Genomic DNA, 57,671 nt, shown 5'->3' with positions numbered 1-57,671 from the left:
TGCTACTGGTCGTACTGGACCTCCCGGCGTTCGTCGGGCTCACCATCGCGGCGTTCACCGTCGGCCTCGTCAACGCCGTCTTCGTCCCCGACTTCGCAATGGCGGACGCGGCGGCGAGGACCGCAACTGCCTTCGGTAACGGCATGGCAGGAATCGGTATTCCCATCCTGATGGCCGCAATCATCGGGAAGTCAATGCTAGAGAGCGGGGCTGCCCAGCGCATCGTCCGCGGGTTCCAGTCGCTAGTCGGCGAAGGCAACTCCGACATCGCACTGTTGGGCAGTAGCTCCGTCCTCGCAATCCCGGTGTTCTTCGACAGCGTGTTCTACCTGATGGCGCCGCTGGCCCGGTCGATGCGCGCCCGCGTCGGGAAGAACTACGCGCTGTACATCGTCGTGGTCGGTGCCGGTGCGGCGACGACGCACGTGTTCGTCCCGCCGACGCCCGGCCCGCTCGCAGTCGCCAGCGAAATCGGCGTCGACCTCGGCATCACGATTCTCGTCGGTGTTGCCACCGCGATCCCCGCAGCCATCGTCGCCGGCCTCATCTACGGCCGCTGGATCAACGCCCGCCTCGACATCCCGCTACGGGACGCGATGGGCACCACCACCGAGGAGCTGGAGGAGCGCGCCCAGCGCGACACCACGAACCTCCCCGGCGTCCTCGAAGCACTCCTGCCCATCTTCCTCGCGGTCGCACTCGTCGCCTCCGCGACCGGCGTCGACACCTTCCAGGAGTGGTACCCAGTCCTGGAATCCATCCAGCCGCTCGTCGCGTTCATCGGCGACAAGAACGTCGCGCTCACCATCGCCGCGATGGCAGCCGCCGTCACCTACCTCCGCTGGACCGGCCTTTCGCGGTCGGTCTGGGAGGACGAACTCACGGAAGCGCTGAAGAGCGGTGGCAACATCGCCGCCATCACCGCGATGGGTGGCGCGTTCGGCGCGCTGCTCGCCGCCTCCGGCATCGGCCCGTACATCGCCGACATCCTGCAGAACTTCGGCATCGGCCTGCTCGTCACCGCATGGCTCATCGCCGCCGTCGTCCGCATCGCACAGGGCTCTGCGACGTCCGCGATGCTGACTGCCGCCGGCATCATGGCGCCGCTGACCAGCCAGCTCAGCGTTCATCCGGCGTATCTCGTGATGGTTATCGGTGCCGGCGCCCAGATCTGCTCGTGGTACAACGACTCGGGCTTCTGGCTCGTGAAGGAAATCGGCGGCCTCACACAAGCGGAGACGCTGAAGACGTGGACCGCACTGACAACGATTATCTCGATTACTGGACTCATCGCCGCGTTGGTTTACTCGACAATCGTGCCGCTGGCCTGAGCAGCATCCCCCTCGAACATCCCCAAACACTAACCAGACACCACTCTGAACTCACACTCATGGACCGCGCACTCGCAGTCATCGACCCGACCGACGCAGCGAAAGACCTCCTGCACGAGGCAGGCACGCTCGCAGCGGGCGTCGACGCCACCCTCGTGGTGATTCACGTCACCACCGAGGACGAGTACGGCGGCCGCCGCGAAGCGATGGAAGCGATTCCGAACGGCTCAGCGAGCTACTCGCCCGACGAAGCCGAAGAAGGAGCCGCGCAGTTCGCACAAGACCTCGCCGACGAGATTCTCGCGGACCTCGACGTCGAGTACGAGACCGCCGGCTACCTCGGCAAGAAAGCGAGCAAGACCCTCGACGCCGCCGCAGAGTACGGCTGCGACCACATCTTCCTCGCGGGCCGCAAGCGCTCGCCCACGGGGAAAGCCATCTTCGGGGACGCGACACAGAAAGTCATCCTCGACTACGACCACCCCGTCACCGTCCTCACCGCGTAACCCGATACCTCGCTTTTTTCGACGCGTGAGGACAGCCAGGATGACAATGACCGCCCTGACGATGTCTCTGCGAAAGCCAGCGTCGTCATCGAGGAGATCAACAGCAACCGCTACTACTATCAGTGGCGGGCCGGCGATCAGGTCAAATCCAAGTATAAGTCCCCAGTCGAAGCCAGTGAGTAGAACGCGCAATTACTATCATGTGCACTGAAATTGGAGCGCGTAGATACTACTGCAAGGATTACTTGAAGGTAACATCGCTGTCCGGTCATCGATGTGTTTTGACGAGGAACTCTATCGTATATTCCCAAGCAACCAGATCTAGTGGATCGTGGCGACATGCATCCCGGGTTCGTACACTGCCGAGTCAGCAGCGTCGCGTACACTTGGCTCACCGGACGGAGACTACGCGGCGCCGAAGTCGTCTCTCTCCGGAGCGGCGTCCCACGCGGCGCCGGCAGCCTCTCCGGTCAAGCCCTCCGTTTTCACTTCGACAGGCGACGACGGCGGACGGGGTCGGCCGTCCCGACCACGAAACCATTTCTGTAATACAGAACAGTTACTCGCCAACTGAATCACAGTCATACGGGTGTAATCTACAGTGGCGGTTGTCAGCTCCGCGCCCGGTATCCGGAGAATACAACGGAGTAATGAGATCGCGGCCGAGCGTTCCGTCCGCGAGCGATCATTCCGAAATGAAGAACGGACGTTTAGTAGTCGGGCTGGGCGAGCGGCCGGAAGTCGCGTCGAGAGCGGCCACTCGGTGCTGCGTTGAGCCCGGCAAGAGCCGTCAGTAGTTGATGTTGAGTTCGACGACGTTCGCCGCGCTGAGCACGCGCTCCGGGAGCTCCCCCTGGAGGTCCTCGTCGCTGACGCGGCTCGCGGGCGCCGAGACGCTGATGGCGCCGAGGACCTCGTCCGAGGAGTCCTTGACCGGCGCCGCGATGCAGCGAAGCCCCTCGAGGCGTTCACCGTCGTCGATCGCGTATCCGCGGTCACGGACGCCGTCCAAGGCCTCGAACAGCTCCTCGCGGGACTCGATGCTCCGGGGCGTCTTCCGTTCGAGGCCGCGCTGCTCGATAATCTCCTTGACGCGGGACTCGGGCAGGTGCGCGAGGATGGCCTTCCCGAGCCCCGTCGTGTGGAGGGGCGTCCGGAGCCCCGCGTACGTGTCGAGGTCAACGGCCTCCTCGCCCTTCGACCGCATCAGGTAGACGCCCATCCCCTGCTCCTCGACGAGCAGGTTCGCGAGCTCGCCGGTCTCGTTCGCGAGTGCCTTCACCTCGGGCTCGGCGACCTGGTAGAACTCCATGGACTTCCGGGTGGCGCCTCCGACTTCGAGGAACTTCAGGCCGAGCTGGTACTTGTCGCCGGTCTTGAGGACGTAGCCGTGCTTCTGGAGCGTCGTGAGGTGGTTGTGAACTGCGCTCTTGCCCATGTCGAGCCCCTCCGTCAGCTCCGTCACACCGCAGGGGCCTTGGTCCATCACCTCCTCGACCAGCGCGAGGGTCTTCTCGGTCGTCCGCACCGGATGTTTGGCGTCCATGTTAATTACTCACCACCTACGACGGCTAAAGCGTTCTGGATTGGAGAACGAACTGCTGGGCCCTGTTACTCTGTATCATTTTTGTGCCCGCTTGAAGCCACCCACTATGGACCGAGACAGCGCGGCCCAGCCAGCTGCCGCATCACGAGCACGGCCGCAGGCGCCCTCGACGCGACCGGCGACACGAACTGGCCGTTCTACAGCCGCGCAATCGGCATGTTTGGGCTCGCCATCCCACTGGTCTACCTCGGCGCGACGACGCCGCTGGGCCTCATCGGAATTCGCCTCTCGTTCCTCGCAGAGAGCGTGCCCGGCTCCGCCATCAACTACTATCGGTTCCACTCCGGGAAGTGGAAAGCTATCAGCCGCGGCTACCGCCCGGAAGCCGCTACCGACGACTGAGAGCTCCGGGACTCACGCTCCGAGACACGGCGCCGACTGACCGTCAAGAATACTGCGCCGAGCAGGAAGCGAGAAGACAGCCGATGAAAATCGATACCAGCCGCGCTGCCGCCCATGACGGTAGAAATTGAGTCGAAATAGACAGACGTCAGTACGTCGCGTCGCGGATGTCGTCGTTGAGGTCGTTGAACTGGTCGAGGTAGGTCAGGCGTTCCTCGCGTAGTTCCGCCTGCACAGCCTCGAAGTCCTGGACGCGGTCCGGCACGCTGAACTGTTCGACGTCGATGCCAGGCACGTCACTCGGCACGGTGAGGTCGAGCGTCTCGTCGTAGGTCCAGTCGATGCTGCCGCGGGCGACGCCTTCGAGGATGGAGACGGTTTCCTCGACACCGACGTCGGCGGGGTCGTCGGTGCCGACGGCGCCGGTGTTAATGACGTAGCACTCGACATCGAGATTCGCGATGAGGTCGCGGAAGCGATTGCCCTCTTCTCCCTCAGAGCCCACAATAAAGGGATTCGTGCCGACGACGCGAATCGATTCACCTGCTTTAGATGGGTCGCCGGCGCTCGTCTCGATGGATTCGCCGAGCATGAACGCGACGGCGGCTTGCTCGGTGCTGAGGCGAGCGACCGGCGGCATCAGCGGATTTCGTGTGATGAAGAATACCTGGTCGACGCTCTCGAGGTCGATGCCGTCCGCGGAGCTTTCGAGGTGGTCGCGCCGGACGACGGCGCGGGCGTTGCGGCCGTAGCGCGGTTCGTCGAAGTGAACGGACCCATCCTCGTCGACGGCGACGTTTTCGAGGACTGCGCTGTCGTTGGTCGCGGCGCTGTAGAGTTCGGGCTGCTCGTCGCCGTCGAGGCCAATCGTCTTGATGTAAAGGCCGCCGCCCTCGCTGCCGGCAACAGTACCCGACGGAAGCAGTGCGCAGACGTCGTCTTGAATCATTTCGACGCCTTCGGGGTCGTCGAGCCACAATCCGTGACTGGTCAGCGTCGACTTACCCGTCCCAGAGAGGCCGAGGAAGAGCTGGCCGACTTCCCGTTTGCCGGCTTCGTCGTTGAGGGTGACGCGTTTGCTGCCGACGTGGAGGCCGAGCCCGCCCTGTTCTTTCGCGCGCAGCATGAACAACCGGAGGAACGACTTCTTCGCCTCACCAGTGTAGTCGCTGCCGAGGACCGTCGTCACACCCGCTTCGGGGTGGATGCGAATCTTCGGTTCTTTGGTCGCGTCGGGGAGCTGAACGGTGACGAAGTCGGGCTCTCTATCCTCGGCCGGTTCGAGGAGTTTCGCCCACGACAGCGCAATGCGGCCGTACTCCTTCGGCAGATACAGTCGGCAGACGTACGAGGAATCGGGGTGGCGGCCGACCACGCGGTCGACACAGACGATGTCGTTGCTGGGATCGGTCACCCAGTTGAGGCCCTCCTCGAAGACCGCGAGGTCGTCGGCGTCGAAGTCAGCGTTGACGGCATTCTCGGTTCGATCGGCGCTGCGCGAGCGGTACTCGCTGACGTACGACGGTGCACCGTATTCGGTCGTCGTCTCCAGCCGCGAGGAGAACTCGCGAAGCGCGTCCAGCGACGGGTTGTACGTGACGTGGTCGGCTGTCTCCGGGTCCGGATACTCTGTCGGATTCGGGACGCTTTTGAGCCCTTCCATTTTGCATCGTAGTCGGCGAGAAAGTCTAATAAGGCTGTTGAAGATGGGGACGGCGGCAAAAAATATTGTTTCGAATTCCGGTAGGCTCTCCCTGCGACACGGTAGCGAGTTTCGACAGTAGATTTTTGTGGCGCGTCAATAAATATCACACATATGAGGAATACGAGCAGCGAACGGAACCCACAGTACTTCGTGCATTCCCTCCAGCAACGTCCTTGCGCCGCTGTCGGGGCTGCGCGCCTTGTCGACGGTAGTGTTCAGATAAGCTGATTCCATGCGAAGGCGAACGATTTCAACCACTCGTCAACAGTTTCTGCTTCGGCGTTGCTAAAACAGTTTGAGAAACAGAGAGTACGTCGTTTTACCTCTCTAAATATACGTTCGACGCCATTCCGATTTCCGTGGCGTTCGTATCTGAAATCGAGGCCGTGACGAGAGCATGCGTCTTGGAGCGGAGCTGCTCCATCAACGAGAAACACGGCGTCATCGACGTCGTGTTTCTCGCGCAGTTCAGTGAAGAACGCGTGAGCGAAAACGTTTGTTCTCACCGGTTCAAGCTTCGTATGGAGTAAATTGTTTGACTCAGGATCGACAGCAGCGTACAGCCAATATCGTTCGTTATTGAGCCGGATCACGGTTTCGTCGACCGCAATGTGATCCGGGATTTTGACCCTTCTCCGGATGTAGATCTGCCTTGGGAACCCAGTTATGAACGGTTGAACGTGCTCGCTCAACACCGAATATCTCAAGAATAGAAACGGTATTCAAAAGTGATAGTCCAGCAAGATGGAGCTGAATACCGAGCTTCATCAACAGACGCGGTGTTGCTTCTCGCTCCACAAACCCTAACTCGATCTGGTCAAGACAACCGTAGAGGCTAGCGTTTTCGGTCATGGACACACGGAAAACGCTACGCCTCACCTTTCAATCCTTATCTGAACACCGCCCTTGTCGACCGGGAACGCACTGAAGTGCATGTCGAACGGAGGCATTCGAGGAATTTCGCGAGCGCCTAGCCGGCATTGACCCGGCGCCGTCGACGCCACCGGACCGGGCGACACGGATTACTGATCGTACGTCCACGACTGGCCGAGTCGACCGCGTCCGCACCACCTACCGCGAAGCTGTCCTGCGCACGCCCTACTACGACAACACGTACAACGAACCGCTCGTCGAGAACTTCGCCAACGAGTTCGGCGCGGCGATCGCTGACGGCATCCGTCCCAGATCGTCAGTGTCGTTCACCGTACTGTACAAGCATGCGCTCACAGTAAAGGCGACGCGGGTCATCCGCAGACGCGAGGACTTCCTCGACACCCTCGACGGCGAAGCGCGGTCACTCGAAACGGCGCGAGCGGACCTTTCAGCGGTCTTCGACGCACCTGACACGACAATCATCCCCGAGTGATATCGTGAATCGTTCACCGAACAACTTGATGCCGTCGCGCAACGCCGCCAGCAGACGGTTCGAAAGCGTGACTCCGTTCCTCATTTCGACGAGTACTCCCTGTGTGTGTATCTCAACGACGACGAACCGTGGACGTATCCAGTGTTGACAGCGGTCGCGCGTACGCGAGAAGCAGTTAGCCTCGACCACTCAACCAATCCCGGAACGACGAACTCCGCCCGTAGCTAGCTCCGACTTCGGAGACGGAGCTCTATCGAATCTCGGCGTCTAGCTGACGTCGAGAATCTCGACGTCGAACATCAGTGCTTTGCCGGCGAGTTCGTGGTTGAAGTCCACGCGCGTCGCCTCGTCGTCGACGTGGACGATTTCTCCCTGTCGGCCGTTCTGCGCTTCGAGGTAGCCGCCCTCTTCGGGGGTTTGGCCACCAATCATCGCTTCGAGTTCGGCGGTTTCGAACTCCTGGACGTCCGCCTTGTCCCACTTGCCGTACGCTTCCTCCGGCGGGATTTCGATGGTCGCAGCCTCCCCCTCTTCCAACCCGAGCAGCCCGTTCTCCATCCCCTCGATGACTTGGTGGGTACCGATGTCGATTGTCAGCGGTGCGTACTCGCGTTCGAGCTCTGCCTCGGTTAGTCCGGCTTCCTCGGCGACGGCTTCACGCGAGGTGTCGAAGACGGTGCCGTCTTCGAGGCGGCCAGTGTATTCGAACGTCACCGAATCTCCGGTGGTAATCGGCACACCTGTACGAAGCGCTGCAATCTGATAATCTCTGTTATCGGGGGGTAGTCCCGCATAAGATGTCCCGAATTATCATTCAATAAGTTCAGGGATTGAATACAAACGTCGAAGCTATTGTCTCCAAATACGCGGTCTTTGACGACGATGGACGGGAACGTAGATAATGTAGCCATAGTTGGTTGGCGGCGGGCGACGTCGGATTACTGACGGCGCTTAGTATCCGTCAGATGAATCCGAGCGTGGACGTCTCGGTCGTTGACGACTTCCAGCAGGAGATCTCGCAGGTCGGCAAAAGCACGTACCGAGAGGCGGAACTCAAGGTCTTCGCACTCCCAGACTTCTACACGGTCATGCGCAACATGGGCGCTACTTCGGAGTTCTACGAGACGAACGACTTCGAAGTGAGTGACGACGTCGTCGACGAGCGCGACCAACTCTACCGACAGACGAAACGGCAAGTCGGGAACGACCACCTGACTGTCGAGGAACTGTACCGAGGCATTATGGACTTTTAGACCGCCAGCGGCGACGGCGAACTACGTCCAGAATCTATAGATGAACAAGGCGAGCGCCTCCGGGCTTGGCCTTTGAGGAAGTCCACCTGAAAGCGATGTTCGCGGAATACCCTATTGGTGAGAAAGTCAATACTGCTTTTCGAGGAGTTGTCAAGCTAGGTGATAGTACCTATTCTCGCCTATCAACATTTCCGATGATGGCACTGTCTAGTTGAGTTAGTTTGAGAACTGAGCGGGTAATTGAGTTAATCAACCAAGGTGCTCGCAGACCTGCTCAACGAGAGCTATGAACCGGATTTAGAAGAAACTTGGGAGAATGAGCGGACAGCGACGCCACTGGGCGTTCGCCATCCCCCTCCACCAAACCGGTTGTTCGATCAGAGAAACAACAACGATCTTAGCGGAATTAGGCGTTCAACGTTCTCATGGCGCGGTTTGCTGGGTGCATCGTCTAGCTGACAACGCCTGCGACCCGCCTGAGGCGTAGTCGAAGCGGGTCGCCGTCGACGAGACCACTGTCAAGAGTAACGGTGAGTGGTCTTGGCTGTATGCTGCAATCGAAACCGACTAAAGTTGATCCTCGATGTCGCGTTGTTTGGGCGGCATGGCACCGATCCAGCGGCTGCGTTTCTGCAGAAACTCCAAGAGAAACATGATCCCTCGGAGGCTGATCTTCTCGTCGACCAGTTCGACTATCGGACTACCCTTGCTCGATTAGGGTTGAGCGGTCGGGTCAACTACACCGACCGAAACCGTATCGAAAAAGTGGTTTCATACGCTCAAAATGCGGGTCGACCCCTTCCATAATCCGTGGGTGGGCGGTCGGTCCAGCGTCCGAGAGTGGCTTGAACAGTTTATACATTACTACAACCGCCACAGACCGCACCAAACTCTCGATTGGAAAACGCCGATTGAGGACCTCCAGAACTAGACAGCACCCCTTAGTAATTTTATCTTTGCCAGTACCAGTCAGGTATGAAGAAATAATCTCTAAACCGTATATACGCCTGAAGAGGGTTCATTCAGGTCGTTATTCACATATTTGACTATCTGTTCCGCTCTCTGTAGCACGTTCCAACGAAAGTTCCGACATAAACGAGAATGTGACGGACCGAGAGTACCCAACAGTTGTGAGTGTAGCCGTGAACGTCGCGGCGTTGCGAACTAGGCGAGCTTGTATACTTGTTTGCGGGCGTCAGAGAACGAGAAGCGGGATTCAACGATGTCCTTTTGTTCGAGGCGAGTGAGCGCGTACCGGACGGTACGGTCCGGAAGGAGGGTTTCTTCGGCGAGTTCGCTCTGGGTGAGCCACTCGTTGTATTCGAGAACTTTCGCGACGAGTTTTGCGCTTGGTGGAAGATCTTCGAGTGCGTCAATCGTCTCTTCGCCCATGCCAGTTGTGCTCATACCACCATCAATAGAATGCAGCAAGATAATTCCTGTGTTTGCAAAAATACTCGATGATTATTAACGCAGGTTTGATTTGACAACCTCATATCGGTATAAGGACAAAGGAAGCCATGCAAACCTACCGAAATCGACCATCCTCTCAAAAATTGCCGCCAGCGCCCTTGTTCCTACAAAATCACAATCCGGCGACCTCAAAGGCCTCTTCGAGGGACCGTCCCTCCCTAATCAACCGGTCGACTTCTCGTTCCGTCTCGGCGACCGCTTCGGCGGCTGCAGCAACCTCCTCAACGACATCGCGTTCGATTACGACCACGCCAGTGTCGTCACCGACGACCACATCACCCGGCGCGACGAGTGCGCCGCCGACTGTCACTTGCTCGTTTTGTGCCGCTTCTTCGTTGCTGCTGGGCCCCCGCGGCGTTACCCCGCCTGCAAAAATTGGAAAGCCAAGATCTCGGACTTCACCTACGTCCCGTACCGCACCATTCGTCACTAGTCCGCGTACGCCGACTTCTTCCGCATACGTCGAGAGCAACTCGCCCCACACCGCTTCCGCAGTACTGCCGGCATCGACTACGATGAGTTCGTCTTCGTGCGCGGCATCGAGCGTTTGTACCGGCGCCGAAAGCGCCGTCGGGTCGAGCGTCACCGTCCGTACTGGCCCGGCAACCGCGCCATCAATACTGACCGGTTCAATTCCAGTGGCCATCGCCGTGACGTCCTCGTGTTTCGTGTCGGCAATCGCAGCCGTCGAAGACCGCTCCAATCGGTCCAGAACTGTGCTGTCGACTGGTTCAATTGCTTTCGTCATAGCAACCAGATGATTACCACTCCGGAAGATTTCTTCGGTGGCTCACTCCGTTTCCATCTACAAACCGGAGTGTTCGTTTTGGACTAGCGTGGGCCGCGGACTACTGGCACGGAAATAGCCGGAATATTTACCCGAAGCCTCGGAGACGAGCCCGAGGGGGTTCACGCGCTGGGATTGTAGATGGAGTGGTCCTCTGGGCCTTCGGCGGTAACGACTGCCAGCGCGCCTTTGCGGGCGACGCGTGAAAGGGCGTGGTCGACGAGTTTGAAGTCTCCAGGGACGGGGAACGACATCGTCGCGACGCAAGCACTCCCCGGCAGAACGGGCGTCGTCTGTACAAAGCGGCCAGGTTCACTGGCGAGCGCGCCCTGCGCCCAGACCTCGTCCCAGACGCTGCCGATGGCGTGGAAGCTCGAGAACAGGTTCGGGCCACCCACGCCGTAGAACACGCCCGCTATCTCGCCAGTACGCACGTTCATCTCGGCGTAGTTGTCCGGCGTGATAGCGTACTTCTCCCCATTCATCAGCACGTACGTCGGGTCCTCACGAGCCATCCGCCCGAAGTCGAACTCGTGGTCGACCGCAGGGAGCCCTTCCTCAGGTTCGATGAGGATGAGGCCGAACATCCCGCCGGAGATGTGGTAGTCGACGTTTGCGACCGCACAGTGGTAGATGAACGCGCCTGGGTAGGTCACCTTGAATTGGAGGTGTTTTTCCTCGCCGGGGGCGACGTTCGTGTCTTCGGCACCGCCGCCGGGGCCGCGGCAGGCGTGGAAGTCGACGTTGTGGGTCATCGTGCTGTCCTCGTGGTTTCGAATCGTCAGGTCGACTGTGTCGCCGACACGCGTGCGAATGAGCGGACCAGGCACCTGCTCGTTGAAGGTCATATACGTGAACGTGACGCCCGGCTCGACTTCCGCGACGAGTTCTCGCGTCTCCAGCTCTACTTCCACAGTCGCTGGTTTCGAACGCTTGACTTCCTCCCAGGGGTGAAGCCGTGGGATTCCTCCGTGGGTAATCCAACCGGTCGATTACCCCGGCTGTGAACTTACGGGTTCGCTGACGCTGGTTTGGTTACGTGGACGCGACTGTTCCCCGGAAATCCGTGGGTGTCCAGTTGTGTCCGTTCCACTCCCAGTACGCCCCATCACGATTCGGGGAGTTGTTGGGTGCGTCCCTCTGGCGTTCAGCCGCGAGGGCAGCAGGCCGAGCCATCGGCCCATCCACAGACTGCAACAGGTTCCACGCCCCAGCCACATCTGCGTGCGCGTCCATCGCACACTCGTGGCACTTGAAGTCGTCATCTTTCCGGCTTACATCCCTCGAGCCACATTCGGGGCAGAGACTGCTTGAATCCTCCTCGCTCACTGATTCAACCGTGATGCCGACATCCCCGAGCGTGAGCTCGATGCGGTCGAGGAGTTGGCGGTAACTCCAGAACGCGTGCGTTTTCTCGTTGACCGACGCACTCCAGTGCGCGTCAAGCACGTCGGTGAGATCCCCAACGTACACTGTGTCGACGTTGCGTTCCAACAGCCATTCGGCGGCGTGCTTGACGGCAGCATCCCGAGCGTGGTCGCGTTTCCGCCCACGTTCGTCGAATCGGCGTTGAATCCGCCAGCTCGTATACTGACCGTCCGGAAGGTTGGACTGCAACGCGGCAATCTGCTGGGAGTATCGGTGGAACTGCTCGAAGAGCGGGCGAGCGTGATAGACAGCGGTGTCCCCAGTAGAGGTGACGATAGCGAGGGTGTTGTTCGCGCCGACGTCGATGGCTGCCGACTGCGTCGTGTTCTCCGCTTGGAGTGTATGAGTATATGCGTCCAGTCGCTGTTCGCTGAGTTGATCTGGCTGTATGCGAACTGGATGCTTGACACGAAGCGTGTCGGTAGCCTCGTCGTAGACGAGTTCCAACCGTGAGTCGTCACCATCCCACTGGGATTCCCCCGAACTTCGAGGGTGAGGCGTTCTTGATAGTCGAAGTCGTAGCGGTCCTTGAGGACGTCGCCGACGCCGAACTCCAGGGTACTCCGATCCTCGTTCCAGTCGAGGGTGTAGAGATCGTTGCGGACGAGTCCGTGCAGCTCGTAGCCATCGTCGCGATTCCCCCAGTATCCGGGTGGACTGGGTTTCTCGGTGACTGCCGGGTCATCGGAGTGATACTGGTCGAGGAGTGAGAAGAACGACCGCCACGCCTCTGAATTTTTGCGGGTGAGTTGCTGGCAGGCGGCCTTCCCGAGAATAGGGGTGTACTCAGCGTAGAGGTCGTCGTAGTCGACATCCCGCACGTCGCTATTCTGGTCGAAGTAGGCGTGGCGGCGTCGATACGTGAGTTGATTCCACAAGGGCGCGTGCGCAGACAACCAATCGAACAAGCACTGCCGATACCGGTCGGTGACCGGCTCTGCGGTGTACTCGTTCGTGCGCTGTGGCCGCCCGCTCACATCGACAATAGTGGGGAGAGAATTGTGTAAGCGTTTGGATTACGGGATGGCGTTGTCTGGTGGTTTGCGTAGTGTTGTGTCGGCTTCATCCCACGGCTGAAGCCGTGGGCTTTCGCCTTGCACTACTGTAATCGGCGCTGGGATGTCACGGGGATCCGCAGCGATACGGTCGACGTCGGTGTGGACGGGAACGGTGGTGGCTTCGCGTTCGGCCCAGCAGCGGTCCGTATCGACCCTGGAACTCGAGTCGTTTGGAAGTGGACCGGGGCCGGCGGCATGCATAACGTGTCGGCAACCGACGACGCCTACGAGAGCGAACTCGTCGACGCCGCGGGTGAAACCTTCGAACAGGTATTCGATACCGAGGGCGTCTCACGATATGTTTGTGTCCCACACGAAGTTATGGGCATGAAAGGAGCCATCATCGTCGGTGATGTCGATATCGGCGCGGAGGCTGCTGACCCGCAGTACGTCACTCGAGAGCCCGACTACGGTGGATGGTTCGACGGCGTTGCAGGATTCGATGGTACAGTGGACTTCCGCGGTCGTGAAGAAGTACGTGTCAGATTCTCCACCGGTGAAGGCGGCACACCTAGGTTCTCACCAGCGGCGGTTCACGTCGACCCTGGAACGCGAGTAATATGGGAGTGGCATAGCGGATCCAAACACAGCATCGCAGCAGACGACGACAGCTACGCCAGCCCCACCAAGGCAAGCGGGACATGGGGGCTCACCTTCGACGGTACAGGGATCAGCAAATACGCCAGCGCGACGGCTAGCGACACGATGCGGGGTGTCATAATCGTCGGCGATGTCTTCGGGAGCATCCACGAGATATCGACGACCCAACTCGGCGTCCTCGGCGGCCTCGGGGCAGCACTGCTGTCACCGCTGGCGTTTGCCGCCTTCCTCTGGTCACGGCGTCCGGACGAACGGCCCGACCTAAACAACCCCAAACCACGGCGGCCCAGACCACGAACTTGAGAAACCCCACAGACTGCATCCCCGCAAAGCCGGGGTTGTGAACAAGAGCGCCGGCGATCGAAGAAGCGGCCACAGAACACTTTTCGCTACGTCGGCAAACCCCATGTGACATGCCCGACCGTACCCGCCGCACGTTCCTTCGTCTGACGGGTGTGGCGGTTGCCCCGACAGCACTCAGTCGAAGCACCGCACAGTCACAAACGCACGAAGATGGTTGGGAAGCCGTCGATACGCCGACACAGCGGACGCTACACGACGTCACTCGGACCGATGCAGGGACGTTCGCGGTCGGTGCTGGCGGCGTCGTTCTCGAACGAACTGAGGACGGTTGGACGCTCGTCACCGAATCCGGACCAGCAGGAAACGGGAACAATCTCTCGAGTGCCACGACTACACAGAACGGAGAGCGCCTCTGGGTCGCTGGTGCCAGTGGAACAGTCGCCGAATACGACCCGTCGACAGAATCGTTCACCTCACGGAATGCTCCCGACGACGTGACGAACACGTTCACCGATATCGCCATTACTGGGTCTGCGGGGGACGCAACCAGCTACCTCGTCGATGCATCCGGGAAAATCCACATCTCCGAACAGAACGGCGAACCTGGCACGTGGACGCACACGACCCCTGGGAGTGGGGCAGAAATCTCTGCCGTGGCCATGTCTGGCTCGACCGGCTTCCTCGTCGACCAGAACGGCTCGATATTCAAGACAACCGACGGCGAAACGTGGGCCGAAGTTGACACACCTTCGTTCGACGAGACACTCACCGACATTTCGATGCGGAGTTCCGAGACTGTCGTGCTCGTGGGGTCAGGTGGAACGGTCGTCATTGGGTCGGACGGCGAGTGGGAGCAAGAATCAGCGGCGAATACAGCGCTAAACGACGTCGAAGTTGAGGCGTGTGGCTGCGTCCATGCAGTCGGCGCGAGCGGGACAATCCTACATCGGACGGGCTACGACACACCGCCGCTCCGGACGCTTGCGCGCTGGTTCGACTTGTGGACCCAAACCTGGCCCACTGGCCAAAACCTCCACGCGATCGCACTCGGCCACCCACACATCGCAGTCGGAGCGAGTGGAACAATACTCGAACGCTAGACGTAGTTGGACTCCACAGTAGGTGACCCCTCCCTCGCAGGAAGATAGATTTGACGCCCCAACCAAAGATAAGAGTGCAAACATCCAACTATCTTCTTGTATAGTATGGTAGTTGAAACTATTATTCCTAAAGGAAAACGTATATTCCACTAACTACGCTTACGCTGGATAAGATGGAAATAGAATTGACTAGGCGGCAGACGGCTGTCCTCGAAGTAGTCGTCGACCAGTACCGTGCGTCGGAGTCTGCTGTAACAGCCGAAGAAATCGGGGACTCTGTGGATCGTCACTCTGGGACAATCCGGAAGGAAACCCAGAGTTTGCAGGCACTCGATTTAATCGAAGGCATCACCGGACCGAGAGGCGGGTACAAACCGACTGTCGAGGCATATCGGTTCCTCGACCGCCAGTCGTTCGACACAGCCGAGGATTTGACGCTCGCACACGACTACACCCGTATCGACGTCACCGTCGCCGAAATCGACTTCAATAGCGTCAATCACCCCGACCAGTGCCACGCGCAGGTGACGTTTCGCGAACCAATCGACGGCTTTGACGTCGGTGACCCAATTCTCATCGGGCCGACGCCAAACTCCGAGCTCGTCGTCGGCGGAGAAATCACGACTATCGACCATCAGACAAACGAACTCCAGCTCTCCGTGTCCCAACTCGAAGCACCACTAACCACCTGACCACCCACCCTCCACTGTCGTGACAGCAGACGACGTCGGGTCTGTAGCGCGATACGAATCCGCTAGTCCGACTGCGCGACGGCAGAGACCGTGCCGTCCTGTTGCCAGCCGCGGGCGTCGTAGTAGGCGTCAAGGGCATCCTCGAAGCCGGGAAGTTGGTCCTCGTAGGGGAGGCGGTCGTCGTTGCGGTCGAGGCCGCGCTGGTTGTTGAAGTGGCGCTCCAAGGTGACGACGCGGCTGCCGACGTCCAGTAGTTCTTCGAAGTCCGCGCCGAACAGCATCTCGTAGCGCTCGGGGCTCATGTAGTCCCGAGAGAACTTGCAGACGACGCCGCTGTCGTTGAGCGCCATCAGGTTCTCGCGTTCGACGAGTCGCTGGGCTTTCCCATCGAACCCTTCGGGCGCCATCGCCTCGTCGTCGGGGACGAGTGGGTACTCCACGGAGTAGAACGTGGCGTACATGTGGTCGGCGCCGCGGTTCGAGACGGCGTACGAGAGGCCCTGCCCGTGGAGAATACGGCCTTCATGGGCCGCGAAGTCCATATTCTTGACCGACCAATTGTCGACGCCGAGGTCGTCGTGAATGCGACCGATCCCCTCCGCAAGTTCGTCACCGACACCCTCGCGGTGAGCGATCTGTTCGACGAGGTCCCAGACAAGTTCCTCGTTGCCGAACTCGTCGTTCGCCGCGAGGTACGCCGCAATCGTGTTCCCCGCGGAGATGGCGTCGAGGCCGTAGTCGTCGCAGAGTTGGTTGGATTTCATCACGTCGACGATGTCGTCAACGCCGGAGTTGGAGCCGAATGCCATCGCGACCTCGAATTCTGGGCCTTCTGTTTCGACGCCGCGTGCTTCGTCTCGGGTTGGGAGTTTGCAGGCGAACGCGCAGGCTGAACAGGTTCCTTTCTTGTATTTTTTCTCGGCGACGGCGTCGCCGTTGATGCCTTCGACGCCCTCGAAGGACTGCTCGGAGAAGTAGTAGGAGGGGAGGCCGTTCATCTCGTTGGCGAGGTCCATCACGGAGACGGTCCCCTGTTCTTTCATGATGTGGTCGTCAGTAGCAGCCTCGCGATGAATCTCCATCTGGCCGGCGGGCACGTCAATATCCGGGCGTGAGTCGCCGTCGAAGGTGAGGGCTTTCACGTTCTTCGAGCCGAGGACGGCACCGAGTCCACCACGACCGAACGCGCGCTCCTCGGTCGTCATGATGGAGGCGAACCGGACCTGGTTTTCGCCGGCCGGGCCGATGCAGGCGACGTGTTCGGATTCGAGGCCGTGCTCGTCCTCGATATACGTGCAGGTCTCCGGGACCGTCGCGCCCGCCAAGTCTGGGACTTCTTCGAAGGTAACGCCGTCGTCGCGGACGTGCACGATGACGAGGTCGTCACTTTCGCCGGTGAGTTCGATAGCGCCGTAGCCCGTGTCCGCGAGGTGCCGGGACATGAACCCGCCCGCGTTCGAGGAGAGCAACCCATCAGTCAGCGGGGAGACGGCAGTCGCGTTGATGCGGCCGGTGAAGCTCATGTTCGAGACCTGCATCGGGCCCGTACTGAACACGAGGCGATTCTCTGGCCCGAGTGGGTCCGCGTCGAAGGGCGTCCGGTCGTGGACCAGTTTCGTCCCCACACCACGCCCGCCGATGAACGACTCAAGCACCTCGCTGACGTCCTCTGTGTCCGCTTGCCGCGACGAGAGGTTCACGGAGAGCAGCGGTCCGGTACTGTGTAACATTACCTACAGGGGGAGCGCGGGGCCTATTAATTGTTTTCAGGAACTCAATCCCCATCACGAGACGTTGGCCCACCGGAACGCTTGCATCAAAACCACTATCATCGGACTACCTGTAGCCGCGTGTGACATCCTCCCCGCCGTAAACGGCGGGGCTTCCCGTGCCGCAGGTGGGATATTTACTGGTCTACGACACGGCCTGTTCTCTCGTTTTGAACGTCCCGCTGTCGCGGTCGAACAACTGTGTCGAGGGCTGTGCCACACAGCCGTTACTCCTATCCTCGCCGTGAGGACTCGGAGTTATCTTCTGGCGCATATTCTCCGCCCCATTACAATCCGCGTTCCCGACTAACCCACACGACTGGCAGACGTACAACCCACGTTCGACACGATTCGACTTCGTGTCATCACCACACCGCGAGCACGTTTTGGAGGTATTCCACTCGTTTTCTTTGAGCACCTCAACACCACGAATCTCGCCTTTGTATTCGAGGTACTGGTAGATGCGATCGAACGCCCACGAGTGTAACTTTTTGTTCCCCGTCTTCCCCCAGTCGGATTCTCGCACGTCTTCAGGCCAGCTCACTGCGAGCGTCCCAATATCGCGCTCGACACACTCCGTGATGATGGTGTCCGTTAGCGTATGGTAGAAGTGTGTCTCTCGTTCTGTGAGTTTCTGTCGTGCCCACATCGACTTCTCCGACGGGCCGTTGTCACCCTCAGTATCGTACTCTGCTCGGGTGAAGTAGTGCTTGTCTTCTTTGAGCGAGTTCCCGGGGTACAGAACGTACGCGTCGGGGAAGGCGACCGTGGCGATGTTCGTGATTCCGAGGTCGATGCCTGCCACTCCGTCACCTACCGAGTCGTTAGTTTCGAGTTCGACTTTGCAGACGAAGTGCAGTTCCCAGTCGTCGCCGTTCCAGACCGCACGAACGTTCTGCACCCGATTGACTTCTGAGAGGTCAACGTCTGGGCGCGTCTGGTACTCGCAGAGCAGGAAGTCCGAGAAATGCTCTTTGAGGTTTGATCCTTTCGAGAGTCGGACCCGGTTGTGTTCGGGGTCGTGTTTGAACCCGTCTTCTTTGAACGTCACCGTACTCTTGGGCCGGGTGTCGCCATGTTTGCGGTAGCCGGGTGGATTCGCCTCGTCGAACTTGTGTCGCAGGTCGAACCAGGAGTGGAAAGCGTCAGAAAGTTCTTCGATGACTTTCTGACTGGATTGTGCATTCAGGTCTTTCCAGCACGACTGGTTTTTCATGTACGCTTTCAGCACGTCCTCGTCTGGGATTTCGCCAGTCTCATCCCAGATGCGGTCGGCTGTCCAGCGTGCGACATTCCAGATTTTCGAGGCAGAGTCTCCGAGCGAGTCAAGGCCATCGCAGACCTGCCGGTGGTTTTGGATGGAACCAACGTAGGTGCGCGTGACCTCAATCGCCATACATAGCCTATGTATTCAAATCAACTTAAACGGATGGATTCGCGTTGAATATCCAGCCTGCCATCGACGGTGGTCTGTGTAGGAGTTGCCGGATTCACTCCCGCCTTGAAGGGCGGGATTCTCCCCTCGAAACAAGATAGAATGAAGTTCGCCATCTATGGAGCAGGCGGTGTCGGCGGCTATCTGGGCGCACGACTCGCGGATGCGGGCCACGAGGTCCACCTGATTGCGCGTGGTGACCACCTCGATGCGCTCGCATCTGATGGCTTGCGCGTCGAGAGCCCGTTTGGGGAGACCAAAGTCGAGTTACCGGCGACCGACGACCCGGCTGACGTGGGCCACTGCGACTACGTTCTCTTCTGCGTGAAATCGCACGACACGAAGACCGCGGCCGAATCCCTCTCGCCGCTCCTCGGCGAGGAAACGGCCGTCGTGTCGTTCCAGAACGGCGTCGACAACGAGGACTGGATCGCCGACGTCGTCGGAGAGTCGCAGGTCGTCGGTGGCGTGGCGTACATTTTCTCGACCATCAAGGAACCAGGCGTCGTGGAGCACACTGGCGGGCCAGCGCGGTTCATCTACGGGGAGCGTGACGCACGACGAACGAGCCGGATCGAAGCACTTGACGAAGCACTCTCGGAAAGTGAAGGCGTCGACGCCGTGCTCGCGGACGACATCGACGTGGAGATCTGGCGGAAGTTCGCGCTCATCTGCGCGCAGGCGGGCATGACCGCGACGACACGACTGCCAATCGGCGATATCCGTGAAACCGAGGCGTCGTGGACGATGTATCGCCGCCTTATGGAAGAGGTCTGTACGGTCGCGCGGGCGGAGAGTGTCGACTTGCCAGACGACACCGTCGAGGAGTGGCTCGAGTTCGCCCAGGACTTCGAGCCGGACATGTATTCGTCGCTGCACTACGATTTGACCCACGGCAAGCAGCTCGAACTCGAAGCACTCCACGGCGCTGTCGTCCGACACGCCGACAAAGTCGGGGTCGCCGCCCCGATGAACGAAGCCGTCCACGCGATTCTGAAACCCCACACGACGAACCAGAAGTGAACTACCGCGCCCTACTCACCCGCTGCTGCGGGTTCCTTGAGGGCGCGGCTTCCTGCTTCAACGACACGACTTGCATCCACACGAACGGAACCATCGCCTCCGTCGGTGGACGTAGCGGTCGCAGTCTCCACAGGCGTCCCTTCGGAGTGAACCACTCCTAGCTCTTTCAATCCGCGCGCCAGCACGTTGTATGCGGCATTCTCGTCCCGATCGGCCGTAAACCCGCACGTCGGGCACGCGTGTTCGCGCACCCACAACGGTTTCTCCGAAACCACCCCACACGACGCGCACTCCTTCGTCGTCCCCTCTGGATCAACCGTGAGGACGTGACAGCCGTTCTTCTCGCTGTGGTGCTCGAACGTTTGGATGAGATCACGCCAGCCGACCTCGTGTTTGTTCCGCGCGTTCCCAGCTCCTTCGAGCATCCCTTTGACGTTGAGGTCTTCGAGGAACACGGCGTCGTACTGGGTGGTGTAGAAGTGCGCGAGTTTGTGTTTGAAGTCGTCTTTCTTGTTCGTCATCCGCTTGTGCATGTCTGCGACGCGGATGCGTTGGTTCTCCCAGTTGTTCGACCCACGTTGTTTCCGGGATAATGCCCGTTGCTCACGTTCAAGACGCTCTCGTTGGTCGGATAGGTCGAGGCGGGAGATGGCGCGGCCGTCTGAGTCGGTGATGTAGTTCAGAATACCAAGGTCAATTCCGACGCAATCAGCCGGATTGACATCCTCAACAGCCGGTTTGGGCGGTGTTTCGGCGTTGATGGTGAACGTGGCGAACCACTCGCCAGTGGCGTCTTGTTTGACGGTGAGTTGTTGGATTGACTCGTGGGTGGGGAGGTCGCGGTGGAGGCGAATTGGCACCGTGATGGTGTCGCCGGCGACTTTCTTCAGTGTGAGTTCAGCGTACCCGTCGGGGCCGCTCTTCTTGTCGAGCTCGAAGCCCTGCTTATTGTACGTGAACGACCGAAAGTCGCGTGGTGATTTCCACCGAAGTTCTCCGACATCGTACCCTTCCCGTTTGAGTGCGCGAAGACTCTCTTTGTTGTTGCGGATGCGCATCACCGCGTTCTGCAGGACGGTGGAGTAGACGTGGTTGAGGTCGCTCCACCAGTCTTTCATCGCTGGGAGTTCGTCCCGGGCTTTACGGACGCGTTGGCGAGCGTTCCTTGGTCTTCCGGGATTTCGTTGAAGCGTTTGAGTCGGTCGTTGTAGAGTTGCCGCACGACATCGACAGTCCACGAGAGCTTCTCATCGTGCTCGTCGGTAGAAATGAGCGGGTATCGTGGACTGTACTTGTACGTCATGCGACCGTATCAGAGCCAACGGTGAGAATCAACTTAAACGCCAGCAAATCGATTCGATTCGTTTCGGTACAGCACTACACACGACAGTTGGTTCTGTATCTCCGCCCTACTCACTCCCGCTGGTCGTTCCTTGAGGACGGAGGCTTAGACCCAATACAGGCTAAGATTGCACAACACGTGGCTGCGACGGCGTAGAACCCACTTTTGCTGCTAGCGTGTTACAGGTCGAATCTGCCGGCGTTCTCCGTTGCGCTGATACCCCATCGGAACTCGCCGTTACTGCCGATTGTTCCGCGTAGCGTTCGCCCGGTCGAGTCAGTGTCGGGGGCTGGCGAGTAGACGACGCGCCCACTCGAATCTGGTGGGGTTTGGCCGTCGGCTGTGAATTGGATTGCGTACCATACCGGCTCAGTAAAGACGCCTTCGTACGTTTCACGGGCACCTGGGGAGATTGTCGTAGATGCTGTGAGTGTTCGCTGTGCCGGTCGAGTGGTTGTCTCACCAGTCACCGAGTATGGCTGTTCGCCGGGTTCTTCGCCGACGTCCGTGACTCGCATCGTGATCGAATGCGGAAGGTCGCTCTTGTTGGCGAACGTCAGACTCCCCGCTGGATGCTCGTCGGATTGTCGGAACGAACAACCGGCAAGGCCGCCTAAACTAACTGTTCCGAGCGTTGCGAGTACCGTCCGCCGATTCGTGGAGGGCATACCTACCTCTGCGACCGTCGCTCGGAAATGGATTCCGGGGCACGAAATACGAGGCGCAGCAACCCCCCCGGTCTCCCGGTTCCTTCACTCTTCAGTCACTTTCTCGTTGCGGCGGTCTCGCTCACGGGCATCTGTGGTCCGTTCTTCCGGTGGTCCGTGGCCGCCACCACCGGGAGTGCGAATTGAGATAGTCGTGCCCGCGCCGACATCCTTGGAGACCTTGGAGGGGACGATTTCGCCGTCGATACGGTTCTCACCGCGCTTGCCGTCTTCACCACCGTTCACGCCGGCCGGAGCGGTCCGTCGCCGTTCAGTTAGCAGCGACACAGTCGCGTCTGTCTGCACCGTCACGGACCGTTCGAGCCCGAGGCCGCCACGGTACCGGCCATCGCCACCGCTGGAGGGGCGGAACGCGTACTGCTCGACGTGCAGCGGGTATTCGGCTTCCAGCGCTTCGATTGGCGTGTTGAGTGTGTTGGTCATGCCGACCTGAACGCCGTCCATTCCGTCTTTGTCCGGTCGTGCGCCGAACCCACCGGCAATCGTCTCGTAGTACGTGAATTCGCCGTGCCGATCGCCGATAATCAGGTTATTCATCGTCCCCTGGCCGTCTGCCGGCACGCGCTCGGGGACGGCTTCCGCGAACGCTCGCAGCGTGACGTCCGTCACTCGCTGACTCGTCTCGACGTTGCCACCAACCACCGCCGCAGGCGGCTCGGGATCGAGAACTGACCGTTCCGGGACGGACACGGTAATCGGGTCGTAACAGCCCTGGTTTGGGGGAATCTCCGGATCAGTGACGGCACGAACGACGAAGTAGACGGCACTTTTCGCGACGGCACGTGGGGCATTGAGGTTCCCATCGACTTGTCCCGCCGTCCCGTCGAAGTCAACTGTGACTTCGGTGTCCTCGATCGAGACGGTTGCTTGAATGGGGATGTCCTCGCCGGTTACGCCGTCGCCCTCGAGGATGTCGCGGGCGTCGTAGGTGCCGTTGGGGAGTTCCCCGATTTCGGCTTCCATCCGGTCCCGAGAGTACTCGATGACGGCATCGAACGCTCGCAAGAGTAGGTCGCCGTGTTCGGCGAGAAGCTCCCTGATTCGTTCTTCGGCGCGTTCGTTCGCCGCTCGCTGCGCCCGCAAGTCCGCTCGCCGCTCCGCCGGCGTTCTGACGTTCGCCAGAATCAGATTCTGGACGTCCTCGTTGACCTCGCCGCCTTCGACGAGCCGAACGGCGGGCAACCGCAGTCCCTCCTCGTAGATTTCCATCGCGCCGGAGGGCATACTTCCTGGAGAACTACCACCGACGTCGGCGTGGTGTGCGCACGAGACGGCGTATCCGATGATGTCACCCTCGGGTGCAATCGTGGAGACGAGCGTGATGTCGGGGAGGTGGGGTGCCGCCCGCGAACGGGTCGTTGACGATGAAGACGTCCCCGGGCTCTGGGTCGTTTTCCATCACGACGTCGACCGCGTCGGGCATCGCGCCGAGGTGGACGGGGATGTGTTCAGCCTGCGCGATCATGTTGCCGTCCGCGTCGAACAACGCGGTCGAGCAGTCCTGTCGCTCCTTGATGTTCGGCGAGTACGCGCCGGTGATGAGGAGATGCCCCATCTCTTCGGCGATGTTCTCGAGTTGGTTCCGGAGGATTTCGAGCGTGACTGGGTCGATGTCGACAATCGATTCGCCGTCGGCTTCGTCGGAAGTGTGGTCGTGTGCTGTCATTCTGCCTCCGTTTCGGCGACGAGCGCGCCATCCTCGCGAACTAACACCGTCCACGCTGGCGGGACGACGGTGGTGCTTTCGTTCTCCTCGATGACTGCTGGTCCCTGTATTGTTTCGCCGGGCGCTACTTTCGCGCGGTCGTAGACCGGTGTTTCGTGGACACCGTCGGCGAAGACGGCTTCACGAGTTGCTTTCTGTGGGTCGCCGGTGGCGTCGTAGTCGAGGGCCGGCGGCGTCCGGGCGATAGTTGCTGTCACCCGGCAGTTGACCAAGTGCACCGGTTCGTCCATTTGGTAGCCGTAGGCGGTCTCGTGTGCGTCTGCGAACCGCTGTTTGGCCGTCTCCGGGTCGAACTGACCGTCGACGTCGACGGTCAGTTCGAAACTCTGCCCCGCGTACTTGAGGTCGACTGACCGGTCGAGCGTCGCGTTCGCCCGGTCCGACACCGCATCGAGGACGTCGGCTTCGAGCTCGGTGAAGATGCCGGCAACTCGGTCCGCGTCGGCGTCTGCGAGCGGTTGCCGATACGTGCGCACTGCGTCCTGTTTTTCGTCGGCAGCCAGCAACCCGTACGCGGAGAGGACCCCGGAAGCGCGCGGGATGACGACGCGATTTATATCGAGGCTGTCCGCGAGTTGGACGGCGTGCATCGGCCCTGCGCCACCGAAGGCGACGAGTCCGAAGGTTCGGGGATCGTATCCGCGTTCGACTGTCACAGACCGAATCGCTCGCGTCATGCTCGCGTTCGCGACCCGGTAGACTCCACGGGCTGCCTCGACGGGTCCGTCCATCCCCGCTTCCGCGGCGAGGTCCTCGAGCACGTCGTACGCTCGGTCTTCGTCGAGGGAGAGCTCCCCGCCGAGGCTCGTGCTGTCTCCGATGTAGCCGAGGACGAGATTCGCGTCAGTCACAGTCGGCTTCGAGCCATCCTTCCCGTAGCAGGCGGGCCCGGGATTCACGCCGGCGGACTGCGGGCCAATTCGGAGTGCGCCACCGGCGTCTACCCACGCAATCGAGCCACCGCCTGCGCCGACTGTCTCGATGTCGACCATCGGAGTACGGATTGGTCGGTCGTTGATTTCGGCGTCAGTTGTCCGTTCGACCGTCCCGTCGCGAATGAGGCTCACGTCACTAGATGTCCCAACCATGTCGAACGTCACCAAGTCCGGCTGCTCGTCGGTCCCGGGACTTGCTAACGCGTTCGCTCCAACGACACCGGCTGCGGGACCGGAGAGCGCCGTCAATACTGCCTTCTTGCGGACGGTCTGGGCGTCCGTAATCCCGCCGTTGGCCTGCATGATTCGTGGTGCGGGAATGCCCGCGGATGCGGCGCGTTCGGACAACCGCCCAATGTAGCGGTCGATTGCCGGCCGTACGTACGCATCCACGACCGTCGTTGACGTGCGTTCGTACTCACGGAACTCTCCCAGTACCTCGTGCGATGCCGACACCGGCACGTCGAGTTCCTCCCGAAGCAGCCGCGCCACTGTCCGCTCGTTCTCGGGGTGTGCGTAGGAGTGCAGCAGCGAAACCGCGACTGCTTCCGCATCGTCGTCGCGAATCGCCGCTGCGACCTCCCGCACCTCTTGTTCGTCGACCTCGTCGGTGACACCCTCTGGCGTCGTCCGTTCGGAGACCTCGTATCGACGGTGTCGTGGCACGAGCGGATCGGGTTTCTCCGCATCGAGATCGTACAACGACGGGTGGTCCTGCCGCCCGATTTCGAGGACGTCGCGGAATCCGGCTGTCGTGACGAGCGCGGTCTTCGCTCCGTCTTCTTCGAGCAACGCGTTGACAGAGACAGTCATTGCGTGCGAGAACTCCGCGAGGTTGCTCGGCTCGATGCCTGCATTCGCACACACGCCTTCTCGATGCCCGCAATCACGCCGTCGCTCTGTTCGTCGGTACTCGGGACTTTCGCCGTGACGAGTTCCCCGTCGACCAGCAACGCGGCGTCAGTGAACGTCCCGCCGACGTCGACGCCCACAATTTCCTGCGTCATCTAAAGCACCTCTATGCGCCGAACCGCCCTAATACACCGTCCCGGGCGGCGAAATGTGCCGAGTGTGTTTGCGACAGCACTGTTCTTGCAGTCGACGAGAATACTCATGTCGTTCATCACAGACCCCCAATCTGCGTCAAGTTTATGCTGACGACATCGCAGAGTTAGGACGTGTCAATACAGCGGGCGAAACCTCTGGAAATCCTCTATGACGAGGTTGAAGACTACGACCTCGTCGTCGTTCCTGACGCGCCGCTTGCGGACGGTCTGAACCGGCACCTAGACAGGCCACATCTCGGCGACTTCGCGACGATTCCACGCCGGCTGGCCGCTGGTGGACGTGAGGAACACGAGGAACGAACTGTCTTCCTCGAACTCCTCTCGGAGACCGACCTCTCCTGGAAGCAAGCCGCCTACCTCGGCGAGGAAATCATCCACTGCTGGGAGTACACCGGTCGCCCGGACGCCATCCTCGACTACGATCAGTTCGATACGCCTGCCGTCCGGCGAGCCGTCGAGCACGTCAAGCACCTCGAAACCACGTCGCGAGCGCTCACCGACTACACCATCGACGACGACCTCGAGGTCGCTGTCGTCGGCTACCCGCAGCTCTCCGAGCTCGAACGGTCGATCCTCCCCGCGGAGTTCAACACTGTCGGCCGGTTCGCCGACGATGCCTTCGAGTATCCGCCGTTCCATCTGTTCGATACCTCCGCGGACATCATCGCGACGCTTCTCGACACCATCACCGTGGAGAACGCCGACGACGTCGGGGTTGTGCTCGATGCCGGTAGTGAGTTCTCGACACTCCTCGAATCTGCGCTCGACGCTGCAGAGATCCCCTTCTATGGCGGCCCGGGTTTTCTCGACCAGCCCGACCACCGTACGTTTCTTCGACTCCTCCGAACGGCATTCCGAGGCGGTGACGTCCGAGTCGGTGACGTGAAGCCAGTCCTCCAACGCCTCGACTTCGACGTCGGCACGACTCACGACGAGAAACGCCTCCACCAGCTCGACATCGCCGACCTCGACGAGTTCGTCGAGTGGTGCACGACGATTCGCGACGGTGAGTGGACGTTCAAGAGGGCGCTCACGGAATTCGGTGCCCTGCTCGATGACGGCGAGTTCAGTGCGTTCCAGGAGGAATTGGTGACGTTGGGGCTCGCCTCACAGTCAGTTACTGAGTCGCGCGTCGACGACTTGGAGTTCTACTTGCAGTCCTACGACGTGCCACTCGATCGGGAACACGAGGGCGTGCTGCTGGCTGATGCGAAATCCGCGACGACCGTCGACCGCCCGCTCGTGTTCTACCTCGGGCTCGACGATGATTGGACCCAAACCCCGCCACAGCGACCGTGGGTCGACCGTCAAGCGGAGTTCGAGCGCCACCTCCAGCGGTTCCAGGCGCTCCTGCAGAACGGCGAAGCCCAGTACTATCTCGCTCGGGACACGGTTGGCGGCGAGCCAGTCACCCCCTGTCTGTACTTCGAGGAACTTCTCGAGGAGTCGTTCACGCAGTTCAGTGACCTCGAGGCCGCACGCTACACAGCACCTCAGACTAGCACCGACGCGGGGTTCGATGCCAGTCCGCTATCTGTCGAGCCCGAGCAGCCGGCGACTATCAGTCAGTCCAGCCTGAGCACGTACGTGAATTCGCCGCGGGACTACTTCTTCGACCGCCTCGTCGACTCACCCGACCGCGATTTCTTCCGGAAGGGGAACCTGTTCCACGACTTCGCCGAATTCTACGTGCATCACCCTGACGTCGTTGCGAACGAGGATCTCGACACGTTCGCCGACGTGATGCTCGAGGAAATGTCGCCGTTCGTCCGTGACGTTGACCGAGCGGTCCACCGGACGCACTACGAGGCCGGGCTCCAGAACGTCATCGCGTACCTCGACGAGCACGCGCCCGCCGCTAGCGACCTCGTGCTGGATGGCCCAGACGTGGACGAGAACACGTTCGCAGCGTATTTCGACCGGCCAGTCGGGGCGACAGTGACCGAACAGTGGTTCGAGAGTGTGGACCTCGGCGTGAAGGGGAAAATCGACCTCGTGGCGTCACCCGGCCGGCTCGTCGACTACAAGAGCGGGTCGAAGAAATCCGCGCGCCAGGTCGTCAAGAACTCCGCCATCGAGGACCTCTCGGACACACCGGACTTCCAGGCGCTGCTGTATCTCGCGTACCAGCGAACGCAACAGCCCGGCGAGCAACTGGAGTTCGTCTTCGTGCACTTCCTCGAGAATCTCGACGACATCGTCCGTGGTGAGGGCGATCTCGCGGACACACTCACGAGCGTGACGTATTATCCGACGCCGTACGTCGAGTTCGTCCGACAGCAATCGACGTTCGAACGCCTCCGTGACGACGGCGCGAACGATTGCCAGAAGACCTTCTCGAAAGCCGAGTACGCCGACTTCGCCGCCGTCTTCGACGACGCTGACTTCCCCGCGACGCGAGACCGGGACGAACTCATCGAGTCACCGTTCGGAGACGCGCTCGTCGACCGGATGGTCGAGGCCGTCGGGGACTACAAGTACGTCAGGAACGGCTGCAAGCAGGCGCTACGGGAGTTGATGCGCATTCGTAACGGGAACTACTTTGAGGATGACCTCGACGCGTTCGAAGCATTCGTCGACGAACGACTCACGGAACTCCACGAGCGGCGCGCCGGCGATGAACGCTTCCCCGTCACAGACTTGCTCGAGGAGCCTAACTACCGCCGGGTCGACCACCGCGACCTCCTCCTGGAGGACTCACGATGACTGACACCGACGACCCGACGCCGAACGAGAAGCAGCGGGAGCTCATCACCAACATCGATGGAACGTATCTCGTCGACGCCGGCGCTGGCACCGGAAAGACGTTCGCCGTGACGCGGCGGTACGCGAACATCCTCGATTCGACGACAGCGTCGCCGGAGGACATCCTCCTGTTGACGTTCACGAACAACGCCGCGACGGAGATGAAAGACCGTATCGTCCGGCACTGCGACTATGGCATGACGGAACTCGCGGATGCCCCCATTCAGACGTTCCACAGCCTCTGTCACGACCTCCTCCAAGAGCACGGCTTCGACGCACCCACGCGGCTGGGAATCGACGACCGTATTCCGAGCACCACTCGAATCATCGAGGACGACATCGTCGAGGAGGCGCTGTTCGGCGAGTTCTTCGAGCAGTTCAGCGACGACCACCCCGAATACGCGGAGTTCCTGCGCGTGGTCTCGAACCCGGCGGAGTTTCTGGACCTCATCACTGAACTCGCAGCGAAAGGCGTCTTCCCCACGCGCGACGGCTGGTACCGGGATGGCGAATCCCACCTCGACGGTGACTTCGAGGCGTTCAAAAGTCAGTTCGACGATCTCAACGAACCCCGGAACGGCGGGAGCAAACAGTCGCGACTCCGGTCGAAGCTCTACCAGTACGGCAAGGACAAGTGCTATCTTCCGGACGCCCCGCCGAAATACGAGCTTCGCGGCGATGGGAAGCAAGTTCCCGACGCGGTCGCCAGACTCGTCTTCGAGGACGACCGCGAGGCACTGAAGGCGTTCGTCCACGATCTCTACTTCGAGTATCTGGAGTTCGCGCTCGCTCGGAACTATCTGAACTTCAGCTTCCTCCAGCTGTTCGCGTTCGTCCTGCTGTGCGAGGACCACCAGTTACGCGACCGCCTCGGGTTCGAGTACGTGATGATCGACGAATTCCAGGACTCCAGCGAGATTCAGTTCAAACTCACGCTCTTGCTGGCGGACACCGAGAACCTCTGTGTGGTCGGCGACTGGAAACAGAGCATCTACAGCTTCCAGTACGCTGCTGTGGAGAACATCCTCGAGTTCCGCGAGCGACTCACGCAGTTCACCGAGGACCTGAACACGGACCACCCACGAGTTCAGTACGACACCACTGACGTCACCACCATCGAGCTTGAGCAGAACTACCGCTCGACGGAGTCGATTCTCCGGTTCTCCGAGGAGGCACTGGTCACACCCGCCGCGAAGTACGACTCCGTCGACGAGGAGTCGGTTCGCGAGGACATCGTGGAACTGGATTCGACGGCCGACCACGATAACACGATTATCGAAGCCCATCAGTCCGACGACGAGCACGACGCACTCGTCGCGAAAGTCCAAGAAATCGTCGGGAACTCGGCGTACCAAGTGAAAGACGACGACGGTGGGCTGCGCGACCCCGAGTATCGTGATATCACGGTATTGACGCGGACACGAGACTTCGGCCGCGAACTGCAGACTGCTGCTGACGAGCACGGCCTCCCGATGGCCTACGAGGGCGGCATCGAGTTATTCCGAACCGACCAGGCAAAGCTATTGCTCGCGTGGCTTCGCATCCTCGAATCTGACGCCGACCGCGGCTGGGCACCAGTCCTCGAGCGCGCCGGCTACACACTCGACGAAATCAAGCACATCCTCGAGACGGACGCCTATCCCGACCAGATGGTTGCCTTCCGTGACGGCCTCGCGGAGACGGAGTCGCTGGGGGGTGTGATGCGTCAGGTCTTCGACCGCTACGGCTTCACTGGCGCTCGCGCCGACGTCCTCCTCCAGACCGTCGAATCGATTCGGGAGGCGTCGACGCTGACCCGTGGCGACCTCATTCGATTCATCACCCGTGGCATCGAGCACGGCAGCACCCACGAAGTCAGTACGAGCACCGGTGAAAACTCCGTGACCGTCCAGACAATTCACGCGACGAAGGGGCTCGAACACCCCATTGTCGTCCTCGCAAACATGAACTCGGGGCGGTTCCCACCGGGTGGTAGTTCGAGTCCGGCAATCATGTTCGACGACGCCGTCGGCCTCCGTCAACGCAAGGAATTCAGCGATGCGCACGGCTCGCCGTACATCTACGACAACTGGAAGACGGACGTCGTCCGACGGTGTCTCGGCCGAAACTACGACGAGGAGCGTCGCCTCCTCTACGTCGCCATCACGCGCGCCGAAAACCACGTCGTCTTCACCGCCGGTAGCGACCCGAACACCTTCCTCGAAGCACTCCCCGTCGAGATTACACCCGGCCCGACGGCTATCGGCGACATCGAACACGACCGGAGTGACAGGCAGACGCTCTCAGTCGCTGTTCCCGGGCAGCACGGGCCAGCCCGATACTCGCCGCACTCACTGATGGACGACTCCGTCTACGAAGACGCCGACGGCGGAGAGGGGACCGAATACGGCACCCAGGTCCACGACTTCGCCGAAGACTACGTCGACGATCTCGCCGTTCAACCTAGCAATCACGACGAGGAAGCCATTCAGTCACTCGTCGACGGGCTCGCAGGCGAGCTCCGAGCCGAAGAGAAAGCGCGGCTGCCGTTGGATACTGACGCGGGCCGCGTGACGCTGTTCGGTGTCATCGACCTCCTTCAGATTACCCCCGAGGCGGTCACCATCATCGACTACAAGACCGACCGCGGCCGTCACGCCGAACGCGAGTACCGCAAGCAACTCAGCGTCTACTACCACATCATCACCGACCTGTATCCGGACCGCGACGTCCGAGCCACACTCTTCTACACGAACGAAGCAGAGACAGTCGACGTCGAGCCGTTCTCGAAAACGGACCTCCGGGAAATCGTCGCCGAGGTCATCACAGTCGATGCGTAGGAATCTGAGTAGTGTCCTACAGCGGTCAGTTAATCTGAGGAATCCCGCTCCGCTTCGTCGGCGGACTCGTCTCTCACTGCGAGGATATCCTCCGCGACATCTGTTACGTGCTGGCGGTGGGCTGCCGAGGCGTCGATACTTTGCGCGGCGTCGAGCTGGTCATCAACAACTGCGTTCTGTTGGGGCCCCCACTTCTCGGGCGGCTCAGATTTGATGTATTCAACCCAGTGTTTGACCGCCTCGATGCGCTGCTCTCGGTTGCGCTCGTGTTTCGCATCGAGGTCGTCAGGCACGTTTGAGTCGCTCATATAGGGCTTCAACATCGAGTCGCGTTACCCACTCTTCGAGCCGCCGCTCACTAAACCCTTCCTTGGAGATCTTATACGGTGCTCTCGGCCTCCTCGAGATCTCCTATTCGACGTCGAGCTCGAACTGTTCGTGTTCCGCGGCCGCGTTCAACACGATGCTCGTTGAGGATTCTTCGATGTCGGCGTCCGCGAGTAATTCCTTGATGTGGTGGTTCATGTCGTCGGTGTCGTGGAATTTCCCGATGGCGATGATGTCGTAGTCGCCGGTGACTTCGTAGACGGACGTCATCTGCTTGTGCGCTCGAAGGCGGTCTGCGAGGTCTGGAAGTGACCCGCCTGCGGCCTTCAGTTGCAGAATGCCCGTAACGTCGTATCCCAGCTTCCCGTAGTCGATAATCGGTGTGTAGCCCTGAATAACGCCGTCTTCTTCGAGGTCGTTGAGATGGTTCGAGATTGTCGTGACCGAGACGTCCAGTTCTTCTGCGAGGCTCCGGAAGCTCGCGCGGCCATCCTCGAGAAGCGCGTTAATCAACTCGGTGTCCAGTGTCTCGTACGTCATATATTAGGGTGTATACTTGTCCAATATAATCTTGTCTATCACACTGAGGGTGCTATATTATCTTATTTCGAGCCAATTATTCCACATATAGACAGGTACTGTAGAGAGTAGCCTACTGTAGTGTCAATTTGAGGATGGGATATTGAGGGTGAGTGATTCGTGGACATGGGTACGAAGATGGCGAACGTGCCGGCAACGTTCGTTCCATGGCTAATTGTCTGTCCCATCTTCGAACACCACGCTCAGAATTCGGTGAATGCCTTTGCGGACGTGGTGCTGGAAGGTTGGGCCACTGACGTCCATCTTCGCGGCAATTTCTTATCCGGTGTGTTCTCGCGGGACCTCGAAGAAGCCGGTCAACGGCCCCGCGACGGTGGCGCGGGGCTTGTCAGTGAACTCGGCCTCTACCCCCAATTAGGGGGACGGGACGAATCCCCGGTTCGGCGTCACTACTCCTGACTTCAGGGCGAGTTGACCCTCGCCCGTCCGCCGCGACGACTGTAGGCCACGACGGACGTACCGCCATCCAACGTTTTTCGCTCCAACATAGTCCGCATTTGCCGTTGCATCACACGACTCGCACTCAAACTCCGCCTGCCTGACGCGATTCCCTTTACTTGTGTGGCCACACTCCGGACACCGTCGACTCGTGTTCTCCGGATCAACGTACTCAACACTGATACCTTCCGCGTCAGCCTTGTACTCGATGAGGTCAACGAGTTGGCGGTGCGCCCACTGGTGGAACTCCTTGACCGGGGGCGCACGCTCTCGGATGTGTCGGAGGTTCTCGACGGCGATGTACTCGCAGTCGTGAATGAGTGCTTCCTCGATGATGTCGTTGGCCACACGATGCAGGACATCACGGATGTAGCGTGATTCTCGGCCGCTCATCTGCTGGATCGTGCGGTGCGCAGACTGCGTGCCGGTCTGTTGGAGATTGCCGCGAATCCGCTCGAACTCCCGATGCCGGTGCCTGAGTTCCCGACCGGACGCGAAGTACGCTGTCGAGGTGGTGGCGATGTTGACGATCCCAAGGTCAACGCCAAGAACTGTCCTGTCCTCGTCGTCGCCCTGTCGTTCGACCTGTTTCTCAGGCTTCTGTTTGCGAAAGCCGAGATGCAAGTAGTAGTCGCCATCACGCCGAGAAAGCGTGGATTCGGTGACCTCCCAGTCCTCGTTGTTGAGGTACTGGTACTGGTAGCCGTCTTCCTCATCCGGCAACGCGAGGTCACACCGAATCCGGTCATCGACCGTTGCGAGTGAGACTGTCTCGTCGTCGAACAGCGTCATCGTCCGCGTGTCGTATTTCACCGTGGTGGCAGTGAAATTCGGACGCGAGGTCTTGTACTCCTCGTCTAATTCCTCGAGTTCGTCGACCCCTTCGAGTGCGGCTGCGGCTTGGTGGGTGGCCAGAATTGCGTGTTGACTCCCGAGACGCGTCTTCTCCAACACCGTGTCGTAGGCGAGGTCTTGGAGGTAGGTTTTCCGCGTTTCACCCGTCCGCCAGCCGATTTGGCTGCTGATGTTGCAGGCGTCCTGCCACTCGCTGATGGTGGTGTCGAGCAGTTGCTTCTGTTCGTCGGTGAGGATGGGGCGGGTGATTGCGGTACGTCTCAAGTAGTCGTCCGCCACGATCTTCAATAGACGAGTAGGATACTTAGTAGTTAGTGATTTGTGGCAGCGAGTGTCGGCTTCCTCCCCGCCCACGGTGGGGCGGGGAATCCGCCTCGCTACCTAGTTTGAAGAACCCAGCCTGCAGCGCCTCGAATTGTTTCTCGGTCACGATATCTTCGAGATCGTATCGAAGGTCGCCCATCGACCCGGTGCCACGGACCGACTCGCGGCGAGTCATGGACACCGTTCCGAGTGTCTCCTCGCACGCTTCGATGAACGCCCGGTTATCCGCGGAGGGTGGAACCGTCACAGTGACAGTTCCGCTGTCAGTGCCACCGATGGTTCGGAGGAAGCTCGTATCTAGGAGAAGCGCTGTTGGGAACGGCGACGGATGGGCCTCACTCATCGGCGGGCTGGTACGGACCCTGCTCGATTGCTCGCTCGTGAGCGTCCACATCGAACGTAACGTCCTTGAGCGTCGGGTCGAAGTCCTTCACGACGACAAGCACTCGTTCAATTGCTTGCGTGACCGCAATAGCTTCGACAGCGGGAATGTCGAGATCATCGGCAACACCGCGGCGGGTCGTCTCACCCTGCAGATAGGTGATTGTGCCCATCACCGCCGGTGCTAGCGCTGCCTTCCCGTGACGGTCAACGTAGAGTTCGAGATCGTCGTCAACGCTTGTTGCCCCGTAGACGGCGATGATGGCGGGGCCGAATTCAAGGGTGATCTCATCGGTCCAGTCGCCACTCACAGGTTCGGCTCGCCAGAGTGCTGAGCCGTCCTGGTGTTCGTCCAGCTCCTCCGCGACGCCCAATTCCTCCAGCATGTTGGCGTACTTGTAGGCGGTACTTTTGGAGAAGTCCTGGCGTTCACGGGCTGCCGTGATTGTCGTTGGGGAGTTGATCAGGATGTCCGTGTAGAACCGCGCGAGTTCTGGGGTGCCCAGTAGCTCCTGGATGACGAAGAACCGATGGGCTGTATGTCCTGCATCCGGTGGCTGAACGGAGGCTGGGGCGTTCGACATATTCCATAGTACGCGAACTATGCACTAAGTGTTTTTGGGTCTCTTAGACAGAACTATGACCTGCTCAGGGCCCCAGAGGTAAGGACGCGCAACTCCAGTTACTATCTCCGGAGTCGCCCGTGCAGTATTTCGGCAAGACGGCCACAACCACTTACTTTCGTTATGATTGTTTGGTGGGCATGGAGGAGTTAGCCAAACGGACGGAGGCTGTCCTGAGGGAAGAGGTGGGTGAAGAGGCGATGATCGGAGTAAGTTATTACGACCGAGAAGGCGTCGGCCACGTTTTCCGTTCAGACTGGGCTGAACAGAAATACGAACCAGAGCAAGTCGACGAGATTGTCGAAGAATTACGGTTCGAGGCGTTAGGCCACGTCCTCCACGAAGAGCATCAGGAGGAGGAGCTACGGGCGACAGTGCGCGTGTATCAGGAAATGCTGGACGTTGCTGTGCCAACGAACGAGACGCATGGCGTCGCGTTCGCCCTTGATGCCAACGAGGACTTCAACATCCGAGAAGTGATCGACACCGTCGAAGACGCTCTTTCGGAGACAGAACCGACGACAACCCAATCCAACGATTAATATCCTCCCTCCCCCTTTGGCCGGGAAACCTCCTGCTGGCCGGGATTTGTCTGGCTACCTAGTTCGTCTCGTCGCTGCCGGATTCGAAGATTCGAAGCGACGAAATCCGTGATCCGTCGACGCCCGTCACCTCAAACCCGTACTTGTCGACTTCGACTCGGTCACCGACCTCTGGGGCACGGTCCAGTTGGTTGAGGACCAATCCGGCAGCCGTTTCGACTGCCGGATGTTCAAACTCTGCATCGAGCACGTCGTTAAGAGCGGCTAAGGAGACGCCTCCATCGACGTCGTAGCTGCCGTCCTCACGCCGACGAATCGACGGTTCGCGTTCACTGACGTCGAATTCATCACGTAGGTCGCCGACGACGGCTTCGACGACATCCTCGACGGTTGCAATCCCCTCAAAGGCGCCCCACTCGTCGATAACAGCGGCCATTTGCCGGTGTTCGGAGCGGAATTGCACTAACAGATCGTTGATGGTCGTGGTTTCGGGAACGATGAGGATGTCACGAGCGAGGTCGCTGGCCGTCGTTGTCCCTTCGCCCTCGCGCTCGCTTGCCTGCAGGAGGTCCTTGACGTCGACGAATCCGATTACTTGGGTGCGGTCGTCGGCCTCGACGACGGGGTAGCGCGTGTGACCCGCTTCGAAGACGGTGTCGCGGAGTTCCGACAGTGTGGCGTCGGCGGCCACGCTTACGACGTCCGGTTGGGGAATCATGACCTCGCGGACGGTGGTGTCGTCGAGTTCGAACACGCGCTCGATCATGGCGACTTCCGCGACGTCGATGTCGCCTTCCTCACCGGACTGTGCGAGGACGCGCCGGATTTCGCGTTCGCCGAGCGTTTCGTCGGACTCGGACGCTGGCGGAACGCCGAGGAATGCCGTGAACGCGTTGGCTGCGCCGTTGAACACGACGATGCCGGGGTAGAAGAGGTAGTAGAAGACCTTCATCGGCGGAGCGAGATACAGCGAAATCCGCTCAGTTTGGGCGATTGCGAACGTCTTCGGCGCGAGTTCACCGAAGACGACGTGCAGGAACGTGATGACGGTAAACCCAATCGCGACGGCCACCAGATGGATGAACGTTTCCGGGAGGAACGACCCCAAGACAGGTTCGATGAGGCCGGCTACCGCGGGTTCACCGGCCCACCCCAGGCCCAGTGAGGCGAGCGTAATCCCAAGTTGGGTGACCGCGAGGTAGTTGTCTAAGTCCACCATTACGTCCTGGAGGGCGCCGGCACCAGCACGGCCCTCCTCGACGAGTTGCTCGACGGAGGTCGCACGAACCCGAACGAAGGCGAACTCCGCAGCGACGAAGAATCCGTTCAACACCACGAGGAACAGTGCAACGCCGAGTTTCGCGGCGGATAAGCCAAGGTCAGCCATCAGAACCGCCCGTATCGAGAGCGAGTCAATCGATGAAGAGCCATATCAGTCCTTCCGCCGGGCACTCACAAAAATGGTCGTATCGCTACTGTGTGTCGACGATGGTCTCGCCGGCGATGAACTGCTCGGTGCGCTCGTTGTCGGGGTCCTCGAAGAATTTCTCCATGCCGGCTTTCTCCACGAGTTCGCCGAGGTAGAGGAAGACCACGGTGTCGGCGATGCGCTGGGATTGCTCCATACTGTGAGTCACCATCACGATGCTGTACTCCGATTTGAGCGTTTCGAGGGTGTCCTCGACCTCCTTCGCCGAAATCGGGTCGAGCGCCGAGGTAACCTCGTCGCAGAGCAACACGTCCGGATCCACGGCGAGCGAGCGGGCCAAGCAAAGCCGCTGGATCTGCCCGGCTGAGAGTCCCGCACCGGGTGCGTCGAGACGGTCGTGAACCTCGTCCCAGAGGTTCGCTTTCCGGAGGCTCGTCTCCACGAGTTCGTCCAGTTCTGCTTTCGAGTAATCGTCGTGGAGTTTCGCCCCGTAGGCCACGTTGTCGTAGATCGACATCGGTAGCGGCGTCGGCTTCTGGGGAACGTACCCCACTTTCCGCCGAATTTCGGGGACGGGCCGGTCCGTGTTGTAGAGGGGCTCGCCCTCGACGTACACGTCGCCCGACACCTCAGCGTTCGGCTCGATGTCGTGGAGACGATTGAGCGATTTCAGGAGTGTGGTCTTCCCACAGCCCGACGGACCGATGATGGTCGTTAGTTCGTTCTCTGCGAACCCGACGGAGACGCCCTTCAGCGCCTCGACGGGCTGGTCGCCGGTGTACGTTACGCGCAGGTCGTCGGTTTCGATGGCGATGTCTTTCTCGGTCATTCGCGTTGGCCTCCAGGTGTGTACCGGGCGAACCGCCCAGCGAGCAGCTTCGACGCACCGATGAGCGCCAACACAGCCACGATGAGTACGAACGAGGCCGCGTAAGCGTGCGAGCGCACCTCCGCGTTGAAGGAGGTTGCCTGCTGGAAGATGAGGATCGGCAGCGTCGTCGCCGGTTCAAGCAGGCCACCGGGCATCGAGGTGCTCCCACCGGCGGTGAACAGAACCGTTGCGGCGTCGCCGATACCGCGGGCGAATCCCATGATGACGCCGGCGATGACGCCAGGCAGCGCCGCGCGCGCTGCGACGCGGATAGTTTCGAAGCGGGTCGAGCCGAGCCCGTAGGTGGTCTCTTTCAGCTCGGTCGGAACCGAGCGCAGCGCTTCGTCAGTGTAGCGGGTGATGATTGGGTACTGGAAGATCGTGATCGAGAGGATGCCCGCCAGCATACTCGCGCGGGTACCCGCCGCGATCATGATTGTCAACACGAACACGCCGTAGACGATGGGAGGCGTCCCCCAGAGGACGTTCAGGAAGAGGTTGGCGTACTCCGCGAACCGCTTGCTGGAGTAGTCCGACTGGAGGTATATCGCGGTCGAAATCGCGAGCACCGTCGAGATAACCGTGGCGGGCACGACGATGAGTAGGCTCCCCAGAACCGCGTGCAGGAAGCCACCCGTCCCGTCGAGCATGTACGTTGAGCCGGGCGGCGTAACGACGATCGAGGGGTCGGCGAGCAGTGCGCCGCCGCCGCGGACGAGTGTCACGCCGACAACCAGCGCCAGCACGGCGAGTACGATTGCCGTTGCGGCACGTACGAGACCGTCGACGATTCGTTGTTCGGTGTAACGATCCATTTAGTACTGCCACCTCCGTTCGAGACGCCGCCGCAACAGCATCGCAGCGAAGTTGAACAGCCAAACGACGACGAGCAACAGCAGGCCGACGAAGATGAGTGCTGACTGGGTCAGCGGCAGCGACATCAACTCGCCGAAGTCGTTGACGATGACTGTTGTAAGCGTCTGGCCGGGCGAGAAAACACTCTCCGGGAGGACAGTTTGACTCCCGATGAGCATCGCCGGGACGATGGTCGCCCCGAACACGCGGCCGAAGCCCAGCAGGAGCGCCGAGAGGATGCCTGGCCCCGCCGCTCGCAGGAGGACGTGTTTCGTCACTTCCCAATCTGTTGCGCCCAGTGAGAGCGTCGCCTCACGGAGTTCGCGGGGGAGCGCTTCAAGGGACTCGACGGTCAGCGAGACGATGAACGGCGTCACGACAATGCTCATCACCAGACTCGCGGTGAGAATCCCCTGTCCAGCGCTGTCAGCGCCGAACGCCGGCGCGAGATAGTTCCTGACGAACGGCACCACGACGATGAGACCGACTAACCCGAAGACGACACCCGGAATCGCCGCCAACGCATCGACGAACGAGGAGATAATCGACTTCCACGGGTCAGTAGCGTACTCGGCGAGGTAGATGGCGGTGAGAATCGCTATCGGCGCCCCGATAACCATCGAAATCCCCGAAACGGCGAGCGTCCCGACGATGGCGGGCATGAAGCCAAACTGGTTTCGTGCCGGATCCCACGTCGCGGACGTGAGCAACTCAACGAGGGAGTACTGCGAGAGGATGGGCAGGGACTGCCAGACGAGTGTCGCCCCGATGAGCACGAAGACGAGAACGGCGAAGTAGCCCGCAGCGCGGAACCAGACGCTGCTCGCCCCCTCGACGGCCAACCGTCGGCGCAGTTTGGTGCTCTCGTTGCTCATCTAGGGTTCTCAGGCCCCGTCTTCGAGTTTCTGTTGGGCCTCTTCGAGGCGGCTCTGGTCCAGCGGCACGTAGCCGTTGTCCCGCACCATCGACTGACCGTCGGTGAGGACCCACTCGACGAACTGCTTCGAGGTGTCGTCGAAGCCGTTCTTCGACGCGAGGAACATTTCGCGGGCGGGCGGCGCCGGATACGTGCCGTCCTCGACCGCGGAGAGGAACTCGTCGCGAGAGCCATAGAAGGACTCGTCCTCGTCCAGGGTGTTGTTGTCGTTCAGGTCGAGGGGAACCGGGCGGACGTTCCCCGAGAGCTTGCCCGTCTCGAAGTCCCAGACGTAGTTCATATTGTTGAACGCGATGGCCGTGGGCTCCTGGCCGACGGCTTGTGCGACCTGCTGGTCGCCGTCGAAGTTCCCGTCGCTCTGATCGGAGAGATCGCTTTGGGTGTAGTCCCCGAGGAAGGTTGCCCACTTCTTGTACGCCGCGGAGGCGTCCGACCGCCCGTACACCGTAATCTCGGCGTCGGACTCGGCATCGACGACTTCGCCCCACGTCGTGACTTCACGGGTGAAGATGGCTTCTAGGTCCGCCCGGGAGAGGCCCTGTTCCTGAATCGCGTCGAGAACAGGGTTCTCCGGGTTGACCGAGCCGACGACGGTGTCGCGGAGCATCGGGACCGCGAAGAGGCCTTGCTCGCGCTCTTCTTGGGTGGGTGCGCGCCCCATCATCGCGACGTCGACCTGGTCGTTCAGTACGTCGGAGACGCCGACGCCGGTGCCGCCGCCGGAGATGTCGATGGAGACTTCGTTGTTCTGTTGGTACTGCTCCGCCCACACCTGCACCATCGGCAGGGGGCCGACACCGCCGGAGATACGGATCGAGTTCTGGCTGTCACCGCCACCGAGGATGCTAGAACAGCCGGCGAGCGACGCAACGGAACCGACGCCGAGCATCCGCAACGCGTCTCGGCGAGTGGGTGTTTCGTTCACTACCCAACTTCAAAGCGTATAGACGCAAAACCAGAGCCATGTCGGCTAAATTTTCGGCTAGTCGCTGTTTCACCCCATGGCTTGCCGCTACATCAGGTGTAGGACCATGAACAACCCGGGGTGAGCGACGGCTCAGCGGTGAATCGTCTCGGAACCACCCATCCAAACCAGTGATTATTGCCGGTGATTGGAATCATTGAGAATCCAACGCGTAAAGCAGCGCCAGCACCACCAACAACTCCGAATCGGTCAAGCAAAAGAAACGCATCTTCCCGAGCACTCACAGCGAACAAGCCCAACAAGGGCTGCCACCCCAACATCTAGCGGTGCTGTATACGCGACCTCAGTACTCTATCTCGTCGGCGATCACTTCTGCTGGAACTTTATCTGGATAGAGCGCGTATTTCTTCGGCCGTTCACTCCCGTCGGCATTCCGACCCTGGGACCGTGGCCGAATCCAGCCATCCTCTTCGCCCTGTCTGAGTGCATCAATCGTCGGAACAAAATACGCAGAGATCCGATTGAGGGGGAATGCTTTCTTCCGTTCTCGTGACGGCGCATCGCGTTCTTCCCGCCGTTTTACGTAGTCTGATTTGCCGCCCTTGAGCTCCTGGTGCCAGTGATAGAACGATCTATCGTCGTCATCATATTCTGGATCGCCATGCGCAACGATAAACCCGATTCCGGCGTTCTCACGAATACAATCCTCAATAGCAGTCTTGTCATTGAGATACATATCCCGCCGTTCATTCCCACTCGGCGTCGTCGTCGAGTGCGCCTTCAGGTCCCAAACGAAGTTTCGTTGATAGTCAAATTCAGTCGACCCAAAGGTCGGACCGACCCCTCCACCCAATTCGTCTTTCAGAGAGTGGAACGCTTTATATTCGAAATACCACCCCTGCCACTCCATCTGCTTCCAATTGTAATCGGCTTCCTTCAGTTCTCTAACCGCCTTCCGGCCATCAATTCGCTGCTGAAGAACCCGCTGGAGAACATCCAATATCGAAGTTGCTTCTTGTTCAACATCGTTGGCCAGCATACCGATGCCTAAAATCCGGATGTAGATAACAGTGTCCAATGGTTACTTGACCGACAGAGTGCGAAGGGGTGAGGACCGACTGCAGTGGGATGACCTCGAAAAGCCACCGAAGCGCGTTGTGGTTTTGTGGAACGCTAGAAATCGCTTAGAGAGGCGTGGTCGCTGTTGCGGTCCGGAAACACGTCGTCTTCGAGTGCGTCGACTGTCGACTCGAAGACTTCTCTCGCGTTCTCGTTCAGATCACCGAGGACCGCCTCTCGACCGAGGCCAGCTGCCCCAATTCCAACACTTCCTGACCCGGCTAACGGGTCGAACACTTTGTCTCCCGGTTCGGTGAAGTGTTCGAGTAGAACGCCGACGACCTCTAGTGGTAATCGCGTTGGATACTTTGGCATCTCTTTCATGTAATTCCGCGGGATATCCATTACCGAGAGATTCGCTTCGCCTTCCTGGCAGTGATCGAACGAACACTCATTCGTATAATACCAGTCGTCGTCCTTCACCATCCAGAACAACTCGTAGACGTTGTGAGCGGGGCGCTTCTTGCAGTATGGCGCGAAGTTATACGCCCAGTACAGTTTCCCCTCTAGACGCCAAGTATCGTGGTCGAGAACCATCTGGTGGAGCAGGTGGCTATTATCCATCCCCGAGAACACGATTGCCTGGCCGCTTGAAGAAGTGTTCTGTGCGAGAACGTCCAGTAACTTGTTTATCTTCGTCGAATACTCATTGGTCTCCCACTCGACATATCCGTCAACCACGCGCGACACGTCACGATTGTAGTTGCTGGCTTTACCGTCGAATTCAAGGCCAAATGGCGGATCGGAGATCGCAATATCGGCGTCTACATCAGTCCACTCCTCCATATCCTGCAATTCATAGACGAGATCCCCGCGAGACTTCGCGGAGGAGACATTACTCATATTCCCCGATTATGAGATGAGGGGATAAATTTGTTGTCGAATCATCCGATGATCTAATATCTAAGTTACATTTAGGTGGTTAGGTATCGGCTTTCTCTCCGAGGGCTTCGAGGTCTTCGCAGAGGGTCCTCCAGCCAGCCAAAATACTCGAGTAGGAATTCGCTGTTAGTACCACATTCCCAGAACAGTATATTAATGCGACAATACCAGCGCTTAGTCGGTAGTTCCACACAGTTGAGGCGGAATCTCCCCCAGGCGCATGAATTCGGCTGACATCGCGAGCTTGCGCGCCTCACGAAATGTTGGTTTCCTCCATCCAGAAGTTTTACAATCTAGGTTGATATATTGCAAATGTAGTTTAGAATGGCGACTGCTAGCAACACCGTTCACAGCCGACTCGAACAGGCCCGCATGGAACTCACACCGACGCAAGCCGCCGTCGCACTTGCGCTCATCGCCGCACTCGGATTCACACTACTGTTCGTACAACAGCCGATGCTGCACGACTCGATGCACAACTTCCGGCATGCAGCGGGCGTCACCTGCCACTAAATATGCTCACGGACTACGTGAAGCAAGGCGTGATGGCCGGCATCATCGCTGGACTGATATTCGGCCTCCTTATGGCACTCGTCGCCAACCCGCTCGTCGCGTTCGCTGACGAATTCGGGCACAGCGGCGACCATGCTGTCGACGATCACCACGACACGACGGCTGGGGGCCACCACGACAGTGCGGTGTCGATGTCCGTAACAAACGGTGTGAGCATTCTTTCCGGCGTTTTCTGGGGGGTGCTCTTAGGCGGCGTTGTGTTCGGCGTTGTCTACTACTTGCTTGAACCAGCGATTCCGGGCGCCGGGAGCACGAAAAGCTACCTGCTGGCCGCCGCCGGGTTTCTTACCGTCTCCGGCGCTCCCTGGCTTGTCCTCCCTCCACAGCCACCAGGGGTCGAACAAACACTCCCCACAGCAACACGCCTCCTCCTCTATGGCGGGATGATGGCTGCCGGTGCCCTCGCTAGCCTCCTCGCAGGGGTTATCTATAATCGGCTCCACGTGGCGCACCGTCGAGTTACCGCCGCAGCCGTCGCCGTCCTTCCAATTTGCTTGCTTGCGATTCCCGCTATGCTCGCACCACGTAACGCAGTGGAAACCACACTCCCATCTGAGCTCGCCGTCGGCGTAACCGGCCTAATCATCTTCGGACAAGCCGGTCTCTGGCTGCTCCTCGCTAACATCCACGCCCAGCTCCAGCGCCGGGCCGACATGAGAGACAGCGCTCAACCCACCGCCACTCAGCTTGACGGAGCGAGTACGCCAGAGTAATGCAATCGCGAACGAAGGACGTCCACGAAAACGGATTCACCGACCAAGTCATCGTCTGTACTCAGGCACGAGATGCGGACTTTGCATGCTGTGCAGGCGCGTTTGGCGACGACGTGTACGAGGCAGTCCAGGCTTGGCTGCGGGAGCGAGACGTGTTCTGGTCACACGTCTACGTTAGCGAAACGAGCTGTCTTGGCCTCTGCAGCGCCGATGGCGCCGCACTCGCAATCCAACCACGTGATCGGTGGTACTCGGACGTACAGCCGAATGATGTTCCGGCACTGCTTACACGCGAGTTCGGGGCGGACGCAACCCAATTAGGACCGAACAACGAAGCGCACGACGCCCACTAGGAGGCCAGCTCCCGCCGCTGGTGAACAGGGCCCCAAATATATTCTTTGGAGATGGACCAAAAGTCGTTTTTCTCGGTAGCGACCTAGATTATGTTACCCAAACATGCTTGCGTTCAGACGGTCGTTTTCAGCCGCCGGCGGAGCCAATCACGATAGTATCCCACATGCCTAACACTCGCGTCACAATCACGAATTCGATTGAGACACATCCCGGCCTCCATTTTAACGAGCTTGTTCGACGCCTCGAGCTTGCTCCGGGCCAACTCCAGTATCACATCAAGCAACTACAGTCCACCGAGGATGTTATTGCAGAATCGGTCTACGGGAAAACCCACTATTTTCCACCGGAATACAATCAATGGGAGCGGACGGCATTAGCGCTGCTTCGCCGGGAAACGGCTGGGGAGATCGTTGCCTATCTCTTGACTGAAGGGGATACGCCGCCTGCGGCCGTTGCGGAGGAGCTTGATATTGCTCGTAGTACCTTGGAGTGGCATTTGGATCGCCTCGTCGAACAAGGCTTGGTCGCGAAGCAGCGAGATATCTCGAACCGAGTAACTCTCAGTGTCCGGAATGCTGATCGAACGGTTGAGCTACTCCGTGAGGCCGATCCGACACTGGGCGAACGGATGGTTGATCGGTTTACCCGCTTGGTCGATAATCTCCTCGACGGGTGAATTCGCTCGATGTCTCATTGGATCCCAGCTCAGTACTGGCCGGTACTTGTAGTGGTGTTGGCGCTTGCGACGATCGGAACCGCCATCTTGTTCGGGATTGGCTTGAATGCGTATATTCAGCGTCGGTCTCGCCGATATCTACTCGTTTCGGGTGTCCTTGCACTACTTGTCGGGCGGACGATTGTCGGTATGGGGACGTTGTTCGGGTTGGTGCCGATGGTCTTCCACCACTTGATTGCGCACACGATAGATTTCTTGACCGCGGCGACGCTCCTGTATCTGGTTTACCAGTCGCCGGCGGATGCCTCGTAGTTGTTTGTGGTTCATTCCTCGAACAGATTCGAGTATTGTACCAGTACCGCTATACTATAGGCTGAGCCACATTCAGAGGTAATCCAGCCCCGCGCAACCACACCTGCCCACCTATGTCTCCACACTCACCCGACGAGCGCTGTCCAGACCACAACTCCCACCCACAGCAAACCACCTCGGCAAACGGTCGGACGCCACTCACACGACGGCAATTTGTTGTCGGAGCAACCACCGCGGTAACTGCTGGTCTCGCCGGCTGCCTCAATAGTGGCGGAAACAACGATGCACCGGCCCCAATTACAATTCCCACTACCGCCACGTGTGACGTCTGCGGAATGACGATCACACAGCAACCAGGGCCGACAGCTGAGATCTTCTACGCTAACGCACGGCCGAACGACCATGACAACCCTGCTCGCTTCGATAGCACATGGGAGGCGTTCCAATTCGACTTCCAGCACGATAACTGGACGCGTGAGGCGTTCTACGTCACGGACTACTCAGCCGTCAACTACGACATCCAAACTGATGGCGGCCAACAACTACTCTCCACACACTACGAGCAAGAAGCGTTCGCTGATGCAACTGATATCACGTACGTTGTAGGCTCGTCAGTCGTCGGTGCGATGGGAGAAGATCTGATCGGATTCTCCGACCGAACAGATGCCGAGGCGTTCCGGGAGAAGTACGGCGGCGACCTCGCCACCTTCGACGACGTGACGCCGAGCCTCATCTCGTCGCTCGGGATGTAGTATGCTCGGGCGTAGCCTGCCGGTCGTACTCGTTGTCGTTCTCGTCCTGTTGAGTTACTCGCTCGTGGTTCCGATAGGCGACACTATTGAACCGTCACAGTCCGGGAACACGTTCGACCTCGGACTGACCGACGAAACCATTCGGGAGGTCGAGCAACGCGACCTGTCGATTCCCCGCGTTCAAGTATACTATTCAAGCTACGAGTACGTCGTCGGCTTCAACACCATCGAATCATTCCTCGTTGAGCAGGATCGAGCGGGCCATCAACGACAGTTCGGGCAGCCAGTTGAAATCTTCGTCTCAGATTATGCAGGCACGAACGTCTCCCTCACCAAGGACGGCTACCTAACGGCATCTCATCATGTCGGCCTCGTCGACGCCGAAGACACGTTTGTCGTCGTCAACAGCCGTGCCCGACTTCCCAACGGGCCAGTCGCCGTGCCGTTTGCCGACCGTGACGCTGCGGACAAGTTCGCCAACGAGTACGGCGGCGACGTCGTTCCGTGGGAAGACGTAGCCGAGACCATTACTCCTGAGCAATCGCTCACCCGAGGCAATTTCCAGGCGGCCATGGATAATCGGTCCGCATGGGCAGACGCAACCGTCGCCACTGCCCGCAATCTCACCGACAGACCGACTTCTATTGTTGTCGGCGAGGACGCACCGTCGCTGGCTGCCGCAATTGATGCTGCACCACCGAATACGACCATTCGAGTGCCACCAGGAACGTATCGGACAGACGGACTTGCGGTGAATAAGTCACTGACGATTCTGGGGGTAGGCACAGACACTCGAATTCGCGGTGACGAGAACGGGACTGTCGTTCACGTCACCGCACCCCGGGTTGCGCTGGCGAACCTCAGTATTGACGGCGTCGGCGACGTCGGGAGCAGGCGCAGTATGTTGAATGCGTCCCGGCTCGAACAAGCCGGCTGGTCTGAGAATATCGAACTTGCGTATGGTCGCGGAGACGCCGCCGTACGGTTAGTTAATGCCTCCGCGTCAGCACTCACAGGGGTTCATATCGAGACGCCGTCGTCGGGCATCATCTCCCTCAATAGTAGCAACTCCGTCGTTCGTGATGTCGAACTGAACGTGACGGAAGGCGACGACGACGGATTCATGGGGTTGGTTGCGATGTACGGCCCACTGGTCGTCGAGGACAGCCAGTTTGCAGGCGGCCGCGACGGCGTGTACACGCATCGCGCCGACGGGATTGTGGTCCGCAACAACACATTCCAGAACAGCCGCTTCGGCGTCCACGAAATGTACACCTCCCGCTCGCTTGTCCGCAACAACACCGTCCGTGACACACGAACTGGAATTATCATCATGACACGACCGACAGGCAACATCGTCGTCGAGAACGACGTCCGCGCGTCGCAGGTTGGACTCTCGACTGCCGGGTCAAATTCCTACTACGCCGGCAACGTACTGACTGACAACGTCCGCGGCATCGACATCCTCGGCTTCCAGTCACTCATCAAGCGCAACACGATCACCGACAACACCGTCGGGATTCGCAGCGGCCCGGGACTCCCGACGAATCTTGTCACCGCAAACGACATCGTCGGCAACGAGCAGGCAGCGACAGCCGGCCTCGGTCCACTTCGCGTGTGGACCGTCGATGGCGAAGGGAACTACTGGGGGCCGATGCCGGGGGTAGACGGAGACGCTGACGGCTACTACGAGCGGTCGTTCCGCCCGAATAGCCCTATCGACGAACACCTGCACGACGCGCCGGGTGCGTGGACGCTCGCACAGTCGCCCGTAATTGCACTGGTCCGGAGCGTTCAGAACACCGTTCCGGGGCTGCGTTCAGCGGGTATCGTCGATACCGCTCCGCGAGTCACTCCGGTACAGCCCGAGACACTGGCCGCTACTCAAGCATCGAATAACTCGACGGAGGTGGCGACGTGACCGAACAAAACGCCCGTGACACGGACGAGCCAACACTCGCGTTCACGGACGCATCGTACGCGTTCGGAGACGTGACCGTCCTCAAAGAGGCATCCGTCGAACTCCAGTCGGGCAATTTCACAGCATTAGTCGGCCCGAATGGATCCGGGAAGACGACGCTCCTCGAGTTGTTCGCAGGCTTGCGGTCACTCGACACCGGGACAGTTACGCGGCCAACAGCATCGGGCCGAACTGTCGCATATCTACCGCAGACACCCGGCTTTCGGTCGGGGTTCACCGTCCGTGAGACACTGGGCTTCTACACGGATCTCGTGGAGGACAGTGCTGACCCTGACAGTCTGCTCGGTGAAGTCGGCCTCAATGACGCCGCCGGCCGTGGTGTAGATGAACTGTCGGGAGGTATGACTCGCCTCCTGGGCATCGCGCAAGCGCTCATCGGTGATCCACCCGTCGTCATTCTCGACGAGCCGACCAGCGGTCTGGATCCGGACGTCGCCGACCATATCTTCGACGTGATCGAGAGTGTCGCCAGCGACGGGCGTCTCGTCGTCACGGCGAGCCACGACCTCGCAGCTATTGAGACGCGCGCTGACCGCGCGTTGTTCCTCTCAAACGGCGAATTCGTTCTCGATGACGATCCCAAGAGAATTCTGGAGGCAACGGATACGGAGACACTACGGGAGGCGTTCGCGACGGTCTTTCGCACGGAAACTAGTGGTGTTACTCGTCCGGGTGCGAACGGAGGTGAGCGCTGATGCAGCGACGTGATCGCGTGTTCGCCATCATTGAGCGGGAACTCTGGACGCTCCTCCGAAACAGGGTAGTCATCGCTGTCGCCATCGGTTTCTTCGGTGTTATTGTCGGTCTTAGTGGGGTTTCGATGGGGTCTCCCGGCGGATATGTATCGCTAACCTATGACTTGCTACTGCCGGTGGAGGTCTTGATCCCGACGCTTGCGTTCGCGTACGTCTATCGGTCTATTCGTGGTGATGATGAACGCGGGGAGTTAGATGTTATCCGAACGTACGACGTCTCACGATTAGAATACGTTACAGGCGTTCTCATCGGACGGACCGCAGTCTTACTCGTCGTCGTACTCACGACACTCGGTGTCGCTGGCGTTGTTGCTAGTCAGGGGGCAACCCCTCCCGTCGAATTCTTTGCGACACACCAAGCAGGCGACACACCCGTCGTATACATCCGATTCATGGTGTTCGCTGCAATCTACACACTCGTTGCTTCCAGTATCGCACTCACCGTGTCTGCAGCAACACGAACGAACCGAGAAGCGATCGCCGCCGGTGTTGGCATGCTGCTCACCCTCGCAATTGGACTTGACCTTGCCGTAGTGACGCTCGTCTCAACGAACATCATCGACGCCGGCTCAATTGCCATTTTCACGGGCCTCAGCCCGGCAAGTGCGTTCCGTGGCCTCGTCCTAGAGATGGCAATCCAACCTGCGCTGGCGATCAACCCATCCGTCGCCACCGCTTCTCCACTTGCTAGCGCCATCTCCCTCCTTAGCTGGTTTGGAATTAGTACCGGCATTACAGTAGTCGCAGCATGGCCAGAAACAAGGTGAACTACCCCACTCTACTCGCTGACGGCTGACGCCGTTCGCTCATTTCTGGTGGGGCTTCCTGTTTCGATGACGCGCTTTCCAGACACCGACTCAACGCGAGCCGTGCCCGTGGGGAGCGCAGTCTCCACAGGCATTGATTCGGGCCATCCCAGCCCTAATGCAGCAAACCCGCGCTGCAACACGTTCATCGCCGCATTCGCGTCCCGGTCGACCTCGAATCCACACGATGGACAGGAGTGTTCTCGCACCCAGATCGGTTTGTCTGTTTCCACACCACACGACGCGCATTCTTTGGTCGTTCCTGCCGCTTCAACCTGCACGACGTGAGTGCCATACAGTTCGGCTTTGTATTCGAGCAAATTGAGGAACTGTCGCCACGCCGCCGTTACTCCTATCCGGCAGTGGGGTCGTGGTTCTGCCCTGCTGACTCGGAGGTATCTCAGTTGGTTTGCGTCGGTCACCACCCTGCACGCCTACCGAACACGTCAATCCATCCTGCGACGATTCACGCCCGTCCCCAGTGTGCGAATGAGACCCAACGCGTCTCGTCAACGCCGTGAGCGACGGGATTCTCTTGCCTAATCAAGATAGCATCTTAACGCATCTCCGCCACAACCGGTTTGTTCACCGGCGTGTTTTTACCTGTGGATCGCGTCAATTTATTAAATCTTCTCGGCAGGGTCGTCCGAGGACTACTCACCTATGTCTACAACCACTCCAATTCACGTCCTCCATGTCGATGATGAACCGGCCTTCGCGGAGATGGTCGCGGAGTTCCTCACTCGCGAAGATGACCAGATCGAGATCACAACGGCGACGAGCGCAGCTGACGGCCTGACGCATCTCGAAGACACCCACTTCGACTGTATCGTTTCCGACTACGACATGCCCGCACAGAACGGCATCGAGTTTCTCAACGCCGTTCGTGACACGCACCCGGACCTTCCGTTTATCCTCTTTACGGGCAAGGGCAGCGAGGAAATCGCCAGCGACGCCATTTCAGCTGGCGTCACCGACTACCTCCAAAAGGAAGGCGGTACTGGCCAGTACACACTCCTCGCACATCGAATCACGAACGCAGTCGCACAACACCGCTCCAAGCGAGAAATTGAAGCCAGTCAGGAACGCCTCTCACTGTTTTTCGAACAATCACCGCTCGGCGCGATCGAATGGACTGACGACTTCGATATCGCACGCATTAACGACACCGCTGAGGACATCCTCGGCTATGATGAAAACGAACTTGTCGGCAGCTCCTGGAATCGCCTCGTTCCAGACTCCCAGCACGACGACGTTGCCGACGTCTTCTCGGAACTGCTCACCGACTCGACAGCCTACGACATCGAACAAAAAACCGTCACAAAGAACGGTGAGCGACTTGTCTGCGAGTGGCATCACCGCGTCGTCAGAGACGAACTCGGGGACATCGTCACGATGTTCTCGAAATTCCAGGACGTCACCGACCGCGTCCAGCGCCAACAGAAACTCGCTAAAGAGCGCGCGTTCACTGAACAAGCACTCGACACCCTCGACGATGTCTTCTACGTGATAGATGCCGACGGTACGCTCACTCGCTGGAATGAACGAGTCGGTGACATCACCGGCTACTCCGACGTTGAACTTGACGGGCTGAACGCTCGCGAACTCTTCGCCGAAGACGACCACGCCCGTATTGAGGACGCGATCAGAACAGCGATCGATACGGGCGACGTGACGATTGAAGCCGCTGTGTTGAGCGCGTCTGGAGAGCAAATTCCGCATGAACTCACGGGGAAGCGACTGACTGACCCCCACGGCGAGTTTCTTGGGATCGTTGGGGTCGGTAGGGATCTGTCCGAGCGCAAAGAGCGGGAAGCAGAACTCCGGTTCGTTCACGACTTGCTGGATCGAACTGAACGCATCGCTGATGTGGGCGGCTGGGAGATCGATACGGAGACAGATGAGGTGTTCTGGACGGAGCATCTCTTCGACATGCTGGGCGTAGAGTACGAGAACGCGCCCTCGCTTGAGGAGGCGCTTAATGTCTACCTTGAGGAAGACCGGCCGCACGTTGCATCCGCGATTGAAGATGCGGTCGCGGCCGGCGAATCGTTCGATGTGGAGGCTCGGTTCCAGCGGCCAGACGGGGAGATTCGGTGGCTCCGGATTCAGGGCGAACCCGCACTGGAGGATGGTGAGGTTGTAACGCTTCGAGGAGCCGTCCGAGATATTACGGACTACAAAGAGCGTGAGCGTGACTTGGAACAGGCTCGCCGGGAATACGAGGAGTTGTTCAACGGAATGAACGACACCGGATGGGTGCTTGATCCAGATGGGACAATTCTGGCGGTCAACGATGCGGCCGTTGAGACATTAGGCTACTCTCGGGAAGAAATCCTGTCGATGACACCGCATGATTTTGACGCAGAGACACCTGATGCAGAGATTAGCCGGTTAATTGCGGACATGCCGGAGGATGAAACCCAGGTGATCGAAACGGTCCACGAGACGAAATCCGGAGAGCGAGTCCCGATTGAAATCAGTTCGAGCTTGATATCCTATGAGGGCCGGACAGTTGTGTTGAGTGTCGGCCGGGATATTTCGGACCGCAAGCAGCGTGAGGAGCAGTTAGAGCGGTTCGCTTCGATCGTGAGCCACGACCTCCGGAATCCGCTGAACGTGGCACAGGGCAATCTCGACCTCGCACAAGAAGACTGCGACAGCGACTTCCTTGATCAGGTAGCGCGGGCCCACGAACGGATGCAGACATTAATCGCGGATCTGCTCACTCTCGCACACGAGGGCAATCAGGTAAGTGATCTAGAGACGATTGACCTCCGTGCGCTCGCAGAAGACTGTTGGCAGACCGTCGAGACGGCGGACGCGACACTTCAGGTTGAAACCAACCTGCACATCCGTGCCGATCGCAGTCGCCTCAAGCAACTCCTTGAGAACCTCTTTCGGAATGCCGTCGAACATGGAGGTGAAGCGCCCACGATCACGATTGGCGACCACTCCAGCGGCTTCTATATCGCAGACGACGGTCCCGGAATCCCACCCACAGAACGCGAGCAAGCCCTCGAAACCGGCTACTCAACCACAACGGACGGAACGGGGCTCGGGCTGAGTATCGCCAACCAGATCGCCGACGCCCACAACTGGGAGATCACCCTCACCACCAGTGCAGACGACGGCCTGCGAGTTGAAATATCGAATATTAATGAAACTGAGTAATTGACATTCTCCCGGATAATGCCGGAGAGAGAGGGGCGTCAACTAGTCACATATCTTGCCTCGGCGAACGAAGTATAGTCAGGGGATTCCAGTTCTGAATCTGTAACACCCAAAGATCGGCCCCCAAGCCGGAACCAGAATGGGACACCACCGGTAGAGGCAGGCGAAGTACGATCGGTGACCATCGACACGTTGGACGATCAGGGCGATGGAATTACTGAGCCAGAAGTTAGGTAGCGCAGTTTTCCTGCGGTGTATACATCCCCTTGATGCTTGATTCAGATAATCACTCAGATGTTCGGCTTGAGGGCGTGTAGATCGGTAGTTCGACGACGAAGACGGAACCGGTAGGGTCGTTGTCTTCGACCCACACGTTACCATCGAATTGATCGGTTAACAGATGGACGAGATACAGTCCAATCCCGGACCCTGGGCTGTCTAGTCCCTTTTCTCCCTTCCCGAAGATCTGTGTTTTCTGGTTGTCAGGAATGCCCGGTCCATCATCCGCAATTCGGTACCGAACGGTCTCTGAATCTACTTCACAGGAGACGGTGATTTCAGGGGTCTCCTTATCGTTGTGTCGGACCGCATTTTCGAGGATATTCCGGAAAACCGATGACAGCATTTCATTTGCCTGCACGGATACATCGCAGAGCTCACCAGAGACATGGAACTGCGCGCTCGGGAATGAATCCCGTACTACAGCGAGTTCAGCGTCGACAAGCGGCTGTAGCTCGATTTCTTCCAATTCAGCAGAACCATTCTCTGACAACGATTCAACGAAATCGCGTGCGACCTCTGTAACTTGAATCACGTGCCGGGATTTATGTAACACGCGGTTCAGGGCGTCTTCCCCCTCTTCATCGACATGATCTTCGAGGATCTCCGCCCAACCGAGAACCACGGCCATATCGTTCCGGATGTCGTGTCGAACCACGCGATTCAGCGCTTCGAGCTGCTCGGTTTTCTCTTCGAGTCGCTGCCGGTAGGACTCACGCTCAGTGACGTCAGTAACTGTTACTAACTGTCCAGTCATCACCTCACCAGCTACGAATGGCGTACTCGAGACATCATAGTACCGTGTCTCGTCATCCTGCGTGATAGCCAGCACACCTTGGTTCGTGAACACCTTGGTTCGTGAGATGATCCGCAAGCCCGGTATGCACAGCCTCGAGCGGGTCGCCAAACGATCTCTCGAGCGCTGGGAAGAGTCGGCGAGCCGCTTGGTTGTAGTCCCGGATACAGGTCCCTTGATCGAGGAAGATCGCCGGTTTATCTGACTCGCCGGTAAGTCGGATTCCCTCAAAGCGCTGCCTGTAGAAGAAGAGTGTGCCGACGGCGAACAACGCGACTCCAGGTGGCTCGTACATTAGTGGGAGCAGCCAGTCGACGTGGCTGCCCATGATCGTTGCTATAGCTGGGAGTCCGGAGAGTCCAACGAGAACAACGAGCGGCCGGCTGTCACTGCCGGTATGATAGAACCGCTCCATCAGGATGAAGAATCCGACAGCGATAGCCGCATATGACAGCCCTAAGACGACCCAGTAGAGTAGTTGGTGGTGGATGACGAGGTGCGGGAATGGCTCAGTGACCCATTCAGTTGTGAAATAGAGATTGTGGAGTGGATTCGTGAGTTTGAGCGCGGTGAAAACGAGAAATATTCCGACGATTGCCTTTCGGAATGGGGTGTGACGTGGTGGGCGGCCGGTGTAGGCCGCACAGAAGTAAAGCCATGCCCCAACAGCGATGAACGCGAAGACAAACCCGAGAATATAGAACGCAAGTTTCCCCGGACGTGTCGGTGCGAGAAGATACCCGATATACCCCCCGGCCCACAGCGCAACCGAACCAAGAAAGACGATTAGTCCCTCCCGTGTTCCCGGATGCTGAATCTTCCGTGCTTGTGGAATCGACGTAACGCAGGCAATCGCAGACACGGCGAAAATAAGGATATGACCAAGGAGAAGAGACTCAATCATTCAGGTACGTGGCAGTCATCCGGCTGCAAGATAACTGTTTGGAAAGTGCGTGTTTAGGTAGAGGAATCCTCACCGTTCACGGCGGAGAGGAAGTCAAGAAGTACACAACACGGTTGTTCAATCAACGATTCGTCAAACCTGATGTGGTCGTCCTGGCGGACATTCGACAGGACCACCAAGACACACTTGGCAAGACACGACGCGATATCGCCCGTGCCTTCGCTCGGACAATCCCCCGGGACACACGTTGTCAACGGTGAAGACGCAGGAGCAGTCTTAGACGAGATGCTTGATGAGGAGTCCCCCGTACTATTGATGCGAAACACCGTCGATGAATTCATTCGAGACCTGAAAATCGAAATCTCGGAACGCGCTCAACAGGTCGCGATTGACGACTCAGACTAGCTCTCAGTTCGGTCTTCGAGAATCTGGCCGTGGTTCGAATATATTCGCGACAATCTTGAACGGTACTAGGGAAGGAACGACCCCGTATGCCAGCTGGAATGGGGCAGCTCACACTCACAGTTGTTACCGCCCTCCTTCTGTTTGGGGTCGCTTGGACGGTCGCAAATCTTGAAAATTGGCGTTCGTACTCGCCATTTGGGGGTTCTGGCGCGTATCACCAAGGACACGAACACACCCACGCAGAGAAACCAGCCGGAATCGTCCGGTGGCTAACGACGGTGGATCACAAAGATATCGGCATCCTCTATGGCGCATTCGCCATCCTGTCGTTTGCATGGGGTGGCGTTGCCGTCCTCCTGATGCGGACAGAATTGTTGACGCCGCCGATCGACGTGCTCTCCTCCTCGATGTACAACGCCTTGATGACGACGCACGGGATCACGATGTTGTTCTTGTTCGGAACGCCGATTCTCGCAGCGGTCGCAAACTACGTGATTCCATTATTGATCGGGGCCGATGACATGGCGTTCCCTCGAATTAACGCGATTGCGTTCTGGTTGTTGCCCCCAGGCACCCTCCTCATCTGGGCTGGCGTCAGGAACCCACGACTAAAGTCGTGGGCTTGTCAGTGGACTCCCGGTCGAACCACTACTCGTGGTCGGTGAAAACTCACCGTTCCCGGTCACCGTCCCTGACTTCAGCGCCACCTGACAGTTGGCGCGTCCAGCCCCAGACTTGAGCCAGTGCTGGAGAAGCCGCCATCCGATATTCCGCGCAGCATTATAGTCGGCGTGCAGTTCTTTCCCACACTTCAGGCACTCGAAGGCGTCACCATCACGATTGTCCTCGTGGGTGAACCCGCATTCGGAGTGACTGCACCGCTGACTCGTGTACTGTGGGCGGACATCGTCAACTAGAATTCCATGGTCTTCGGCTTTGTACGTGACAAATTCCTGCAGTTGCTTGAACGCCCACTGCTGGAATTTACTGGCGTTCGAAATCCCCTCGCGGATCTGCTTCAAGTTCTCGATTGCAATCGCGTCACAGTCGTGGCGCCGCGCTTCACACACAACCGCGAGTGCGACTCGATGCAAGTAGTCCTCACCCCAATTCCTGAACCGATTCCCAATCGACTGGATCGTGAGGTGTGCCGACCGCGTCCCCGTCTGTTGTAGATTGCTGCGCTTGCGCTCGTACACGTCCCGCTTGTGATTGAGGAAATCGGCGTTGCCGAGGAACGCGCCGGTGCTGGTGACTGCCAGATAGCCGTCAACGTTGAAGTCGACGCCGAGAACCGTTCCGTTCTCGACTGTCGACGTGTCCGTCTCTGGCTCTTGCTGGAAGTTCACGTGCAGGTAGTACGTGTCGTCGCGCTTGTGCAGTGTCGCACTGGATTTCTCCCACTCGTCGCTGTTCCAGTACGTCTCGAAGGGCGTGTTACTCGTGTCTTCGGGAAAGACGTATTCAGCAGTGACGCGACCGTCAATTGTTGAGAGGGTGCAGTGGTCGTCGTTGAACGTGATGGTTCGGCTATCGTAGATGATCACGGAGCCACGGAACGTGGGCTTGCTGATCGCTTGGTCTTCCTCAAAATAGAGTTCCTTGCAGGAATCCAGGGCTTCTGCCGCAAGCGATCGGGCGGCTTGGACGTGGTTGGCGACGAGATCGGTTTGCTCGCGGACATCGTCGTAGGTGGCGTCGTTGAGTTCCGATTTACTGTCGATGATGTTCGCGGGATTGTCGCTCCAGCCGTAGTCTGCCACGGATTGTGCTGCCTGTCGGAACTGCTCGAACGTCGCATCAAGGAGTACGTCTCCATCGTTGCGGACGTTGAGTTTCACCTCGCAGTTCCGATTCAGCATGTGGTTCAAATGCAGAGCCAGTATTATTTAAGAGGAATGGTTCACGTTGGGGAGTCCGCCTGTCGGTATTCGTTGATTGTGATCCAAGCGTGTCAGCTTCCTCCCACGACTCAAGTCGTGGGTTTCCGCCTTGAACTTCTATGATGCTGTTTGGTCTCCTGTGGGTGGCACTCCTCATCGGCCTCCCGGTATATCTCGTCTACTGGCTTGGAACGCGGTCGCAATCAGACGGCACTACCGAGGATAGCGCACTCGCGGTCCTCCAAGAGCGGTACGCCCGTGGCGAGATCGACGACGAAGAATTCGACCGCCGCCGCGCCCGTCTCACACTTGATGAGAGACGGTAGCGAACGCCCGTTCGCTACTGACTGACTTCGGTTTTGACGACGGTTGCTGGGCGGGTGGTCAAGCGGAGGACGCGGTCGGTGACACTTCCGAGCAGCGCGCGATACTCTTCTGGGCGGCGTTTGGTGCCGAGCACGAGCAAGTCCACGTCGTGGTCGTCAGCATACTCGACGATGGTTTCGGCAGGATAACCGTGCTGTATCGCCGTTTCGACGTCGACACCTGCCTCCGACGCTCGACTACGGAGGTCAGAGAGCGTCTCCTCGCCGAGTTCTTCGAGACCGTGTTCAGGACCTTCGGCTTCGTCAACGTACTCGTCACCACTGTATGCAGTTACAACATCCTCATCGACGACGTAAAGCACGTGAAGGACAGCGTCGTGAGCGGCAGCGAGGTCAAGAGCGTGCGCTTCAGCCTGTTCCGACGCAACTGTGCCATCCGTCGACAGTAGAATCCGATCGTACATTCAGTCGAATTTCAAACGCGTGACCGATAAAGTCAGCTTTCAATCCCGCCGCTCAAAAACCAGAATAGCGTCGTCTACTCAAGCAGGCCGAGTTCGGTGAGTCGGTCCTTGACGTGTGCCAGCGCGTGCTGGGCGTCCTCAGGTTCAGTACATCACAAAGCCGCTTAGTTAGAACGTCTGCTTGCTGAAGGTGTGTCTACGACCCAGCAAGCAGACAGTGAGATTCACGAGGACCAGCTCCTTAACTTCCTCGTCAACTGCCTTGACGAGG

At 59.2% G+C, this 57,671-nt stretch carries 46 protein-coding genes and 10 pseudogenes (1 of these 56 running past the window's edge); 26 read left to right on the top strand and 30 right to left on the bottom strand.

Going from position 1 to position 57,671, the window contains the following annotated elements:
• Together LPA46_RS08215 and LPA46_RS08210 are read left to right on the top strand one after the other, a co-directional pair.
• A protein-coding gene (locus LPA46_RS08215) for a GntP family permease (protein WP_230892104.1) crosses the window boundary here: on the top strand, positions 1-1,331 show its 3' portion. It extends 64 nt beyond the left edge of the window; the window shows 1,331 of its 1,395 coding nt (coding positions 65-1,395); its start codon lies beyond the left edge, outside the window; it ends in the stop codon at positions 1,329-1,331.
• Positions 1,332-1,390: 59 nt separating this feature from the next.
• The gene (locus LPA46_RS08210; RefSeq protein WP_230892103.1) at positions 1,391-1,837 is read left to right on the top strand and encodes a universal stress protein; all 447 of its coding nucleotides are present in this window, start codon (positions 1,391-1,393) and stop codon (positions 1,835-1,837) included.
• A gap of 790 nt (positions 1,838-2,627) precedes the next feature.
• On the opposite strand, the gene xacR is transcribed toward LPA46_RS08210, so the two are convergent.
• The gene (gene xacR / locus LPA46_RS08205) at positions 2,628-3,383 is read right to left on the bottom strand and encodes an HTH-type transcriptional regulator XacR (protein WP_230892102.1); all 756 of its coding nucleotides are present in this window, start codon (positions 3,381-3,383) and stop codon (positions 2,628-2,630) included.
• 141 nt (positions 3,384-3,524) lie between these two features.
• On the opposite strand from xacR, the pseudogene LPA46_RS08200 reads away from it, so the two are divergent.
• Positions 3,525-3,785, top strand: a pseudogene (locus LPA46_RS08200) (MATE family efflux transporter); the annotation flags it as partial.
• 148 nt (positions 3,786-3,933) lie between these two features.
• Here the strand turns inward: LPA46_RS08200 and LPA46_RS08195 are convergent.
• Together LPA46_RS08195 and LPA46_RS08190 are read right to left on the bottom strand one after the other, a co-directional pair.
• Positions 3,934-5,448, bottom strand: a complete 1,515-nt coding sequence (locus LPA46_RS08195; protein WP_230892101.1) for a phosphoenolpyruvate carboxykinase (ATP) — start codon at positions 5,446-5,448, stop codon at positions 3,934-3,936.
• A gap of 257 nt (positions 5,449-5,705) precedes the next feature.
• A pseudogene (locus LPA46_RS08190) lies at positions 5,706-6,342 on the bottom strand (IS6 family transposase).
• Between the two features lie 100 nt (positions 6,343-6,442).
• Between LPA46_RS08190 and LPA46_RS19095 the strand changes: the two are divergent.
• Positions 6,443-7,084: pseudogene (locus LPA46_RS19095) on the top strand (DUF7260 family protein); the annotation flags it as partial.
• Between the two features lie 39 nt (positions 7,085-7,123).
• Here LPA46_RS19095 and LPA46_RS08180 read toward each other — a convergent pair.
• Positions 7,124-7,594 (bottom strand): FKBP-type peptidyl-prolyl cis-trans isomerase, encoded by a 471-nt coding sequence (locus LPA46_RS08180; RefSeq protein WP_230892099.1) that lies wholly within the window; start codon positions 7,592-7,594, stop codon positions 7,124-7,126.
• A gap of 227 nt (positions 7,595-7,821) precedes the next feature.
• On the opposite strand from LPA46_RS08180, the gene LPA46_RS08175 reads away from it, so the two are divergent.
• On the top strand, positions 7,822-8,109 hold the full coding sequence (locus tag LPA46_RS08175; RefSeq protein ID WP_230892098.1) for a hypothetical protein: 288 nt from the start codon (positions 7,822-7,824) through the stop codon (positions 8,107-8,109).
• 258 nt (positions 8,110-8,367) lie between these two features.
• Positions 8,368-9,040 (top strand): annotated as a pseudogene (locus tag LPA46_RS08170) (IS6 family transposase).
• 233 nt (positions 9,041-9,273) lie between these two features.
• Here LPA46_RS08170 and LPA46_RS08165 read toward each other — a convergent pair.
• From LPA46_RS08165 to LPA46_RS08150, 4 genes and pseudogenes are all read right to left on the bottom strand, one after another.
• Positions 9,274-9,516, bottom strand: coding sequence for a MarR family transcriptional regulator (locus tag LPA46_RS08165; RefSeq protein ID WP_230892097.1), 243 nt, complete (start codon positions 9,514-9,516; stop codon positions 9,274-9,276).
• 178 nt (positions 9,517-9,694) lie between these two features.
• A complete protein-coding gene (locus tag LPA46_RS08160) occupies positions 9,695-10,330 on the bottom strand; it encodes an RraA family protein (protein WP_230892096.1) in 636 nt (211 codons plus the stop codon).
• 161 nt (positions 10,331-10,491) lie between these two features.
• Positions 10,492-11,307 (bottom strand): annotated as a pseudogene (locus LPA46_RS08155) (multicopper oxidase domain-containing protein); the annotation flags it as partial.
• Positions 11,308-11,404: 97 nt separating this feature from the next.
• Positions 11,405-12,244, bottom strand: coding sequence for a transposase (locus tag LPA46_RS08150; protein ID WP_230892095.1), 840 nt, complete (start codon positions 12,242-12,244; stop codon positions 11,405-11,407).
• 2 nt (positions 12,245-12,246) lie between these two features.
• On the opposite strand from LPA46_RS08150, the gene LPA46_RS08145 reads away from it, so the two are divergent.
• From LPA46_RS08145 to LPA46_RS08130, 4 genes are all read left to right on the top strand, one after another.
• Positions 12,247-12,507, top strand: coding sequence for a hypothetical protein (locus tag LPA46_RS08145; RefSeq protein WP_230892094.1), 261 nt, complete (start codon positions 12,247-12,249; stop codon positions 12,505-12,507).
• Positions 12,508-12,954: 447 nt separating this feature from the next.
• Positions 12,955-13,758, top strand: a complete 804-nt coding sequence (locus LPA46_RS08140; RefSeq protein ID WP_230892093.1) for a halocyanin domain-containing protein — start codon at positions 12,955-12,957, stop codon at positions 13,756-13,758.
• Between the two features lie 110 nt (positions 13,759-13,868).
• On the top strand, positions 13,869-14,858 hold the full coding sequence (locus tag LPA46_RS08135) for a WD40/YVTN/BNR-like repeat-containing protein (protein ID WP_230892092.1): 990 nt from the start codon (positions 13,869-13,871) through the stop codon (positions 14,856-14,858).
• 173 nt (positions 14,859-15,031) lie between these two features.
• Positions 15,032-15,550, top strand: coding sequence for a TrmB family transcriptional regulator (locus tag LPA46_RS08130; protein WP_230892091.1), 519 nt, complete (start codon positions 15,032-15,034; stop codon positions 15,548-15,550).
• 62 nt (positions 15,551-15,612) lie between these two features.
• On the opposite strand, the gene LPA46_RS08125 is transcribed toward LPA46_RS08130, so the two are convergent.
• Positions 15,613-17,280, bottom strand: a complete 1,668-nt coding sequence (locus LPA46_RS08125) for an aldehyde ferredoxin oxidoreductase family protein (protein ID WP_230892090.1) — start codon at positions 17,278-17,280, stop codon at positions 15,613-15,615.
• 184 nt (positions 17,281-17,464) lie between these two features.
• The gene (locus LPA46_RS08120; protein WP_230892089.1) at positions 17,465-18,715 is read right to left on the bottom strand and encodes an RNA-guided endonuclease InsQ/TnpB family protein; all 1,251 of its coding nucleotides are present in this window, start codon (positions 18,713-18,715) and stop codon (positions 17,465-17,467) included.
• Positions 18,716-18,856: 141 nt separating this feature from the next.
• Between LPA46_RS08120 and LPA46_RS08115 the strand changes: the two genes are divergently transcribed.
• A complete protein-coding gene (locus LPA46_RS08115; protein WP_230892088.1) occupies positions 18,857-19,777 on the top strand; it encodes a 2-dehydropantoate 2-reductase in 921 nt (306 codons plus the stop codon).
• Between the two features lie 11 nt (positions 19,778-19,788).
• On the opposite strand, the pseudogene LPA46_RS08110 reads toward LPA46_RS08115, so the two are convergent.
• The 3 pseudogenes from LPA46_RS08110 to LPA46_RS08095 form a co-directional block, all read right to left on the bottom strand.
• Positions 19,789-21,080, bottom strand: a pseudogene (locus LPA46_RS08110) (RNA-guided endonuclease InsQ/TnpB family protein).
• 791 nt (positions 21,081-21,871) lie between these two features.
• Positions 21,872-23,513, bottom strand: a pseudogene (locus LPA46_RS08100) (hydantoinase B/oxoprolinase family protein).
• Positions 23,510-25,515: pseudogene (locus LPA46_RS08095) on the bottom strand (hydantoinase/oxoprolinase family protein). Before LPA46_RS08095 ends, LPA46_RS08100 begins: the two co-directional pseudogenes overlap by 4 nt.
• Before the next feature lie 171 nt (positions 25,516-25,686).
• Between LPA46_RS08095 and LPA46_RS08090 the strand changes: the two are divergent.
• Positions 25,687-28,281, top strand: a complete 2,595-nt coding sequence (locus tag LPA46_RS08090; RefSeq protein WP_230892085.1) for a PD-(D/E)XK nuclease family protein — start codon at positions 25,687-25,689, stop codon at positions 28,279-28,281.
• The gene (locus LPA46_RS08085; RefSeq protein WP_230892084.1) at positions 28,278-31,139 is read left to right on the top strand and encodes a UvrD-helicase domain-containing protein; all 2,862 of its coding nucleotides are present in this window, start codon (positions 28,278-28,280) and stop codon (positions 31,137-31,139) included. The genes LPA46_RS08090 and LPA46_RS08085 overlap by 4 nt, the downstream gene beginning before the upstream one ends.
• Before the next feature lie 29 nt (positions 31,140-31,168).
• On the opposite strand, the gene LPA46_RS08080 is transcribed toward LPA46_RS08085, so the two are convergent.
• The 5 genes from LPA46_RS08080 to LPA46_RS08060 all read right to left on the bottom strand — a co-directional run bounded on the left by LPA46_RS08080 (position 31,169) and on the right by LPA46_RS08060 (position 34,648).
• Positions 31,169-31,447 carry a hypothetical protein gene (locus LPA46_RS08080; RefSeq protein ID WP_230890278.1) on the bottom strand — a complete coding sequence of 93 codons (279 nt, stop codon included), beginning with the start codon at positions 31,445-31,447 and terminating at the stop codon, positions 31,169-31,171.
• Positions 31,448-31,550: 103 nt separating this feature from the next.
• Entirely contained in the window at positions 31,551-32,006 is a 456-nt protein-coding gene (lrp, locus tag LPA46_RS08075) for an HTH-type transcriptional regulator Lrp (protein ID WP_230890277.1), read from the bottom strand.
• A 414-nt stretch (positions 32,007-32,420) separates the two neighbouring features.
• On the bottom strand, positions 32,421-33,638 hold the full coding sequence (locus LPA46_RS08070) for an RNA-guided endonuclease InsQ/TnpB family protein (protein WP_230892083.1): 1,218 nt from the start codon (positions 33,636-33,638) through the stop codon (positions 32,421-32,423).
• 25 nt (positions 33,639-33,663) lie between these two features.
• A complete protein-coding gene (locus LPA46_RS08065) occupies positions 33,664-34,026 on the bottom strand; it encodes a hypothetical protein (RefSeq protein ID WP_230890274.1) in 363 nt (120 codons plus the stop codon).
• A complete protein-coding gene (locus LPA46_RS08060) occupies positions 34,019-34,648 on the bottom strand; it encodes a DUF7437 domain-containing protein (RefSeq protein ID WP_230890273.1) in 630 nt (209 codons plus the stop codon). The genes LPA46_RS08065 and LPA46_RS08060 overlap by 8 nt, the downstream gene beginning before the upstream one ends.
• Before the next feature lie 179 nt (positions 34,649-34,827).
• On the opposite strand from LPA46_RS08060, the gene LPA46_RS08055 reads away from it, so the two are divergent.
• Complete coding sequence (locus LPA46_RS08055; RefSeq protein WP_230890272.1) at positions 34,828-35,229, top strand: hypothetical protein; 402 nt, start codon at positions 34,828-34,830, stop codon at positions 35,227-35,229.
• Positions 35,230-35,287: 58 nt separating this feature from the next.
• On the opposite strand, the gene LPA46_RS08050 is transcribed toward LPA46_RS08055, so the two are convergent.
• The 7 genes from LPA46_RS08050 to LPA46_RS08020 form a co-directional block, all read right to left on the bottom strand.
• Positions 35,288-36,616 (bottom strand): hemolysin family protein, encoded by a 1,329-nt coding sequence (locus LPA46_RS08050; protein ID WP_230890271.1) that lies wholly within the window; start codon positions 36,614-36,616, stop codon positions 35,288-35,290.
• 85 nt (positions 36,617-36,701) lie between these two features.
• Positions 36,702-37,487: a phosphate ABC transporter ATP-binding protein gene (locus LPA46_RS08045; RefSeq protein ID WP_230890270.1), complete on the bottom strand. Its 786-nt coding sequence runs from the start codon at positions 37,485-37,487 to the stop codon at positions 36,702-36,704.
• Positions 37,484-38,344: a PstA family ABC transporter permease gene (locus tag LPA46_RS08040; RefSeq protein WP_230890269.1), complete on the bottom strand. Its 861-nt coding sequence runs from the start codon at positions 38,342-38,344 to the stop codon at positions 37,484-37,486. Before LPA46_RS08040 ends, LPA46_RS08045 begins: the two co-directional genes overlap by 4 nt.
• A complete protein-coding gene (gene pstC / locus LPA46_RS08035; RefSeq protein ID WP_230890268.1) occupies positions 38,345-39,259 on the bottom strand; it encodes a phosphate ABC transporter permease subunit PstC in 915 nt (304 codons plus the stop codon).
• Between the two features lie 9 nt (positions 39,260-39,268).
• The gene (locus LPA46_RS08030) at positions 39,269-40,246 is read right to left on the bottom strand and encodes a PstS family phosphate ABC transporter substrate-binding protein (RefSeq protein ID WP_230890267.1); all 978 of its coding nucleotides are present in this window, start codon (positions 40,244-40,246) and stop codon (positions 39,269-39,271) included.
• 343 nt (positions 40,247-40,589) lie between these two features.
• Positions 40,590-41,285, bottom strand: a complete 696-nt coding sequence (locus LPA46_RS08025) for a hypothetical protein (RefSeq protein WP_230890266.1) — start codon at positions 41,283-41,285, stop codon at positions 40,590-40,592.
• 134 nt (positions 41,286-41,419) lie between these two features.
• Positions 41,420-42,208, bottom strand: a complete 789-nt coding sequence (locus LPA46_RS08020; protein WP_230890265.1) for a DNA methyltransferase — start codon at positions 42,206-42,208, stop codon at positions 41,420-41,422.
• Positions 42,209-42,571: 363 nt separating this feature from the next.
• Between LPA46_RS08020 and LPA46_RS08015 the strand changes: the two genes are divergently transcribed.
• The 9 genes from LPA46_RS08015 (at position 42,572) to LPA46_RS07985 (ending at position 49,130) form a co-directional block, all read left to right on the top strand.
• A complete protein-coding gene (locus LPA46_RS08015) occupies positions 42,572-42,760 on the top strand; it encodes a CbtB domain-containing protein (RefSeq protein ID WP_230890264.1) in 189 nt (62 codons plus the stop codon).
• A gap of 2 nt (positions 42,761-42,762) precedes the next feature.
• Positions 42,763-43,533 carry a CbtA family protein gene (locus LPA46_RS08010; RefSeq protein ID WP_230890263.1) on the top strand — a complete coding sequence of 257 codons (771 nt, stop codon included), beginning with the start codon at positions 42,763-42,765 and terminating at the stop codon, positions 43,531-43,533.
• The gene (locus LPA46_RS19090) at positions 43,533-43,886 is read left to right on the top strand and encodes a (2Fe-2S) ferredoxin domain-containing protein (RefSeq protein ID WP_230890262.1); all 354 of its coding nucleotides are present in this window, start codon (positions 43,533-43,535) and stop codon (positions 43,884-43,886) included. The genes LPA46_RS08010 and LPA46_RS19090 overlap by 1 nt, the downstream gene beginning before the upstream one ends.
• A 164-nt stretch (positions 43,887-44,050) precedes the next feature.
• Positions 44,051-44,563 carry a winged helix-turn-helix transcriptional regulator gene (locus tag LPA46_RS08005; protein WP_230890261.1) on the top strand — a complete coding sequence of 171 codons (513 nt, stop codon included), beginning with the start codon at positions 44,051-44,053 and terminating at the stop codon, positions 44,561-44,563.
• A 9-nt stretch (positions 44,564-44,572) separates the two neighbouring features.
• The gene (locus tag LPA46_RS19085) at positions 44,573-44,875 is read left to right on the top strand and encodes a DUF7471 family protein (RefSeq protein ID WP_442903403.1); all 303 of its coding nucleotides are present in this window, start codon (positions 44,573-44,575) and stop codon (positions 44,873-44,875) included.
• A 113-nt stretch (positions 44,876-44,988) separates the two neighbouring features.
• On the top strand, positions 44,989-45,627 hold the full coding sequence (locus LPA46_RS08000) for a nitrous oxide reductase accessory protein NosL (protein ID WP_269073646.1): 639 nt from the start codon (positions 44,989-44,991) through the stop codon (positions 45,625-45,627).
• A gap of 1 nt (position 45,628) precedes the next feature.
• Positions 45,629-47,548: a NosD domain-containing protein gene (locus LPA46_RS07995; RefSeq protein ID WP_230892081.1), complete on the top strand. Its 1,920-nt coding sequence runs from the start codon at positions 45,629-45,631 to the stop codon at positions 47,546-47,548.
• Complete coding sequence (locus LPA46_RS07990) at positions 47,545-48,303, top strand: ABC transporter ATP-binding protein (protein WP_230892080.1); 759 nt, start codon at positions 47,545-47,547, stop codon at positions 48,301-48,303. The genes LPA46_RS07995 and LPA46_RS07990 overlap by 4 nt, the downstream gene beginning before the upstream one ends.
• Positions 48,303-49,130, top strand: coding sequence for an ABC transporter permease (locus LPA46_RS07985; protein WP_230892079.1), 828 nt, complete (start codon positions 48,303-48,305; stop codon positions 49,128-49,130). Before LPA46_RS07990 ends, LPA46_RS07985 begins: the two co-directional genes overlap by 1 nt.
• An 11-nt stretch (positions 49,131-49,141) precedes the next feature.
• Here the strand turns inward: LPA46_RS07985 and LPA46_RS07980 are convergent.
• Positions 49,142-49,513 (bottom strand): annotated as a pseudogene (locus LPA46_RS07980) (RNA-guided endonuclease InsQ/TnpB family protein); the annotation flags it as partial.
• 319 nt (positions 49,514-49,832) lie between these two features.
• Here LPA46_RS07980 and LPA46_RS07975 point away from each other — a divergent pair.
• Entirely contained in the window at positions 49,833-52,343 is a 2,511-nt protein-coding gene (locus tag LPA46_RS07975) for a PAS domain S-box protein (RefSeq protein ID WP_230892078.1), read from the top strand.
• A 286-nt stretch (positions 52,344-52,629) separates the two neighbouring features.
• Here the strand turns inward: LPA46_RS07975 and LPA46_RS07970 are convergent, their stop codons facing one another.
• Both LPA46_RS07970 and LPA46_RS07965 read right to left on the bottom strand, forming a co-directional pair.
• The gene (locus tag LPA46_RS07970; protein WP_230892077.1) at positions 52,630-53,379 is read right to left on the bottom strand and encodes a sensor histidine kinase; all 750 of its coding nucleotides are present in this window, start codon (positions 53,377-53,379) and stop codon (positions 52,630-52,632) included.
• A 52-nt stretch (positions 53,380-53,431) separates the two neighbouring features.
• A complete protein-coding gene (locus LPA46_RS07965) occupies positions 53,432-54,322 on the bottom strand; it encodes a histidine kinase N-terminal 7TM domain-containing protein (protein ID WP_230892076.1) in 891 nt (296 codons plus the stop codon).
• Between the two features lie 491 nt (positions 54,323-54,813).
• Between LPA46_RS07965 and LPA46_RS07960 the strand changes: the two are divergent.
• Positions 54,814-55,323: pseudogene (locus LPA46_RS07960) on the top strand (cbb3-type cytochrome c oxidase subunit I); the annotation flags it as partial.
• A gap of 12 nt (positions 55,324-55,335) precedes the next feature.
• Here the strand turns inward: LPA46_RS07960 and LPA46_RS07955 are convergent.
• The gene (locus tag LPA46_RS07955) at positions 55,336-56,589 is read right to left on the bottom strand and encodes an RNA-guided endonuclease InsQ/TnpB family protein (RefSeq protein WP_230892075.1); all 1,254 of its coding nucleotides are present in this window, start codon (positions 56,587-56,589) and stop codon (positions 55,336-55,338) included.
• Between the two features lie 140 nt (positions 56,590-56,729).
• Between LPA46_RS07955 and LPA46_RS07950 the strand changes: the two genes are divergently transcribed.
• Positions 56,730-56,936, top strand: a complete 207-nt coding sequence (locus LPA46_RS07950) for an SHOCT domain-containing protein (RefSeq protein WP_230890251.1) — start codon at positions 56,730-56,732, stop codon at positions 56,934-56,936.
• 14 nt (positions 56,937-56,950) lie between these two features.
• Here the strand turns inward: LPA46_RS07950 and LPA46_RS07945 are convergent, their stop codons facing one another.
• Positions 56,951-57,400, bottom strand: a complete 450-nt coding sequence (locus LPA46_RS07945) for a universal stress protein (protein ID WP_230890250.1) — start codon at positions 57,398-57,400, stop codon at positions 56,951-56,953.
• Positions 57,401-57,671 lie beyond the last annotated feature (271 nt).

This window comes from Halobacterium sp. KA-6, assembly GCF_021029015.1.
Lineage (GTDB): Archaea > Halobacteriota > Halobacteria > Halobacteriales > Halobacteriaceae > Halobacterium.
The sequence above is the reverse complement of the archived record's forward strand: the minus strand, read 5'-3'. Positions and strand labels throughout refer to the sequence as shown.

Excerpts from the sequence above, each read along its gene's own strand:
- LPA46_RS08210 (WP_230892103.1), top strand. The coding sequence starts at position 1,391 with ATGGACCGCGCACTCGCAGTCATCGACCCGACCGACGCAGCGAAAGAC.
- LPA46_RS08125 (WP_230892090.1), bottom strand. The coding sequence starts at position 17,280 with ATGTTACACAGTACCGGACCGCTGCTCTCCGTGAACCTCTCGTCGCGG.
- LPA46_RS08015 (WP_230890264.1), top strand. The coding sequence starts at position 42,572 with ATGGCGACTGCTAGCAACACCGTTCACAGCCGACTCGAACAGGCCCGC.
- LPA46_RS08160 (WP_230892096.1), bottom strand. The coding sequence starts at position 10,330 with ATGACGAAAGCAATTGAACCAGTCGACAGCACAGTTCTGGACCGATTG.
- LPA46_RS08165 (WP_230892097.1), bottom strand. The coding sequence starts at position 9,516 with ATGAGCACAACTGGCATGGGCGAAGAGACGATTGACGCACTCGAAGAT.
- LPA46_RS08120 (WP_230892089.1), bottom strand. The coding sequence starts at position 18,715 with ATGGCGATTGAGGTCACGCGCACCTACGTTGGTTCCATCCAAAACCAC.
- LPA46_RS08000 (WP_269073646.1), top strand. The coding sequence starts at position 44,989 with ATGTCTCCACACTCACCCGACGAGCGCTGTCCAGACCACAACTCCCAC.
- xacR (WP_230892102.1), bottom strand. The coding sequence starts at position 3,383 with ATGGACGCCAAACATCCGGTGCGGACGACCGAGAAGACCCTCGCGCTG.
- LPA46_RS08020 (WP_230890265.1), bottom strand. The coding sequence starts at position 42,208 with ATGAGTAATGTCTCCTCCGCGAAGTCTCGCGGGGATCTCGTCTATGAA.
- LPA46_RS08195 (WP_230892101.1), bottom strand. The coding sequence starts at position 5,448 with ATGGAAGGGCTCAAAAGCGTCCCGAATCCGACAGAGTATCCGGACCCG.
- pstC (WP_230890268.1), bottom strand. The coding sequence starts at position 39,259 with ATGAGCAACGAGAGCACCAAACTGCGCCGACGGTTGGCCGTCGAGGGG.
- LPA46_RS08050 (WP_230890271.1), bottom strand. The coding sequence starts at position 36,616 with ATGGCTGACCTTGGCTTATCCGCCGCGAAACTCGGCGTTGCACTGTTC.
- LPA46_RS08040 (WP_230890269.1), bottom strand. The coding sequence starts at position 38,344 with ATGGATCGTTACACCGAACAACGAATCGTCGACGGTCTCGTACGTGCC.
- LPA46_RS08005 (WP_230890261.1), top strand. The coding sequence starts at position 44,051 with ATGCCTAACACTCGCGTCACAATCACGAATTCGATTGAGACACATCCC.
- LPA46_RS08175 (WP_230892098.1), top strand. The coding sequence starts at position 7,822 with ATGAATCCGAGCGTGGACGTCTCGGTCGTTGACGACTTCCAGCAGGAG.
- LPA46_RS19090 (WP_230890262.1), top strand. The coding sequence starts at position 43,533 with ATGCAATCGCGAACGAAGGACGTCCACGAAAACGGATTCACCGACCAA.
- LPA46_RS07955 (WP_230892075.1), bottom strand. The coding sequence starts at position 56,589 with ATGCTGAATCGGAACTGCGAGGTGAAACTCAACGTCCGCAACGATGGA.
- LPA46_RS08010 (WP_230890263.1), top strand. The coding sequence starts at position 42,763 with ATGCTCACGGACTACGTGAAGCAAGGCGTGATGGCCGGCATCATCGCT.
- LPA46_RS07950 (WP_230890251.1), top strand. The coding sequence starts at position 56,730 with ATGATGCTGTTTGGTCTCCTGTGGGTGGCACTCCTCATCGGCCTCCCG.
- lrp (WP_230890277.1), bottom strand. The coding sequence starts at position 32,006 with ATGACGTACGAGACACTGGACACCGAGTTGATTAACGCGCTTCTCGAG.
- LPA46_RS08080 (WP_230890278.1), bottom strand. The coding sequence starts at position 31,447 with ATGAGCGACTCAAACGTGCCTGACGACCTCGATGCGAAACACGAGCGC.
- LPA46_RS08065 (WP_230890274.1), bottom strand. The coding sequence starts at position 34,026 with ATGAGTGAGGCCCATCCGTCGCCGTTCCCAACAGCGCTTCTCCTAGAT.
- LPA46_RS08135 (WP_230892092.1), top strand. The coding sequence starts at position 13,869 with ATGCCCGACCGTACCCGCCGCACGTTCCTTCGTCTGACGGGTGTGGCG.
- LPA46_RS08045 (WP_230890270.1), bottom strand. The coding sequence starts at position 37,487 with ATGACCGAGAAAGACATCGCCATCGAAACCGACGACCTGCGCGTAACG.
- LPA46_RS08055 (WP_230890272.1), top strand. The coding sequence starts at position 34,828 with ATGGAGGAGTTAGCCAAACGGACGGAGGCTGTCCTGAGGGAAGAGGTG.
- LPA46_RS08085 (WP_230892084.1), top strand. The coding sequence starts at position 28,278 with ATGACTGACACCGACGACCCGACGCCGAACGAGAAGCAGCGGGAGCTC.
- LPA46_RS07995 (WP_230892081.1), top strand. The coding sequence starts at position 45,629 with ATGCTCGGGCGTAGCCTGCCGGTCGTACTCGTTGTCGTTCTCGTCCTG.
- LPA46_RS07975 (WP_230892078.1), top strand. The coding sequence starts at position 49,833 with ATGTCTACAACCACTCCAATTCACGTCCTCCATGTCGATGATGAACCG.
- LPA46_RS08060 (WP_230890273.1), bottom strand. The coding sequence starts at position 34,648 with ATGTCGAACGCCCCAGCCTCCGTTCAGCCACCGGATGCAGGACATACA.
- LPA46_RS07970 (WP_230892077.1), bottom strand. The coding sequence starts at position 53,379 with ATGACTGGACAGTTAGTAACAGTTACTGACGTCACTGAGCGTGAGTCC.
- LPA46_RS08025 (WP_230890266.1), bottom strand. The coding sequence starts at position 41,285 with ATGCTGGCCAACGATGTTGAACAAGAAGCAACTTCGATATTGGATGTT.
- LPA46_RS08115 (WP_230892088.1), top strand. The coding sequence starts at position 18,857 with ATGAAGTTCGCCATCTATGGAGCAGGCGGTGTCGGCGGCTATCTGGGC.
- LPA46_RS07965 (WP_230892076.1), bottom strand. The coding sequence starts at position 54,322 with ATGATTGAGTCTCTTCTCCTTGGTCATATCCTTATTTTCGCCGTGTCT.
- LPA46_RS07985 (WP_230892079.1), top strand. The coding sequence starts at position 48,303 with ATGCAGCGACGTGATCGCGTGTTCGCCATCATTGAGCGGGAACTCTGG.
- LPA46_RS07945 (WP_230890250.1), bottom strand. The coding sequence starts at position 57,400 with ATGTACGATCGGATTCTACTGTCGACGGATGGCACAGTTGCGTCGGAA.
- LPA46_RS08130 (WP_230892091.1), top strand. The coding sequence starts at position 15,032 with ATGGAAATAGAATTGACTAGGCGGCAGACGGCTGTCCTCGAAGTAGTC.
- LPA46_RS19085 (WP_442903403.1), top strand. The coding sequence starts at position 44,573 with ATGTCTCATTGGATCCCAGCTCAGTACTGGCCGGTACTTGTAGTGGTG.